We start from the raw sequence: 57671 nt of genomic DNA, 5'->3' as shown, positions 1-57671 counted from the left end.
TCGTCGCCGTCACGCTGATGATCAACGTGCTGAAGATCTTCGACCTGGTCTTCATCATCGCCCCGGGCTCCTCGCAGGACGACGCGAACGTGCTGGCCCTGGAGCTGTACCGGAAGGGCTTCTCGGAGGACCAGCCGGGGATCGCCAGCGCGATCTCGGTGTTCCTGCTGCTGCTGGTGATTCCGGTGATGCTGTTCAACGTGCGTCGGCTCAGGCGGGAGGTGCGGCGATGACCACGGATGCCGGAACTCTGGGAAAGACAGGGCCCGTTGAGGTCGTCAAGGCGCGGGAGTCGCTCGGCTCCCGGCTCGCGGCGGCGGCGAGCGGGGGTCTGGTCCGGGTGTTCCTGATCCTCGTCGGCCTGTTCTGGCTGGTGCCGACGCTCGGGCTGCTGCTGTCCTCGCTGCGCAGCCCGGAGGACATGAGCGCGAGCGGCTGGTGGAAGGTCTTCAGCCAGCCGTCCCAACTCACCCTCCACAGCTACAAGACGCTGCTGGAGAACAGCGACATCACCAACTCGCTGTGGAACACCGTCCTGATCACCGTCCCGGCGACGATCCTCGTCGTGGTGATCGGCTCGCTCGCGGGCTACGCGTTCGCGTGGATGGAGTTCCCGGGCCGCGACTGGTGGTTCCTGGGCGTGGTCAGCCTGTTGGTCGTGCCGGTACAGGTCGCGCTGATCCCGATCGCCGAACTCTTCGGAAAAATAGGCCTGTTCGGGACCATCTTCGGGGTGATCCTGTTCCATGTGGGGTACGGGCTGCCGTTCGCGGTGTTCCTGCTGCGGAACTTCTTCGCGGAGATCCCGCGCGAACTCCTGGAGGCGGCCCGGCTGGACGGCGCGGGCGAACTGCGGCTGTTCGCACGGGTCGTGATGCCGCTGGGCGGGCCCGCGATCGCCAGCCTGGGCATCTTCCAGTTCCTGTGGGTGTGGAACGACATGCTGGTCGCGCTGGTGTTCACCAAGTCGAGCACCCAGCCGATCACGGTCGCACTCCAGACGCAGGTACGCCAGTTCGGCAACAACATCGACGTGCTGGCACCCGGTGCGTTCATCTCCATGGTGATCCCGCTGGCCGTGTTCTTCGCGTTCCAGCGGCAGTTCGTGACCGGCGTGATGGCAGGTGCGGTCAAATAGCCACAAAACACGCATAGTTCGAAGGGGTGGGCCGTCACCGGCCCGCCCCTTTTCGTTCACCGTGCGTCCCCCGTATGCCGTACCCGGCGTAACCAAGTCACTCCATCGGCCGTTCCCGGGCAGAACGCCCGCGCCGACCGACCCATGGATGTCCCTTGCCCAGGTTCAGTGTCATTGTCCCCGCGTACAAGGTGCAGGCGTACCTGCACGAATGCCTGGAATCGGTGCTCTCCCAGTCGTACCCCGATCTTGAGCTGATCGCGGTCGACGACTGCTCGCCGGACGCCTGCGGCGCGATCATCGACGAGTTCGCGGCCCGCGACGCCCGGGTGCGCGCCGTCCATCTCCCCGAGAACCAGGGCCTCGGCCGCGCCCGCAACGCCGGTCTGGAACAGGCGACCGGCGACTATCTCGTCTTCCTCGACAGCGACGACACGCTCACGCCCGACGCGCTGCGCGCGATCGCCGACCGCCTGAAGGAGACCGGCGACCCGGACGTCCTGGTCTTCGACTACGCGCGCACCTTCTGGTCGGGCGAGGCCCAACGCAACAAGGTCGCCGTCCAGTTGACCGAACAGGGCCCGGCGCCCTTCCGGCTGGAAGACCGCCCGGGGCTCCTGCGGGTCATCATGGTGGCCTGGAACAAGGCGTACCGACGGGAGTTCGTCGAGCGCGAGGGCTTCGCCTTCCCGCCGGGCTACTACGAGGACACCCCGTGGACCTACCCGGTCCTGATGACGGCGGAGACGATCGCGACCCTCGACCGGGTCTGCGTCCACTACCGCCAGCGCCGCCAGGGCAACATCCTCGGCACGACCAGCCGTAAGCACTTCGACGTCTTCGACCAGTACGACCGGGTCTTCGCGTTCGTCGACGCACGCCCCCAACTCGCCCAGTGGCGGCCGGTGTTGTTCCGCCGCATGGTCGACCATCTCGCGACGGTGTTCACCAAGCCCGACCGGCTCCCGCGAGGCACCCGCGCCGAGTTCCTGCGCAAGGCCCGTGCCCACTACCGCCGTTACCGCATCCCCGGCACCCCGGTCCCGCTGCGCACCCGCATGCGCCACACGCTCGTCCACTTCGGCGTCCACCGCACGTTCCGCGCCCTACAGAAGGCGATGAGCTGGCGCCGCAGCGCGGTCAAGCTCACCGCGAAGGCCCTGCGCGCACTCAGGGCGGCGATCCTCCAGCTCCACTACCGCGTCCAACTCCGGCTCCCGCTCAGGGATCGCGCGGTGTTCGCCGCCTACTGGGGGCGCGGCCACAGCTGCAACCCGGGCGCGCTGGAGAGCGCGTTCCGCACCCACGCCCCGCACATCCGCACCGCGTGGATCGCCCGCCCCGAGCACCACCACACGATCCCGGCCGCCACCCGCAGGCTGCGCCCGAACACCGCCTCCTACTGGACGGCGCTGGCCCGCTCCAAGTACCTGGTGAACAACGTCAACTTCGACCGCCGGCTGATCAAGCGCCCCGGCCAGGTCATGATCCAGACCCAACACGGCACGCCCCTCAAGCACATGGGCCTCGACCTCCAGGAACGCCCGGCAGCCGCACGGGACATGGACTTCGGCGAACTCCTCAAGGGCGTCGACAAGTGGGACCACGTCCTGTCCGCCAACCGCCACACCACCCTGACCTGGGAGCGCGTCTACCCCGGCAGCTACACCACGCTCGCCTACGGCTACCCGCGCAACGACGTGTTCCAGCAGGCGACTTCGGCCGACGTGGCCCGGCTGCGCGAGTCCCTCGGCATCCCGCGGGACACCATCGCCCTCCTCTACGCCCCGACCCACCGCGACTACCGCCGCGTCCAGCGCGCCCACCTCGACCTGGACCGCGTGCTGCGCCGCCTCGGCCCGCGCTTCGTCGTGCTGGCCCGCGCCCACTACTGGCACGAGGGCCCCCTTGCAGCCCACGCGACCGGCCGGATCATCGACGTCACCGACCACCCCAGCGTCGAGTCCCTCTGCCTCGCCTCCGACGCGCTGGTCACCGACTACTCGTCCCTGATGTTCGACTACGCCAACCTCGACCGCCCGATCGTCATCCACGCCGACGACTGGGAGGCCTACGAGGCGGCCCGCGGCACCTACTTCGACCTGCGCTCCTTCCCGCCGGGCGCGGTCGCGCGCAGCGAGGACGAGCTGATCGACATCTTCGCGACCGACCACTGGCGCGGCTCCCGCTCGGCCCAGCTGCGCGCCGCGTTCCGCGAGCGCTTCTGCCCCTACGACGACGGCCGCGCCGCCGAACGGGTCGTACGCCACGTGGTGTTGGGTGAAACGGACCTCCCGCCGGTCGTGCCGCTCGCCGAGCGCCACCCGGTGCCGTCGGCCGCCGCGAGCCCCACGCGCTCCCCGCTCGCCACCGTGCCGCAGCCCACCGCGTCCCAGCCCGTCACCGACCGCCTCTGAACGCCGTTCCCACACCGGGGAGTTCGCATGCCATCAAGCCCCTCGCGACCCACGCCGACCCGCCCGACCACCTGGCGCCCGACCGGACGCCCCGGGGCCTGCCGCGCGCACTGACCCGGAACTCCCCTCCGGACCACTGGAGAAAGAACAGAATGCCCCGCTTCAGCATCATCGTCCCGTCCCACGGGGTCGCCGGCCGGCTGTCCCTGGCCCTGGACTCGGTCCTCGCCCAGTCCTACGGCGACTTCGAGCTGATCCCGGTCTGCGACGCCCCCGGCTCCCCGGCCGCCGACGTCGCCACCGGCCACGCCGGGCGGGACTCCCGGGTGGCCCCGGTCAACTCGCCACCCTCCGCAGGCCTGAGCGGGGCCCGCAACACCGGGCTACGGGCGGCGACCGGCGCCTACGTCCTGTTTCTGGACGGCGACGACACCCTCGCCCCGGGCGCACTTGCCGCGTTGGACGCCCGGCTGACAAAGACCGGTGACGTCGACGCCCTGTACTTCGAGCACGAGCGCACCCCGTGGTGGGAGGGCGAGCCCACCAACCCGGCCGCCCCACTGCTCGCGAAGACCCCGGCAGGCGCCTTCTCCCCCGGCCAGGCACCGCAGTTGACCGGCGTGCAGCTCCCGGCGTGGAGCGCGGCCTACCGCCGCGCCTTCCTCACCGACCACCAACTCACCTTCCCCGAGGGCCGGTTCACCGACCTGGGCTGGGGCGGCCTGGTCACCGTCGCCGCCGAGCGGGTGGCGGTACTGCGCTCGGTCGTCGTCCGGCATCTGCTGCGGAGGCAGGGCAGCCGGCTCAACCTGCCGGGCGAGCACCACCATCAGCTGCTCGACCAGGTGGAGTTGGTGCTCGACGCGGCGCACGATCTGGCTCCCGAGCGGTCGCACGCGCTGTTCGAGCAGCTCTTCGCCGTGGTCCTGAAGACCGCCTCCCGGCCCGAGCGGCTCCCCTCCGGGCACCGCGCCTTCTTCCGCCGGGCCGGACGGCTGTACCGGAGTCACCGGCCCGCCGATTTCCGCGCGCCGGGCGGGAGTCTGAGAGTGCAGCACCGGCTGCTGGCGTCGGGGGCGTACACGGCGTTCAAGGCGCTGCGCGGCGCCAACCGGTCGGCGTCGGGGGCGGCGGAGCGGGTTCCTCGCCCCCGGATGCTCCGCACGCGCCTGCGCTACGCCCGCGACCTGCGCCGTCGGCTCGACCCCAACTTGGCGGTGTACTGCGCCTATTGGGGCCGGGGCTACGCGTGCAGCCCGGCCGCGATCCACGCCAAGGCTCGTGAACTCGCCCCGCACATCCGCTCGGTGTTCCTGGTCGAGCCGGACGCGGTGGACGCCGTACCGAAGGGTGTCGAGCACGCCGTCATCGGCAGCCGGAAGTACTGGGAGGTGCTGGCGCGGGCCAAGTACCTGGTGAACAACGCCAACTTCGCGGAGGGCGTCGTCAAGCGGCGCGGCAGCGTGCACGTCCAGACGCAGCACGGGACCCCGCTGAAGAAGATGGGCGTCGACCAGTCGACGTACCCGGTGGTGGCCGCCGCGACCGGCAGCTTCGCCAAGTTGCTCGGCCGGGTGGATCGTTGGGACTACAACATCTCCTCCAACCGGCACTCCACCCAGATGTGGGAGCGCGCCTTCCCCGGCTCGTACGAGGCGTTGGAGTACGGCTATCCGCGCAACGACGTCTACTACACGGCGACGGCGGACGAAGTGGCCCGCGTGCGGCGGGAGTTGGGAGTCCCGGAGGGCAAGACGGCCGTCCTGTACGCGCCCACCCACCGCGACTACCAGACCGGCTTCGACACCGGCCTCGACCTGGAGGCCTTCTGCGCGGCGGCCGGCGACGACGTGGTCGTGCTGCTGCGCGCCCACTACTTCTACGACCAGGGCCGCGCGAAGAGCAGCGGCCGGATCATCGACGTGACCGGGCACCGCTCCTCCGAGGACGTGTGCCTGGCCGCCGACGCGCTGGTCACGGACTACTCGTCGATCATGTTCGACTACGCCAACCTCGACCGGCCGATCGTCGTGTACGCCGACGACTGGGACGTCTACCGGGAGACGCGGGGCGTCTACTTCGACCTCATGGAGGCGCCGCCGGGACCGGTCGCCCGGACGCCCGAGGAGTTGGCGCAGGTGTTCCGCGACGGCTCGTACGCGGGGGTGGAGTCCAGCGCCCTGCGGGCCGAATTCCGGTCCCGTTTCTGCGAGTTCGACGACGGACTGGCCGCCGAGCGGGTCGTACGCCGGGTGTTCCTCGGCGAGCCGCCGGAGACCGTGCCGCCCGTGGTCCCGCTCGCGGAACGCGTCCCGGCCCCTGCCGCCACCCTCGTAAGGAGCTGAACCCGAAGTGCCCCGCTTCAGCGTCATCGTCCCCGTCTTCAAGGTGCAGGGCTTTCTGCGCGAGTGCCTCGACTCGGTTCTGGAGCAGTCGTACCAGGACATCGAGGTGATCGCCGTGAACGACTGCTCGCCGGACGGGTGCGGCGCGATCCTCGACGAGTACGCGGCACGCGACCCGCGCGTCCAGGTGCTGCACCTGCCGGAGAACGTCGGTCTCGGCCGCGCCCGCAACGCCGGAATGCCCCTGGCCACCGGCGACTTCCTGTTCTTCCTCGACAGCGACGACACCCTCACGCCGGGCGCGCTGCGCGCGATGGCCGACCGGCTCGACGCGAGCGGCGACCCGGACGTCCTGGTCTTCGACTACGCGCGCACCTACTGGTGGGGCGGCACCCGGCGCAACGTCCTCGCGCACGTCCTCACGGAGGTCGACGGCACCTTCACGGTCGCCGAACACCCGGAGATCCTCGACCTGTTGATGGTCGTGTGGAACAAGGTGTACCGCCGGGAGTTCGTGCACAAGCACGCCTTCGAGTTCCCGCCGGGCTACTACGAGGACACGCCCTGGACGTTCCCGGTGCTGCTCAGCGCCGAGCGGATCGCCACCCTCGACCGAATCTGCCTGAACTACCGGCAGCGGCGCCAGGGCAACATCCTGTCCACCACAAGCCGCAAGCACTTCGACATCCACGACCAGTACGAGCGGGTCTTCGCGTTCGTCGACTCCCGCCCGGAACTGGCGAGTTGGCTACCGTACCTGCACCGGAAGATGGCCGAGCACTGTCTCGACATCCTCGGCAAGCCGGACCGGCTGCCCCCGTCCGACAAGGCCGAGTTCTTCCGCCGTACGGCCGAACTGTTCGCCAAGCACATGCCTGCGGGCGCGAAGGCGGACGGGAAGGCGGACGCCGAAGTCCGTGCTCTGGAAGGCAGTTACACGCTGTACCGGGTGCGGCGACAGGCGGGGCGGGCCGCCCGGCAGCTCGAACGCCGGGCATTGCAGGCCCGTAAGTCGGCGGCCGGACGCGTCAAGGGCGGTTTGTCCGCGCTGTACGCGCGCCGGTCGCTGGACCCCAACCTCGTTGTGTACTCGGCCTTTTCGCACCGCGGGGTCCTCGGCGACCCGGCCGCCGTCTACCACAAGGCGCGGGAGATCGCCCCGCACCTCCGGGGCGTGTGGGTCGTACAGGACGTGGAACAGGCCGCGTTGCTGCCGCCGAATGTCGAGCACGTTCTCCTCAACACCGTGCGGTACCGCCAACTCACCGCGCGGGCAACGTACTTCGTGAACAACGTCAACTGGCCCGGCACCCTCACCAAGCGCCCCGGCAGCGTCCACATCCACACCCACCAGGGCACCCCGCTCAAGTACATGGCGGCCGACCTGCTGGACAAGCCCGGCGGTCGCTACGGCGTCGACGTCCCGCAGATGCTGCGCCGGGCCGACCGCTGGGACCACAGCCTCGTCGCCAACCGGCACTCAGAGCTGGTGTGGGAGCGGGCGTATCCGTGTCACTTCGCCTCGGCGCGGACGGGGAGTCCGCGCAACGACGTCCTCGTCGGCGCGACTCCCGGAGCGGGGGCGGCAGTTCGGGAACGGCTCGGCATCCCCGCCGGGAACACCGTCGTGCTGTACGCGCCGACCCGCCGCGAGTACGTCCGGGGCGGGCACGTCGACCGGCTGGACCTGGCCCGGTTCGCCGAGGATCTCGGCCCGGAGCACACCCTCGTCGTACGGCTGCACCCGTCCCTCGCGACCGGACCCGCGCGCGGGATGGGCCTCGCGGACCTGCACCGGCGTGGAGTTCTGGTCGACGCGACCGACGAACCCTCCGTGGAGGACGTCATGGTGGCGTCCGACGCGCTGGTCACCGACTACTCGGCCCTGATGTTCGACTACGCCAACCTCGACCGGCCGATCGTGCTGCACGCCGACGACCGGGAGGCGTACGCGGCCAGCCGGGGTACTTACTTCGACGTCACCGCCGCGCCACCGGGTCATGTGTCCGGTTCCTACCGGGAGTTGGCGTGGGTCTTCGCGTCGGGTGCCTGGCGGGACGAGGACTCGACGCGGCTGCGGGCCGAATTCCGGTCGCGGTACTGCGAGTTCGATGACGGGAAGGCCGCCGAGAGGGTCGTACGGATGCTGCTTCTGGGCGATGAGGGCTGGCTGCCGGGGGCCGAGTCCGGTGCGCGGGTGCCCTCTCCTGCCAGTGGGCACGACCAGTTGGCGTCCTCATGAGGCCGCGTACCTGGGTGCTGGTGCTGGCCGCGGTGTTCGCGGTGCTCCAACTCGCCAATGTCACCGGGCGGGCGACCCCCGACACGAAGAACTACCTGTCGTACGCGATGAGTCTGCGCGGTGCGAGCGAGCGTGAGGCGGCGACCGTCGCCATCGACTACTCCTGCGCGAGTCAGGGGGAGATGGCGCGGCGCGACCAGAGCGTGAACCCGCTGAACTTCCACGGCAAGGACCCCGCCGCGCGGGTCGCGAAGAAGTGCCGGGACGCGGAGTGGCGGGGGGTGAACGCACGGCTGCGGGCCGGGCAGACGGGCGGGTTCATCACGCCGTTCACGTCCGAGCGGTTCATGCGGATCTTCGAAGTGCGGCCTGGATACCCGGTGTTCCTGGTCCCGTTCGTGACGCTGCTCGGGCCGGTCTGGGGGATGTGGTCGGCGAGTGTCGTCCTCACGGTCGCGGGTGGGATCCTTGTCTTCCTGATCCTGCGCACGCTGTCCGTGTCGGTGCCGCTCGCGCTGACCGGGCAGGCCCTCTACTACGTGCTGCCGTGCGGGACGACCTCGATGCGGCCGATGACCGAGGGGCTGATGACGGCCCTGACGCTGGCTGTGGTGTGGGGCTGCGCGCTCGTGCTGAAGGGGCAACGTACGCGTGTCGGGCTCGCGTTGGTCGGCGGCTCGTTGGTGCTTCTCTTCACCGTCAAGCACTCGCAGTCCCTGTTCCTCGGGCTGTGCCTGGCCGGTGCGGGTGCGGTGGTCGCCGTAGGGCGAATGCGGCGTGGGAGGGCGCCGGGGCGGGCGTTGGTGACGGTCGCCGTGCTCGGGGCAACTGCCGCGCTGGGCACGCTGGTTCTGGCGAGTGCCCTCCACTACCCGTCCCAGACCGACAGCCTTCAGGACCTGCTCACCGATCACTATGCCCGGCCCGACCGCACGCGGCTGTGGCCCGAATTCCTGCACCTGGAAGCGAACTTCTGGGTGGAGTGGACTCGGCAGCAGTTGTGGCAGCCGATGCTGGTGGCCGCGCTGGGTGCGGGGGTGTGGGGTGCGGTGCGGCGGCCGGCGTTCGGGGTGTTCCTGATCGGGGCCGCGTTCACGGGGATTCTCACGCAGGCCGCGCATCCCGATGTCAGCGTGTGGGGTGGGCGGTTGATCGTGCTGGTGTGGTTGTTGCCTGTGGTGGGGGTGCCGTTGTTGCTGGAGAGTGTGGTGCGGGGGAAGGCGGCCGCGGGTGGGGCTGTGCCGACTCCCGTTCCGGGGCAGGGAGTTGGGGAGCACGCTCACTCGGTGCGGTGAGGTGGGGTGCGGTGAGGTGAGGTGCGACTAGGTGGCCGACGGCGTGTATGCCGTCGGCCACCTTTGTGCCGGGTCGCGGGAGGGTCGTAGGGACTACTCGATGACGAGGTCGACCTCGATGTTGCCGCGGGTGGCGTTCGAGTAGGGGCAGACCTGGTGGGCGGTCTCGACCAGCTTGCGGCCGGTCGCCTCGTCCACGGTGTCGGGGAGCTCGACGCGCAGGGTGACCTTGAGGCCGAAGCCCTCGCCCTGCTTGCCGATGCCGACCTCGGCGGTCACGGCCGCGTCGGTGACGTCGACCTTCGCCTGCCGGCCGACGAGGCCGAGGGCGCTGCCGAAACAGGCGGCGTAGCCGGCGGCGAACAGCTGCTCAGGGTTGGTGCCCTGGCCGTTGCCGCCCATCTCGACCGGAATGCCGAGCTGAAGGTCGATCTTGCCGTCGTTGCTGACCGCGCGGCCGTCGCGGCCGTGGGTGGCGGTGGCTACGGCGGTGTAGATCGCGTCCATGGAAACCATCCCTCTCGGAAGTCTGTACGGAGGTGGCCGGTCCGGGTGTGGTGTCCGGACCGCCTCACGACGACAAGTAGAGCACACAATTCAATTGCCCACAACTAAATGGCCCGCTAGCGCTATCCTGGGGGCATGACCACGACTCCCGCCGCCTCCCCCAGCACCGACTGGCTCCGCCTCGACCAGCAGATCTGCTTCTCCCTGAACGCCGCGTCGCGCGCCTTCGGCGGTGTGTACCGGGTGATCCTCAAGGATCTCGGGCTCACGTATCCGCAGTACCTGGTGATGCTGGTGCTGTGGGAGCACGGCGAGCTGCCCGTCAAGAAGCTCGGCGAACACCTGCGGCTCGACTCCGGCACGCTGTCCCCGCTGCTCAAGCGGCTGGAGACGGCGGGTCTGGTACGGCGTGAGCGCAGCGTCCGTGACGAACGGTCGGTGGAGGTGCGGCTCACGGAGGAGGGGGTCGCGCTGCGCGAGCGGGCGGTGGAGGTGCCTCGGCGCATCCTGGGGGCGACGGGGTTCGACCTCGATGAGATCCGGGCGCTGCGGGAACGGCTTGACCAGCTCACGGGGGCGTTGGATTCGGCGACGTTGGACGAGGCGTAGGTGTAGGTGTAGGCGTAGGCACCGACTGGATCGGCTGCGTGGATTGCGGGGGCATCCGGCGGATGTAGAGGGCGAGCTTCACGCGTCCTCGTACGTACTCCTGTCTTCGCGCGAACTCCCCGTCCACGACGTCGAGTTTGACCCGGTCGGTCGGGTCACCGGGTACCCAGCGCGGGGGCAGCAGATTCGACTGCGCGACGACCCAGACCCGGTCCACCCCGGCGAGCCGCGCCCGCAACTCCCCCGGCCTCACCTCCCGCCCACTCAGCGTCCCGGACCTCGCCCCCGACTCCCCCAACGCCAGATCCCGGGCCCCTACGAACGGCCCCGGATACGCCAGCGCCGTCACCCGCCAGAACGACGGCAGGAACAACACCGGGTCACCGGGGTGCAGTTCACGCCCGGCGAGCGCGGAGACGGCGGCGAGATTCTCGGGGCGGTGGGCGGCTGAGCGGTCGCTCTGGTAAGCGGGGAGGCCGTGGAGGAAGGGGGCGGTTGCGGCTAGGACGCCGGCGAGGGTGATGAGGTTGGCGCGGGTGGCGAGGAGGGTTCGGCGGGGTGGGTAGGGGTTGGTCATGGGGCCGATAGTCGGGGGGCGGCGGGCGTCGGGGCGCGGGAGGCTCGTACGGTCAACTCCGGTGAGAGATGGGCGGCTTGTGGCTGCGGCTGCGGCTCGTGTCCGGCCTCCAGCTCCGGCTTCGCCTGCGCCTCCGGCTCTGCCTCGGGCTCCGGCTCCGGCTCGGGCGCCGGCTCCGACTGCGGCTCCGTCTCGGGCACCGGCTGCGGTTGCGTCTCGGGCGCCGCCTCCAGCTCCGGCTTCGCCTGCGCCTCCGGCTCTGTCTCGCGTTCCGTCTCGGGCTCCGGCTTCGGCTGCGGCTGCGGCTGCGGCTGCGGCTGCGGCTGCGGCTGCGGCTGCGGCTGCGGCTGCGGCTCCACCTTGGGCTCCGACTGCGGCTGCGGCTCTGGCGCCGCCTCCAGCTCCGGCTTCGCCTCCGCTTCCGGCTCTGTCTCGGACGTCGGCTCGGGCGTCGGTTCCGTCTAGGGCTGCGGCTGCCGATCCGTCCTGTGCGTCAGTTTGGGCTCCGACTCCAGCTCCGGCTGCGGCTCCCTCTCGGGCTCCAACTGCGGCAGCGGCCGCGGCTCCGTGTTGAGCGTCGGCCCAGACCCCAGCCCCAGCTCCGGCAGCAGCTCCGCCTCGGGTCTCCGCTCCCACTCCGAATCCGGCCCCGGCTCGGGCTTCAGCTCCGACTCCGACCCCGTCTCGGGCTCCGACTCCAGCTCCGACGCCACCCCCAACTCCAGTCCTACGGTCGCCCCCCAGCCCGTGACCACCCGCGCTCACCGCGCCCACCAACTCGCGGCGACTCCCAGCCCCAGCCACCACCCGCTCGACCTCCGCGCGCCGACCGCTCGGCACGCCCCGCGCCTCCAGCCACAGCCACCTCACAGCCCCCACCACCCGATCCGCCCCCGCCGCCACCAGCAGCGGCGCTCCCGCCAGCGCATACAGCACATACCGCTCGTGGAACAAGGGCCGGAATTGAGACACCGTCAACAGGAGCACCGGCGGCACCAGGAGCAACGGCAGCGCGACCGACGCGAGCCGGTTGGAACCGAGGCCGAGGAGGATCAGGAGGATTGAGGCCCAGAAGACGAGGCCGGTCGGGGCGACGGCGAGGAAGTCGCGGGCCAGCCCTTCCGTCGTGTCCCAGTCCGGGATCCTGAGCCAGGCCACCTGCGCGGACTGGCGTTGGGAGACCCAGGCCAGGGGCAATAGGGCACCCCCGGCCACACTCACCGCACGGGCCCAGCCGAGCCACGTCGCCCTGGGCACCCGAGCCGCCGCCAGGGTCAGTACGTGGGCGCAGAGCACCAGGACCGCGAACTCGTGCAGGAGAAAGGTCACGGCGAGGACAGCGCCGTACGGCCACCATGAACGCCCTTCCAACGCCCTCACCAGGAGCAGCGTCGCCCAGGCCACGCCCGCCGCGACGAGGGCGTAGGAGCGGCCCTCCTGGGCGTAGTGGCCGGTCAGCGGAGTGATCGCGTAGAGGAGGCCGGCCCAGAGGCCGACGCGGGGGCGGGCGAGGCGGACGCCCAGGGCCGCGACGAGGCCCGCCGTCGCCGCCGCGCCGCACACCGATGGCAGGCGGAGGGTCACCTCGCCCGGGTGGACGGTGAGGACGGCGTGCATGAGGAGGTAGTACAGGCCGTGCACCGCGTCGACGCCGTGCAGCAGGTGCCAGATCTGCGGCACCGTGCGCCGCCCGACCAGGAACGTGACGGCCTCGTCGCCCCACATCCCGCCGCGGTCGAGCCCCCACAGTCCCAGCGCGAGCATGACGACCACCGGCACGACCACGGCCACGCCCCCCGCACGCGTCCGTCGCCCGCGCCTGTACTCACCCTCACCTTGACTGTCCACCTGGCTGATTTTGTACTGTTAGCAAGCTCTTACCGACGATTGACGGTGTATTAGCATTCCTGCGGCATTCACCCGGCTTACGATCCGCCATGATGAACGCCGCCCGCAGACACCGCCTGCTCGCCCTCACCCTCGCCTGGCTCGCCACCCGCGCGGGGATGCTCCTCCTCCTCTCGTACAACGGCCTCCCCCTGCTCGGCCATGGCGGGGTCGCCCGGGAGGTGTGGCGCCTCTACCTCCACTGGTACGGCGTGCTCTCGCACGGCACGTTCCCGGCGCACGACCCCCTGTGGCAGTACCCGCCGGGCGCCGGGCCCGTGCTCCTGTCCCCCGCGCTGCTGCCGGACCTGACGTACTTCCAGGCGTTCGTCGTCCTCACCCTCGCGACCGATGCCGTGATCACGCTGACCCTGGCCCGCGCGGGCACCCGCCCCGGCCACAGCCTGCGCGGCGCCGCGTACTGGATCGGCTGCCTCCCTCTCCTCCTGCACATGCCCCTCGTCCGCTACGACGTGCAGGTCACGGCGTTCGCCGTCATCTCCCTGTTGACGTTGTCGCGCTCCACGCGTGTGTGCGGCGCGTTCGCGGCGCTGGGCGCGCTGGTGAAGGTGTGGCCTGCGCTGGTGCTGCTGGGGATGCCCAGGGGGCGGACGACGCGGTCGGCGTGGTCGTGGGCGGTGGGGACGGGAGCCTTGTCGCTCATGTCTCTCGTGGTTTTGTTCAACAATCCTTTCGCCTTCTTGCGTCAACAGGGCGGCCGGGGCGTACAGATCGAGTCACTCGGCGGTACCGCCCTCGGCCTGGCGACCCACGTCGGCTGGCCGGGACAGGTGCACTACCGGTACGGCGCGATGGAGTTCACGGGACCGTACGTCTCCTCCGTGGCCGACGCCTCCCTCGCGCTCACGGCGGTCGCCTTCGGGCTGCTGCTGTGGTGGCGGCTCCGGGCCCGCCGCTGGACCGACGCGACCCCGTACGACGCCGCCCTGAGCGCCGTCCTGCTGTTCACCGTGACCAGCCGGGTGATCAGCCCCCAGTACATGATCTGGCTGCTCGGCCTGGCGGCCGTCTGTCTGACCTCGCGGCACACGACCCAGCGCACGGTGGCCGCGCTGATCGTGGCGGCGACCGCGGTCAGCTCCGTCGAGTTCCCCGTCCTGTACCTCGACGTCATCCACAGCACCTGGACGGGCTGTGCCCTGATGGTCGTACGCAATGGGCTGCTGGCCGCCGCGGCCGTCCTCTCGTTCGTCCGTCTGTGGCGGTCGTCGAGACCGCTCCCTGCGACGACGCACACGCGCGTGCAGTCCCCCGGCCCCCACGGGGAGTCCCAGCAGCTGACCTCGGCACACTCCGGCGCCTGATTGACTGAGGCCCGAAACGCGTGGGGGACGCACCCCGCGCGGGTCGAACGACATCCAGTGACGGAGGGGACGGCCGCACATGACCTGGCTGATCACCGGCGGCGCCGGCTACATCGGAGCGCACGTCGTGAGGGCGATGACCGAGGCGGGCGAACAGGCGGTCGTCTACGACGACCTGTCCACCGGCATCGCCGAGCGCCTGCCCGACGGCGTCCCCCTGGTGGTGGGTTCGACCCTGGACGCGGAACGGGTGGCCCGCACCCTCGCCGACCAGGACGTCACTGGAGTCGTCCATCTGGCGGGGAAGAAGCAGGTCGGCGAGTCGGTGGACCTGCCGTTGCACTACTACAGGGAGAACGTCGAGGGCCTGCGCGTCCTCCTGGAGGCCGTCACCACGGCCGGCGTCCCGTCCTTCGTCTTCTCGTCCTCGGCGGCCGTCTACGGCATGCCGGACGTGGAGCTGGTGACCGAGGAGACGCCCTGCGTCCCGATGTCGCCGTACGGCGAGACCAAGCTGGCCGGTGAATGGCTGGTCCGCGCGACCGGCCGGGCGACCGGCCTGTCCACGGCCTCCCTGCGCTACTTCAACGTGGCCGGCGCCGGCGCCCCCGAACTCGCCGACGTCGGCGTCTTCAACATCGTCCCCATGGTCTTCGAGAAGCTCACCGAGAACGCGCCCCCGCGCATCTTCGGCGACGACTACGCCACCCCGGACGGCACCTGCGTCCGCGACTACATCCACGTCGTGGACCTGGCCGAGGCCCACGTCGCCGCGGCCCGCGCCCTCCAGGCCTCCCCCGGCCGCGCCCTGACCCTCAACATCGGCCGCGGGGAAGGCGTTTCGGTCCGCGAGATGATCGACCTCATCAACGCGGTCACCGGCTACGACCGTCCCCCGACCGTCCACCCCCGCCGCCCCGGCGACCCGGCCCGCGTCGTCGCCTCCGCCGACCGCATCACCACCGAACTGGGCTGGAAGGCCAAGCACGACGTCCAGGACATGATCGCGTCGGCCTGGGAGGGGTGGGTTCGGTTGCATCCGGGGGCCGCGCGCTCTTGATGAGCTCAGGGGGACTGATGAACCCCGGCCCGGTGTACGGCTGTTCGCGATCGGAACGCGTCCTGGGCGCCGTTCTCGGCTCCGCCGTCGGCGACGCTCTCGGCGCGCCCTTCGAGTTCGGTCCCGAAGGCGCCTTCTCCGCCCGTTTTCCGGTGCCGGGTCACGGCGGCGAGATGTGCGGGGGCGGCGGCTGGGACCCGGGCGAGGCGACCGACGACACGCAGATGGCCGTACTCGTCGCGGAGTCGCTACTGGAGTGCGGCGGGCTCCAACTCCCGGACATGTTCCGGCGGTTCCGGCAGTGGGCGGCCGCCGACCCGAAGGACATCGGGCTCCAGACCGAGGCCGTACTGGGCAGTGGCGACCCCTGGGACCTTGCCGCCGCCCTGCACTTCCAGACGAGCCAACGGGGCGCAGGGAACGGTGCGTTGATGCGCGCCGCCCCGTCGGCCGTCCACTTCGCGCGCGCGGGACGTGGCGCCACGATGGACGCCGCCCGCCGCATCGCCGCGCTCACCCACGGAGACCGCGCGGCCTGGGAAGGCACCGCCGTCTTCCACGAGTTGGTCCGCGTCGCGCTGGACGGCGGCGACCCGCTCGACGCCGTCACGGAGACCCTCCGGTACGTCCACCCCGACCACCAGGAGCGCTACGGCGTCGTCCTCGCACCGGACTGGCACCCCGACCTGGCGACGGAGTTCAACGGCGCCGTCTGGCCTTGCCTCGGCTCCGCAGTCTGGGCCCTACGGACCACGTCCTCCTACGAGGACGCCGTACGCGCCGCGATCGACCTCGGCGGCGACACGGACACCGTCGCCGCCGTGACGGGCGGCCTCGCCGGGGCGGTGTACGGGAGCGCGGCGATCCCCGAACGCTGGACCGGGGCCCTGCACGTACCGCTGCCGGGGTTCGGTGGTCGGGTGCTGCGAGCTGCTGAACTCGGGGAGCTGGCGCGGCGGTTGGACCACGCGGCGGCCGACTCACCGGCCGGCTGAGGGGCGCGGGAGAGAAGGGAGCCGGGGAGGTTACGGCTACGGCTACGGCGGCGCCCTACAGCGCCTTCAGGCCCTCCGTCGTCGCCCGGGCCAGTGCCCCCAGGTATCCCTTCGGCAGCTTCGGGCTGCGGATCACCACGGCACGCCAGTACAGGGGGCCGGAGATCAGGTCCAGGGCCAGGTCCTCGTCCATGCCGGGGCGGATCTCGCCACGCCGCTCCGCCGCCGCCAGGATCTTGCTGGCCACGCCCTCCTGGCCCTCGCGCAGCGCCTTCTGCATGGCCTCGGCGATCTCGGGGTTGCGGGCCGCCTCGGCCTGGAGGTCCGGGATGATCTGCGAGGCGACGGGGTGACGCAGCGCCCGTGACGTCACCTCGTACAGCATCCGAAGGTCGCCCTCCAGCGAACCGGTGTCCGGCGTCGGCAGTCCCATCACCGCGATCGCCGACACCACGTCGAGCACCAGGTGCAGCTTCGAACGCCAGCGGCGGTACACCGCCGTCTTGCCGACTCCCGCGCGGCGCGCGATCCCCTCGATCGACATGCGGGCATACCCGACCGCCGCCAGTTCCTCGAAGACCGCCGCCCGAATGGCTTCGGTCACATCCTCGCGGAGTACGGCCGCCCCGGCGGGGGTGCGGCGGCGCTGACGTGTCTGGGGCTCGTCGGCGTTCGTCGTCATAGCCCAAGCATAGGGGCGTTGCGACGAAACGGGCTCGTCGTGACGTGGGCGGCGCGCGGCGGACGCCCATCCTCGCCTACCCGGACCGTATCGACGCAACAGGCCCGTCCCTGCCCAAAACCTAACGGCGTCATCACATCCGTCACGACGAAACGGTTGCGTTCCGACGCCGAATCCGCCTACGCTCACGTTGCGACGATACGGTCCCGTTCCGACGTAAGAGAACGTAAAGAGAAGCGTAAGAAAACGCCGGGCAACGGAACACGGCAGCCGGACGCACGCACCCCCTCCCCCCGAGCGAAAGCAGCGGATGTGAGCCAGGTCCTCCACACACCGCCCCCTTCGCCGGCTCCGGCCGACGAAGACGACCTCGCGGCGCTCGCCGCACGCCACGGCCTCACGGTCAGTGGCGCCCGCCCCTCCCTGCGCGAGTACGTCCGCCAGCTGTGGGAGCGCCGGCACTTCATCACCGCGTTCGCCACCGCCAAGCTGACCGCGCAGTACAGCCAGGCGAAGCTGGGCCAGGTCTGGCAGGTGATGACGCCGCTGTTGAACGCGGCGGTGTACTACTTCATCTTCGGCGTCCTGCTGGACACCAAGCGCGGCGTGCCGGACTACATCCCGTTCCTGGTGACGGGCGTGTTCATCTGGACGTTCACGCAGAGCTCGATCATGGCGGGCACCCGGGCGATCTCGGGCAACCTCGGCCTGGTCCGGGCCCTGCACTTCCCCCGGGCCGCGCTGCCGATCTCGTTCGCGCTCCAGCAGCTCCAGCAGCTGCTGTTCTCGATGGCCGCCCTCGTCGTGATCCTGCTCTGCTTCGGTGTGCCGATCAGCTTCTCCTGGCTGATGGCGATCCCGGTGCTGATCCTCCAGTTCACGTTCAACGCGGGCGTCTCGATGATCATGGCCCGGATGGGCGCGAAGACACCGGACATCGCGCAGCTGATGCCGTTCATCCTGCGCACCTGGATGTACGTCTCCGGCGTCATGTGGAGCATCGACAAGCTGACCAGCAAGGACCACCTGCCGCACATCGTGACGCTCGCCCTGGAGACCAACCCGGCGGCCGTCTACATCGACCTGATGCGCTACTCGCTGATCGACAGCTACCACTCCAGCCAGCTCCCCCCGCACGTGTGGCCGGCCGCGTTGGGCTGGGCGCTGATCGCCGGAGTCGGCGGCTTCATCTACTTCTGGAAGGCTGAGGAGACCTACGGCCGTGGCTGAGCAGACCATCGAGTACCACACCGAGCGGACCCCCGTGGCCGCGGACAGCACCATCCCCACCGTCGTCTGCGACGGCGTGGACATCGTCTACCGGGTCAACGGGACCGGCGCCGGACGCGGCTCCGCGACCGCCGCCCTCAACCGCATCCTGCACCGCGAGAAGGCCGAGAAGGCGGCGGGTGTCCGTAAGGTCCACGCCGTCAAGAAGGTGTCGTTCGTCGCCTACAAGGGCGAGGCGATCGGACTCATCGGCACCAACGGTTCCGGCAAGTCCACCCTCCTCAAGGCCGTCGCGGGCCTGCTCCCGGTCGAGAACGGCCGTATCTACACCCACGGCCAGCCCTCCCTCCTCGGCGTCAACGCGGCCCTGATGGGCGACCTGACCGGCGAGCGCAACGTGTACCTCGGCGGCCTGGCCATGGGCATGTCCCGGGAGCAGGTCAAGGAGCGCTACCAGGGCATCGTCGACTTCTCCGGGATCAACGAGAAGGGCGACTTCATCACGCTGCCGATGCGGACGTACTCCTCCGGCATGGGCGCCCGGCTGCGGTTCTCCATCGCCGCCGCCAAGGACCACGACGTCCTCCTGATCGACGAGGCGCTGGCGACGGGCGACCGGTCCTTCCAGCGACGCTCCGAGGAGCGGATCCGCGAGCTGCGCCAGCACGCGGGCACGGTCTTCCTCGTCAGCCACAACAACAAGTCGATCCGCGACACCTGCGACCGCGTGCTGTGGCTGGAGCGCGGCGAGCTGCTGATGGACGGGCCGACGGAGGAGGTCCTGGGGGCGTACGAGGCCTTCACGGGCGGCGCCGACAAGCCCAAGGAGCCCGCGCCGGCGGGCCAGGTCGCCGTCGCCTAGAGTTCCTCGTCCTGGAACACCCAGGTGCGGTAGACCAGGAAGCGGAACGCGGACGCGAGCACGATCGACAGGGCCTTCACGGCATTCGCCTCAAGCGGACCGTGGAGGCCCAGTCCGTGGTAGCCGACGTAGAAGAGGCCGCTCTCCATGAGGACGCCGATGCCGCTGAAGGCGAAGAACAGGGCGATCCGGCGGGCGTCGGGGGCGTCGCGGTCGCGGTAGGTGTAGTAGCGGAAGCCGAGGTAGTTGGCGCCCATCGCGACGCAGCTGGCCAGGACGGTCGCGAGCATCGCGGGCCAACGTAGGCCGTGCAGCAGGGTGTTGAAGACCGTGAAGTTGACGAGGACGCCGCTGCCGCCGACGATGCCGAATTTCACGACTTCCAGGACGACCTTGCGCACCGGTCGGACGGGCTCGGCCACGCGTTCCTCGGTGAGGTTCGGAGTCACGTCACCAGGCTTAGCCGGGCAGAGTAAGTCCTCCCCCTGATTACCCCTAAGGCACTCCATGAAAAGGGCGCCCCGGGCCGTTGCGGCCCGGGGCGCCCTCCTCGTCGTAGCAACTACTGAAGCGACTGCTAATAGGCGCCTTCTAAAGAAGGGGCGTAGTAACTACGACCCAGGGACTACGAGTGCGTCCGCAGCAGCGTGCGCATCGTGCGCATCGCCACCGACAGGTTGGCCAGGTCGAACGTCTCAGAGCCCTGGATCTCGTCCAGAGTCGTCCGCGCCCGGCCCAGGATCGCCGCGTTCTTCTCCTGCCATGACACGAAGCGCTGCTCGGGGGTCGAGGTGCCGTTGCCCGCCGCGAGGATGTCGGCCGTCAGCGCCGCGTGCGCCGCGTACAGGTCCTCGCGGATGGAGGCGCGGGCCATGGACTGCCAGCGGTCCGCGCGGGGCAACTCGATGATGCGGTCCATGAGTTGGGTGATGTGGAGGCGGTCGGCGAGGTCGTAGTAGACCTCGGCGACGTCCATCGGGTCCTTGCCCGTGCGGTCGGCCACCGAGACGATGTCGAGCGCCGGGAAGGCGGAGGAGAACCCGGCCACGCGCGTGGCGAGTTCGGCCGGGACGCCGGAGCCGGTGAGCTCGTCGTAGATCTCCTGGTACCAGTCCAGGTCCGCGCCGCGCAGCAGCTTGGGGAGCTGGGACCAGACCTGCTCGACGCGCTCGCTGAAGAACTCGACGGTCTCGGCGAGCTGGAGCGGCTGCGGCCGGTTGTTGAGCAGCCAGCGGGTGCCGCGCTCGCACAGGCGGCGCGAGTGCAGCCTGATGCGGGTCTGGACGGGCGCCTCGACGGTGTTGTCGAGGGCCTCCACGCCGTCCCACACCTCGGCGGCGTCGAAGATCGCGCGGGCCGCGGTCTGCGCCCGGACGATCTCCTCAAGGGAGGCCCCGGTCTCCTCCCGGAGGCGGTGCAGGAAGCTCGTGCCGCCGGTGTTGACCGTGTCGTTGACGAGGACCGTGGTGACGATCTCGCGGTGCAGCGCGTGGGTGTCGATCTGCTCGGCGAACTTCTCGCGCAGCGCGGTCGGGAAGTAGGCGTGCAGCAGGGTGCGCAGGTACGGGTCGTCGGGCAGCGTGGTGTGCAGCAGCTCGTCGGCGACCGTGATCTTCGTGTACGCCAGCAGGACGGCCGTCTCGGGACTGGTCAACCCCTGTCCCTGGGCGAGGCGTTCGCGGATCTGGCGGTCGGTGGGCAGGAACTCCAGGGCCCGGTCGAGGTGGCCCTCGCGGACCAGGGTGCGCAGGAAGCGCTGCTGGGCGTGGAGCATGTCCTTGGACTGGGCGAGCGCGTTGGCGATCGCGGTGTTCTGCGCGTAGTTGTTGCGCAGGACGAGCGCGCCGACCTCGTCGGTCATCTCGGCGAGGATCTTGTTGCGCTGCTTGACGGTCATGTCGCCGTCGGTGACCAGGCCGTTGAGCAGGATCTTGATGTTCACCTCGTGGTCGGAGGTGTCCACGCCCGCGCTGTTGTCGATCGCGTCCGTGTTGATCTTGCCGCCCTGCTGGGCGAACTCGATCCGGCCGAGCTGGGTCAGGCCCAGGTTGCCGCCCTCGCCGACGACCTTGACGCGCAGGTCGGCGCCGTCCACGCGGATCGCGTCGTTGGCCTTGTCGCCGACGTCCGCGTGGGACTCGGTGCCGGCCTTGACGTACGTGCCGATGCCGCCGTTCCACAGCAGGTCGACCCGCGACTTGAGGATCGCCTTCATGAGGTCGGCCGGTGTCATCTTGGCGACCTTGTCCTCGATGCCGAGGGCCTCGCGGACGTGGGCGTTGACCGGGATCGCCTTCGCCGTGCGCGGGAAGACGCCGCCGCCGGCCGACAGCAGGTCGGTGTTGTAGTCGGACCAACTGGAGCGCGGCAGCTCGAACATGCGCCGCCGCTCGGCGTACGAGACGGCCGCGTCCGGGGTCGGGTCGAGGAAGATGTGCCGGTGGTCGAAGGCGGCGACCAGGCGGATGTGCTCGCTGAGCAGCATGCCGTTGCCGAACACGTCACCGGACATGTCACCGACGCCGACGACCGTGAAGTCCTCGCTCTGCGTGTCGACGCCGAGCTCCCGGAAGTGCCGCTTGACGGACTCCCAGGCACCGCGCGCGGTGATGCCCATCTTCTTGTGGTCGTACCCGGCCGAGCCGCCGGAGGCGAAGGCGTCGCCGAGCCAGAAGTTGTAGCTCTCGGCGACCCCGTTGGCGATGTCCGAGAAGGTCGCGGTGCCCTTGTCGGCGGCGACGACCAGGTAGGTGTCGTCCTCGTCGTGCCGGACGACGTCCGCCGGAGGGACGACCTCGCCGGTCACCAGGTTGTCGGTGATGTCGAGCAGGGCCGAGATGAACATCTTGTAGCTGGCGATGCCCTCGGCGAGCCACGCGTCCCGGTCGACGCTCGGGTCCGGCAGTTGCTTGGCGACGAAGCCGCCCTTGGCGCCGACCGGCACGATGACGGTGTTCTTCACCATCTGCGCCTTGACCAGGCCGAGGATCTCGGTACGGAAGTCCTCCCGCCGGTCCGACCAGCGCAGCCCGCCGCGCGCGACCTTGCCGAAGCGCAGGTGCACGCCCTCGACGCGCGGCGAGTACACCCAGATCTCGTACGCCGGCCGCGGCGCCGGCAGGTCCGGGATGGCCTGCGGGTCGAACTTCATCGAGACGTACGCGTGCGCGTGCCCGCCGAGCGCCTCCTGGAAGAAGTTGGTGCGCAGGGTCGCCTTGATGACGGTCAGGAAGGAGCGCAGGATGCGGTCCTCGTCGAGGCTCGCCACCTGGTCGAGCGCCGCGTCGACCTCTTCGAGGAGGGCGTCGACGATCTCGCGCCCGGCGCGCTGCCGGTCCGGCGACATCCGCGCCTCGAACAGGGAGACGAGCAGTCGGGTGGTGTGAACGTTGTTGCGGAGGGTGTCCTCCATGTAGTCCTGGCTGAAGGTGGAACCGGCCTGCCGCAGGTACTTGGCGTACGCCCGCAGCACCATCGCCTGCCGCCAGTCGATCCCGGCGCTCAGCACCAGCGCGTTGAAGCCGTCGTTCTCGGCCTGCCCGGTCCAGGTGGCGGCGAACGCCTCCTGGAACCGCTCGCGGCCGTTCTCGCCGAGCGAATCCCCGTTGCCGTTCTGCGACTTGGGCATCCGCAGCCCGAAGTCGTAGATCCACGCCGTCGTACGGTCCGAGCAGCGCAGTTCGTACGGCCGCTCGTCGACGACCTCGACGCCGAGGCGGCTGAGGACCGGCAGCACGGCCGAGAGGGAGACCGGGGCGCCCTTGCGGTAGATCTTGAAGCGGCGCTCGTCGGGGGCGGCGCCCACCGGCTCGTAGAGGCTCAGCTCGAAGGTCTGCTCCTCGGTGAGCTGTTCGAGGTGGACCAGGTCGGCGACGGCGGCGCGCGGGGAGTGGTCCGCCTTGTAACCCTCAGGGAAGGCGTTGCCGTAGCGGCGCACCAGTTCGGCCGCGCGCTCCTCGCCGCACTCCGCGTTCAGCGCGTCGCCGAAGCCGTCGGCCCAGGAGCGGGCGGCCTCGACCAGGCGGGCCTCGATGCGGTCCTTGTCGGCGTCGGACAGCTCCGGCAGTTCGGTGCCCTGCGGGACGCGGACCACGAAGTGCAGCCGGGAGAGGATCGACTCGGTGTTCCAGGCGGTGAAGTCGACGCTGATGCCGTCGAGCTCTTCTTTAAGGATGTCGATGATCCGGAGGCGTACGCCCGTGGTGTAGCGGTCGCGCGGGAGGTAGACGAGGGCCGAGTAGTAGCGGCCGTACTCGTCCTGGCGCAGGTACAGGCGCAGCCGTCGGCGTTCCTGGAGGTAGAGCACGGACGTGACGATGGACCGGAGTTCGTCGACCGGGGTCTGGAACAGCTCGTCGCGCGGGTACGTCTCCAGGATCTGCAGCAGGTCGCGCCCGTCATGGCTGTTGGGCGAGAAGCCGGCGCCCTCCAGCACCTCGTCGACCGTGCGCCGGATCACGGGAACCCGGCGGACGGACTCGGTGTAGGCGGCGGACGAGAACAGGCCCAGGAAGCGGCGCTCGCCGACGACCTCGCCGTTCTCGTCGAACTTCTTCACGCCCACGTAGTCGAGATACGACGGACGGTGCACCGTGGAACGGCTGTTGGCCTTGGTCAGCACGAGGAGCTTGTGCTCGCGGGCCTTGGCCCGGGCGTCGGCCGGGAGCCGCTCGAAGGACGGGCTCACCGGGTGGCTGTCCTCGCCGCCGTGCTGCGGGTCGGAGCGCAGGATGCCGAGGCCGGTGCCGGGGACCGCGGCGAGGGAGTCGTCCTCACGGAGCTGATACTCGCGGTAGCCGAGGAAGGTGAAGTGGTCGGCGGCCAGCCAGCGCAGCAGCTGACGGGCCTCCTCGACCTCGCTGGAGGGCAGGTCGGAGGCGGTCGGCTCGGTGGGCAGCTCGTCGGCCATCCGCAGGGCCGAGTCCCGCATCTTCTCCCAGTCCTCGACGGCCTCGCGGACGTCGGACAGGACGCGCAGCAGGTCGGCGGTGATCTGCTTCAGGTCGGCGCGGTCGGTCTCGCGGTCGATCTGGACGTGGATCCAGGACTCGATGTGCGCGTCGTGCGGCAGCTCTCCGGCGGGCGGGGTGGTGAGCACCTCGACGAGCTTGCCGGTGAGGTCGCGGCGGACGACGACCTGCGGGTGGATGACGACGTGGATGCCGCGGCCCTGGCGGGTCAGTTCGTTGGTCACCGAGTCGACGAGGAAGGGCACGTCGTCGGTGACGACCTCGACGACGGTGTGGCTGCACGTCCAGCCGTTCTCCTCGACCGTCGGGGTGTGCACCCGTACGTTCGCCGTGCCCTGGGGTCGGGTCTCGGCCAGCCGGTAGTGGGAGAAGGCGGCACCGAAGACGTCGACCGGGTCGCGGTCCGCGAGGTCCTCCGGGGCGGTGTGCAGGTAGTAGCGCTGGAGGAACGCGAGCACGGTCTCCTGGTCCGGAGTGCTCTCGTCCGTCGTCCCGGTGGGTAGATGCCCCCCGACCGGGCTGTTCTCAGCTACCCGGGCAGCCCTTTCGAGCAACTCGGCCTTTGCTTCGTCCAGCTTGGTCTGCATTGTCCTCTGGCTCCTGTCGCGCGCCGTTGCGTGACGTAGAAAGAAGTACGGTCACTTCCCCTGCGGCTCGACGCCACGGCCCGGGTTCTCCGGTCTGCTCAGACGCTATGCCGCAAGGTGAGATGAGCGGTGGGTTATCAGCCATTTTCGGCACGCCCGCCGGGTGTGACGCTGCTCTCTGTTGCGTCGGTACCCGGGGTGTGCACGGCGTCCTGGGAGCCCTTGGAGCTCCGTCCCGCCCGCGAGGGTCCGTCGCAGGGACCCTGGGACCAGCGACCGCCGCCCGGTCACGGATGTCGTCCGTGGTCGCCGGGCGCGGAGCGGGGGCGACGATGCCCCCGCGAAATATCGCGCTGATCACGCCACAAGGCTATCTCTCCTCACCGGGGGCTCGTCATGAGCCGGTTGTGTACAAAACCGAGGGTGGAACTTTGACGTTATGCACAGGGGCGCAGCACATGAAATCGTCGTATTCACGGGCAGTCGGGACGGTGACGGAGTCCGGGCCGCGAGGGCCCTTGGCAAGAACCCCGGGGCGCGGCACGTTGCCCATGAGTCCACGACGTCATGAGTCCACGAGCCCGTGAGCCCATGACGCCCGGCGGAGACACATGCCACGGCCACCGAGGAGCGCACCGACATGACAGCGAAGATCCTCATCGTCACCGGCGACGCAGCGGAGTCGCTGGAGGTCCTCTACCCCTACCAGCGGCTGCGCGAGGAGGGCTACGAGGTCCACATCGCCGCCCCCGAGCGCAAGAAGCTGCAGTTCGTCGTCCATGACTTCGAACCCGGCTTCGACACGTACACCGAGAAGCCCGGCTACACCTGGCCCGCCGATCTCGCCTTCTCCGAGGTAGATCCCGGCCAGTACGCGGCCCTCGTCATCCCCGGCGGGCGGGCCCCCGAGTACCTCCGCAACGATCCCGAACTCCGCAAGATCCTCAAGTCCTTCTTCGACACGGACAAGCCCGTGGCCCAGATCTGCCACGGCCCCCTGCTCACCGCCGCGATCGACGGCCTGCGCGGCCGGCGCGTCACGGCGTACCCGGCGCTCGAACTCGACATGCAGTCCGCCGGCGCGACCTTCCAGGACGCCGAGACGGTGGTCGACGGCACGCTGGTCTCCGCTCGCGCGTGGCCGGATCACTCCAGCTGGATGCGGGAGTTCCTGACGGTGCTGCGGGCGAAGGCTCCGGTGACGTGACCTCGGCGGTCGGCGTGAGGTGACGTGACGGGGGCGCGGTGTCTCTTACGGCCCGGTATCTCTTGAGGCGCCGTGCCTCTGAGACGCCGTGCCTCTGAGGCACAGAGCCCTTGAGGCACGGTGCTTCAAAAGGCGCGGTCTCTTGAAGCGTCGCCCCCGTCACCCCGGCCGACCGGTCACCCTCACGCCGCCAGCCGCTCCGCCTCCGCGACGGCCTCCGCCAGCGAGTCCACCACCGGTACGCCGACCACTTCGAGACTGGCCCGGCTGTGCGAACCGCCGGTGTAGAGCACGGCCCGCGCGCCCACGTGCAGGGCGGCCACCGCGTCGTCGGCGGCGTCCCCGATCACCACGGTGTGCGCGGGGTCCACGCCGGTCAGCGCCCCGAGGTGCCGCACCATGTGCTCGGCCTTGCTGCCGCCGGAGGGTCCGGTGCGCCCGTCGACCCGTATGAAGTGCGGTTCTATCCCGAACTCCCTTACCAGCGGGACGAGTTCGTCATGGCCGTACATGCTGAGGATCGACTGACTGCGCCCCGCGGTCCGCCACCCCGCGAGCAGGTCCGCCGCGCCCTCGGTGAGCCCGCAGACGACGCGGTGCTCGGCGTAGTACCGGTGGAAGGTCACGTCCATGACCTCCCACTCGGCGTCGGTGGGCAGCCGCCCCAGCAGCCGCTCGTAGAACTTGGGCACCGGCACGCAGTACAGCGCCCGGTACTCCTCCATCGTGATCGGTGTCAGCCCCAGCTCGGCGAACGCCGCGTTCGTCGCCCCGATGATCGCGTCATTGTCGTGGAACAGCGTGCCGTTCCAGTCCCAGACGATGTGCGCGCTTCCTTGCATCCCCATGCCAAAAAAGTACCCGCCGCCACTGACAATCAAGAGAATCGCAGGTCAACGGGCACATACAGCCATCCGACCGGCGCCGAACAGGCTCAGTCGGCCAGCCCGACGAGGTTCGGGATCTCCTGCGTCGCGTACCAGAGCAGCTCGTGGTCCTCGGCCCCGTCCACGACGAACTGCGCGTCGTCGTCCCCGCGGTCGGCCGCCGGAAGCGCGTCGGCGGCGGCGCTCACATCGCCCTCCGCGTCCCCGAGATCCACGTGCACGGCGGCCGCCTTGGCCAGCGCCACGGTTCCGCTGACCCGTACCTCGCCGAGCGCCGCCGGGTCGAGTCCGCGGTCGGGGTCGGCGTGCGCGGTGCCGTCGGGGACGTCGACGGCGACCACGACCCGGCGCCGCGGCGCGTCGGGGTGGACCGCCAGCAGCCGCAGCGAGCCGAGCGCCGCCCGGTTCAGCGCCGCGTACTCCAGCTCCTCGATGTCGTCGGAGAGATACCACTCGCGCAGCGCGGGCGTCACGGCGTACGCGACGAAGGGCCCCGTCCCCAGCTCACCCGTCTTGTACGCCTCGGCGAGACCGGAGAGGGTCAGGGGGACGTAGACGCGCATGGCTGGCCGCTTTCGTAGTTCGGAGAGTGCCCCCGGGAACGCGGTTCCGCGGACGGTGCCACGCCTCCGTGAGGGCCTCCAGGATACGTGCGCGGGGTCCCCCATCGAGTCCCCACCCACACCCCCGGAGGCGTCCACCCCACGCCTGAAATTCACCCGGGACACCCCTGCGCCTTCGGGCTTCGAGGCCCCTCAATCACTCGGATAAGTGAACAATCCGGCCCCTCCGACGCGCGCCGCCCCTTCCTTGCAACCCCCGTCCATGACCCCGTACAAGATCCCCAACCACGAAGTTACTTCCCGGTACATTCCGGGCCGACCAAACGGGGACCCGCATGCACAAGGTCATGACCAGGACCGCCCAGCACACCCCGACCCGCCCCCCGACCCGCCGCGACCCCCGCCGCCCCGGCACGGGGTCGCCTCGCGGACAGGGTGAGGGGGCGTCCCGTACGGCGCCTGCGGCGGAGAGCGCGCCTCCGGTGAGGGACACGGACACCCCGTCTGCGGCTCCCAGCCGGCGCACAGCCCGCACGGCGCCGGGAGACGGCCGCCCGGCAGCCGCACCGGGACGCGGGGCTCGTACGACGGGTGCGGCGGGACGAGGTGCAGTCTCTGCCACTCCCACTCCCACTCCCACACCGACCGCGGCCCGCGGCGCAGCCCCTACGTCCCTCACACCGCCGCCGAGCCACCGCACAACCCCGCCGGCATCAACTCCCGTGGCAGGCCGAGCCGCTCCCCACACCTCGCCGTACGCCGAGCCCCGCACCGTGCCCGCCCAGGCCGCCCGCAGCCGCGTCCCGCAGCCCCGCCCCACCGACCTCTTCGCCGACCGTCTCCTCGCCGTGCTGAGCGGTCAGCGGCCCGTGCACTGGATGCTCCGCCACACCGCAGGCCGCGCCTACGACGAACTGGCCCGCCTCGCGGAACACGGCCCCCTGCGCGCCACCCGCGGTACCCGCCCGGTGGTTCGGGACATCGGCTACTACGTCGCCCGCGAGGGCGCCGTGGAGGCCTTCGCCCGCATCGGCGCCGGTGACCAGGTACGGGCGATGGCCTTCCGCCTGGAACGCGGCGCGGACCTCCGCTGGCGCTGCACGGCGGTGGAACTGGGCGGCCCCCGCGCCCCGCACCCGGACGACGACTGCGGGAGCTGACGACGGACCGGGTACTACGGCGGCGGCTGCGGACCGGGCTGGCGGCTGGCGGCTGGCGGCTGGCGGCTGGCGGCTGGCGGCTGGCGGCTGGCGGCTGGCGGCTGGCGGCTGGCGGCTGGCGGCTGGCGGCTGGCGGCTGGCGGCTGGCGGCTGGCGGCTGGCGGCTGGCGGGCAAGGCAACCACCCGCTGCGCCGGGTCGCCCCACCCCGCGCCTGTCGACGGCCCCCTGTCGCAACCCACCGCGCCCCCGCGCCTGCCCCGCACCCCGCACACACGCGTGCACCCCGCCCGCATCCCCGCCCGCACGCCAAAGGGCCGGGCACCTTCACGATGCCCGGCCCTTCAAGGTCCTCCACCGGAGAGCGGCGGCACCGGCAAGCTCAACCCCTCACTCAAGGGGCCGCCCGCCGCAGCTCACCGCTCGACCCGCGGAGCGACCGTCACTTCTTGCGGCGGCTGCCCCGGCGACCCTGCTTGCGGCGCTCCGCGCGCGTGAGGCCGTCCGCCTCGGAGCGCACCGGCTCGTCGTCGTCGCTGCTGAAGTCGCCCTCGACGATGCCGCCCTCACCGTCCACGGTCGGCGCGGAGAAGTGCAGCCGGTCCGGCCGCTGCGGCGCGTCGAGCCCCTTGGCGCGGATCGCGGGACGGGCGCTCGCCTGCGCGGGCACCGTGTCCTCCTTGTCGAGCGACGGCTTGTCGTCCTCGACGGGGACTTCCTCGACCTGCTGCTCCACCTGGACCTCCAGGTTGAACAGATAGCCGGCGGACTCCTCCTTGATGCCGTCCATCATGGCGGTGAACATGTCGAAGCCCTCGCGCTGGTACTCGACCAGCGGGTCCTTCTGGGCCATCGCGCGCAGGCCGATGCCCTCTTGGAGGTAGTCCATCTCGTAGAGGTGCTCGCGCCACTTGCGGTCCAGGACCGACAGCACGACCCGGCGCTCCAGCTCGCGCATGATCTCGGAGCCGAGCTGTTCCTCGCGCCCCTCGTACTGCTCGTGGATGTCGTCCTTGATGGACTCGGAGATGAACTCGGCGGTCAGACCGGCCCGGTCCCCGGCCGCCTCCTCCAGCTCCTCCACGGTGACCCGCACCGGGTAGAGCTGCTTGAACGCGCCCCACAGCCGGTCGAGGTCCCAGTCCTCCGGGAAGCCCTCGGCGGTCTCCGCGGTGATGTACGCGTCGATCGTGTCGTCCATGAAGTGCACGACCTGGTCCTGAAGGTTCTCGCCCTCCAGGACGCGGCGGCGCTCGCCGTAGATGACCTCGCGCTGGCGGTTGAGGACCTCGTCGTACTTGAGGACGTTCTTGCGGGTCTCGAAGTTCTGCTGCTCGACCTGCGACTGGGCGGACGCGATCGCGCGCGTGACCATCTTGTTCTCGATCGGCACGTCGTCCGGGACGTTCGCCATCGACATCACGCGCTCGACCATCTGGGCCTTGAACAGCCGCATCAGGTCGTCGCCGAGGGAGAGGTAGAAGCGGGACTCGCCCGGGTCGCCCTGTCGGCCGGAGCGACCGCGCAGCTGGTTGTCGATACGGCGCGACTCGTGCCGCTCGGTGCCGAGGACGTAGAGGCCGCCGAGGTCCTTGACCTCTTCGAACTCGTCCTTGACCGCCTGCTCGGCCCTCTCCAGGGCGGCGGGCAGGGCCTGCGCCCACTCCTCGATGTGCTCCTCGGGGTCGAGGCCGCGCTGACGCAGTTCCGCCTCGGCGAGGTCGTCGGGGTTGCCGCCGAGCTTGATGTCCGTACCGCGGCCGGCCATGTTGGTCGCGACGGTCACGGCGCCCTTGCGGCCGGCCTGGGCGATGATCGGCGCCTCACGGTCGTGCTGCTTGGCGTTCAGCACTTCGTGCTGGATGCCGCGCTTGGCGAGCTGCTGCGAGAGGTACTCGGACTTCTCGACCGACGTCGTACCGACGAGGATCGGCTGGCCCTGCTCGTGCTTCTCGGCGATGTCGTCGACGACCGCCTCGAACTTCGCGACCTCGGTGCGGTAGATCAGGTCCGACTGGTCCTTGCGGACCATGGGCCTGTTGGTCGGGATCGGGACGACGCCGAGCTTGTAGATCTGGTGGAACTCCGCGGCCTCGGTCATCGCCGTACCGGTCATGCCCGAGAGGTTGCTGTAGAGGCGGAAGAAGTTCTGAAGGGTGATCGTGGCGAGCGTCTGGTTCTCGTCCTTGATGTCCACCCCTTCCTTCGCCTCGATGGCCTGGTGCATGCCCTCGTTGTAGCGGCGGCCGGCGAGGATACGCCCCGTGTGCTCGTCGACGATCATGACCTCGCCGTCGATGACGACGTAGTCCTTGTCCTTCTTGAAGAGTTCCTTGGCCTTGATGGCGTTGTTCAGGTAGCCCACCAGCGGGGTGTTCACCGACTCGTAGAGGTTGTCGATGCCCAGCCAGTCCTCGACCTTGCTGACACCGCCCTCGTGGATGGCCACCGTGCGCTTCTTCTCGTCGACGTCGTAGTCGCCCGTCTCCTCCAGGCCCTTGAGCGAGTTGCCTGCCTCGCCCTTCTTCAGGCGGGTGACGAGCTTGGCGAAGTCGCCGTACCACTTGGTGGCCTGGTCGGCCGGGCCGGAGATGATCAGCGGCGTACGGGCCTCGTCGATGAGGATGGAGTCGACCTCGTCGACGATCGCGAAGTTGTGGCCGCGCTGCACCAGTTCGTCCTGCGACCACGCCATGTTGTCGCGCAGGTAGTCGAAGCCGAACTCGTTGTTCGTGCCGTACGTGATGTCGCACGCGTACTGCTCGCGGCGCTGGGCCGGGGTCATGTTGGCCAGGATGCAGCCGACCTCAAGGCCCAGGAACTTGTGGATGCGCCCCATCATCTCGGAGTCGCGCTCGGCCAGGTAGTCGTTGACCGTGATGATGTGGACGCCGTCTCCGGAGAGGGCGTTCAGATACGCGGGCAGGGTGCCGACCAGGGTCTTGCCCTCGCCGGTCTTCATCTCGGCGACGTAGCCGAGGTGCAGGGCCGCGCCGCCCATCATCTGCACGTCGTAGTGGCGCTGGCCGAGGACGCGCTTGGCGGCCTCGCGGACGGTGGCGAACGCCTCGGGCAGCAGGTCGTCCAGGGTCTCACCGTCGGCGTAGCGCTGCTTGTACTCCTCGGTGAGGGCCTTCAGCTCGGCGTCGGAGAGGTCCACGAAGTCCTCTTCGATGGACTTGACCTGGTCCGCGATGCGGTGCAGCTTGCGCAGGATCTTGCCTTCGCCTGCACGCATGATCTTCGAGAGGACGGACACGGGGCTTGGTCTCCTTGCCGGTCGGGCCTGGGACGGTCGGTTACCAATGACATGACTGAGCAACGGCCATCGTATGCGAGGACCCCGCCACGCCGGGAGCCTGCCGGGGACGCCGACCGTCCACTCCTTCACATCTGCTTCAAAGGGACAACGGCCGGGGGTCGCCGATGGTGCCGCGTCCCTCCGAGGAATTGCGCGAAATGTGATCACCCACTCACGCAGCGCAAACGTCTGGCGTCCTTGTGTGCCCCCGAGCAGAATCGGCCGATGGAACCCGTCACGCTCACGACCGACCGTCTCGTCCTGCGTTCCGTGGGCCCGCAGGACACCGACGCCGTGTATTCCGCCGCCCAGGACCCCGACATCCAGCGCTGGACGACGATCCCCTCGCCCTACCTCCTGGAGCACGCGCAGAGTTTCACCGAGCAGCTGGTGCCCGAGGGCTGGAAGAACGGTTCGATGTTCACCTTCGGCCTCTTCCTCCCCGAAGGGGAGCTGGTGGGAATGCTCGCCATCACGATGCGCTCGCTCGGCGTCGGCGAGGTCGGTTACTGGGGCACGAAGGAGCACCGCGGCCACGGCTACATGACCGAGGCCGTACTCGCCGCCGCCCACTGGGCCTTCACCGCCATGTCGATCGACCGCCTGGAATGGCGCGCGGAGGTCGGCAACAAGGCCTCACGCGCGGTCGCGGAACGCACCGGCTTCACCATGGAGGGCACGCTGCGCTCCGCGATCAACCACGGAGGCGTACGCCGGGACTGCTGGGGCGGCTCCCTGCTCCCGTCCGACCTGGGCCTGCCGTCGACGGCGCCGTACCTGCCCGCCCAGCCGTAGCGGGACGAATCCCCAGCTCAGCCCGCGTTGTCAGTGCCACCCTCTATCGTGCGGAGACATGACGAGTGCCCCGCGCCCCACGACCGACCTGTCGGCAGACGACGCCCGCCGCATCGCCCTGCGCGCCCAGGGTTTCCTCGGCGCCCCCGACCGCCGCGCGGGCGTGCGCGGCGTGCTCCGCCATCTCGGCGCGGTCCAGCTCGACACCATCTCGGTCCTCGCCCGCTCCCACGAACTCATCCCGTACGCCCGCCTCGGCGCCGTTCCCCGCAAGACGGTCGAGGACGCGTACTGGACCCAGACGCACGCCTTCGAGTACTGGTCGCACGCCGCGTGCATCCTCCCGGTGGAGGAGTGGCCCCACTTCGCGTTCCGCCGCCGCGCCTACCGCAACCGCCCGCACTGGAACCACGACCTCCCCGACGGCACCTACGACCAGGTCATCAAACAGCTCCGCGCCGAAGGCCCGCTCACGTCAACGGAGTTGGGCGGTGCCAAGCGCACCAGCGAGTGGTGGGACTGGTCCGGCGCCAAGGTCGCCGTCGAGCGCGCCCTCATGTACGGCGAGGTGGTCTGCGTGGAGCGCCGCGGCTGGAAGCGGGTCTACGACCTCGCCGAGCGCGCGATCCCCAAGGCACTGCTGCACGACGAGCTGGATGACACGGAGTGCCTCCGTCGCCTGGTCAACCTGGCGGGCGCCTCACTGGGCGTCGGCACGCGCGCGGACATCGCCGACTACCACCGTCTCAAGGGCGAGCAGGTCGACGCTGTGATCGCCGACTCGGGCCTGGTCCCGGTCACCGTAGAGGGCTGGGGCAAGCCCGCCTGGGCCGACCCGGCGGCCCTGGAGACACCCCCGCGCGGCCGCCACCGCACGACACTCCTGTCCCCGTTCGACTCCCTGATCTGGGAGCGAGCCCGCACAGAGCGCATCTTCGGCTTCACCCACCGCCTGGAGGCCTACGTCCCCAAGCCGAAGCGGATCTACGGCTACTTCGCGATGCCGGTGCTCGCAGGGGGCCGGCTGATCGGTCGGGTGGACCCCGCGCGCGAGGGCCGCACCCTGGTGGCCAAGCAGGTCACCCTGGACGGCGTGAAGGCCGTCCCGTCCGTGGCGCAGGCTCTGGTGGAGGCCGCGAGCTGGGTGGACTGCACGGACGTACGCGTGGAGCGGGTCGACGCCCCCGAGCTGCGCGCCCCCCTCGCCAAAGAACTGGTCCGCCTCCTGGCATGAGGGACACCGGGCCCGAGGGTCAGCGGATCTCCAGGATCTTCTCCCGCATCGCGTAGACGACCGCCTCCATCCTGGAGTGCAGCTGCAGCTTCTCCAGGATGTTGCGCACATGGTTCTTCACGGTGTTCTCGGAGATGAACAACTGCTTGGCGATATCGCGGTTGTTCATTCCGGTGGCGACGAGTTTGAGAACCTCCAGCTCACGGTCGGTGAGCCGGGGCGCGGGCACCAGCCGGCGCTCGTCGGTGCGCTGGATCATCGACTTGAACTCGGTGAGCAGTTTCGACGCCATGGAGGGGCTGATCTGCGACTGTCCGTCGGCCACGGCGCGAATGGCGGTGGCCACTTCGTCGGTCGAGATCTCCTTGAGGAGATAACCCGTCGCGCCCGCCTTGATCGCGTCGTAGAGATCGGCCTCTTCGTCGCTGATCGTGAGCATGATGATTTTCGCGCTGGGCGCCACCTCCTTGATGGAGGTGCACGCCTCGATCCCGCCCCGCTTCGGCATCCGTACGTCCATCAGGACGATGTCCGGCAGCAGATCCGCGGCCTTGTCCACGGCCTCGGCGCCGTCACCGGCCTCGCCGACGACCTGGATGTCCTCCTCGGCCGCCAGCACGATCTCCAGGCCTCGGCGGAAGAGGGCGTGGTCGTCCACGACAAGGACTCTGATCGGCTCCTTGCGTGTCGAGCCCGCTTCCGGGCCCACGCCGACGACGCCGCCGTCGGCATCCCCGACATGCATCGGTCCGAAGCTGTCCGCCATCGTTCCTCCCCCTGAAGGCTGTGGCCTGTGGTCCTGTGCCATCGCCAACCCAAGGCAGCGGCCCACCGGTTGGGCCTGTACGGCCATGATTCCATGCCCGGACGACAGTGCGGTCACGGAGCGGGGCGCGAAGTGGTCGCACACCGGTGCCCCTGGGGGCGCACACGCGCTCCAGGGGCACCGGCTCAGCTGTCTGCCGGGTGGGTCAGCCGCCCAGCGTGCCGCCGGCCGCCGGCTGTTGCGCCTGCGTGACCATCGGGTCCGTGCTGAGGTGGATGACGCCGTAGTCGTAGGCGTGACGTCGGTAGACGACGCTCGGTTCCTTGGTCTCGGAGTCGACGAACAGGTAGAAGTCGTGTCCGACCAGTTCCATCTCGTAGAGCGCCTGGTCGAGGGACATCGGAGAGGCGACGTGGGTCTTCTCGCGGACGACGAGGGGGCCTTCGCCCTTGACCTCCAGCGAGCCGATCTTCTTGGTGGGCACACCGTCCGACTGCTCGTCCGGGGCGGCGTGGCCGTTGCCGTTGAGCGTCGCGGCGCCCGGGACGTGGTCGGGGACCTCGGCGGCGGTGAGCCGACGGGCGCCGCGACGCGTGTTGCGCTTGTCGTGCTGCTTGCGCAGCCGGGCGTCCAGCTTCTCCGCTGCGAGGTCGAGTGCCGCGTACGGATCGTTGGCCGATGCCTCCGCCCGGATCACCGGACCGCGGGAGCGGAGCGTGATCTCCACTCGGTCACAGCGGTCGGCCTGTCGGGGGTTCGGCTCCTTGGACACCTCCACGTCGAGGCTGATCACCTTGCCGTCGAGCTTCTGGATCTTCTCCAGCTTCAGCTTCTCGGCCACGTGCTTGCGGAACCGCTCGGGCACCTCGGTCTTGCGGCCCTTGACGACGATGTCCACGCAGAACTCCGTTCCCGGATCGCTCCGCTTCGCTGCGGAGCGTCTCCCTTTCGCACCAGGCTCCGGTCACCCCGGAACCTCGGACTCGGTGACTTCCACCTCCTCCTCCCCCATGGGCAAGATCTCCACCCCATGGCCGCGGGTGATTGCAGAAAACCCGCGGCACGGCATTCGGATAGGAGAGGTGCGGCCCGCGCCTTTCTCTCACAACCGAACATATCTCGCCCGGACGGATGTCGTCACCCTCTACCGCGGCGTACCTCCGTTCAGGTGAATTGCCCCTGTCATTACCTGCAACGACGCAAGTTCGCAGTCAGTTCCGGTTTATTTCGAAGGAATCTGGCGACGCCGCGATCACAGCAGCGCAGATCAGGTCACCGGGGCCGTTCACGCTCACGATTCCCGGTGCACTGAGTGCCATGTCCCTCCCGTTCTCCATTGGTCTGCCGTTTGATCTGTCGGTGTGTTCCTCTCTGCCTTCCCTGGACACACGCGCATACACAGCGGCAGTCGCGCCAACTTCTCCACCACCCGTGATCGCCTCCCGTACGGCACGCGCAGCCTCCGTCAAGGAAGCCCCGGTCGTCATCAGGTCGTCGACGAGCACCACCGGACCGCCCACGAGCAACCGCGCACCACCCGCGACCACCTCCAGCGCACCCGCGAGATTCCCCATCCGTTCCCGCGAGTTGAGCCCCGACTGATCGGCGACCCACCTCCGCTGCCGCAACACGGCCACCACCCGAGCCGGCGTCCCGGTCCGCCGCAACTCCCCCGCCGCCGCGAGCGCGATCCGCCGCGCCGGATCATGCCCCCGCGCCCGCACGGTGCTACGCGCAGAGGGCACGGGGACGAGCAGCACGGGCGCCTGACCGTGGCTCCGGGACGGAACACGACCGGCATCCACGTGCGACCCGACTTGCGGCTGGCGATGCCCTGCCTGAACTTCCCCGCCCTGAGCCTGGCGAAGCCCCGCCTGAACTTCCCCGCCCTGAGCCTGAGGGTGTCTTGCCCGAGCCTGCGCGGCTTCCGCAGCGTGAGCCTGCCGTGTCTGCGGCTGTCGTACCTGACCCTGCCCGCCCTGCACCGGATCTGCCAGATCCCGCCCACTAGGCGCCGTACCAAGCCCTGCACCAAGCCCCGCGCCACACCCCGCAGCCTCCGCGGCCGCCTGCCCCGCCTCTCCCGTGCCAGGCCCGGCCACCCCCGACCTTGCGACCTGCCCACCGCCAGAACCGGGATCTCCCGCACCCCACCCCGACCGTTCTGCCACGCCCCGCGCCCAACCACCCAGGTCGGCCTCCTCCCGCAGCCCCTCCTCCCTCAGCTCCCCAAATGCCGGCGCCAAGCTTCCTCTCAGCCCAGCCACGCCCCCGTCCATCCCCAGCAAGCCCCCGTCCCGCCCGTTCACAGCCCCGTAGCCTCGCCCCCAGTTCTCCCGAAGCCCCACCCGCACAGCCCCCGCCAACGCCGCACCCAGCGCCCCCGCAAGACCCAGCGCACCCCGTTCCTTGTGAGCGAGGATCGCCGCCCGCACCTCATCCGCATAAGGAGCCGCCGCATACGTCGCCGGCAGCCCGACCGGCTCGGGCATCGGTCGTACCCGGCCCGGTACGGCCCCGGTCAGGGCCGCACGGCACTCCGGGCAGAGCACCGTGCGAGGCCTGCCGCAGCCTCCGCACTCGGCCGGCAGCACCAGATCCGTGAGGTCCCGCCACCACCCCCGCATGCCCACCACTGTGCCAACGCCCCGCTCGACCGGCCAGCCCTGTGGACAACGGCCTGTGGACAACTCCGCGCAACCGTCGACAGCCGTCACCCACACGAGTGCAAGGCCACCCCGGAACAGCCACCCAGGAACACGCGAACGGCCGCCTCCACCGAGCCTCAGCCCGACCGGAGACGGCCGCTTTCAGTCCGCCAGTCCGCCACTCCAATGCCGCGACGCGGCAATGCGTCAACGCACCGGTGCGTCACCCCGGATAGACCGGCGCCGACCCCGTCTTGACGACCTTCTGCCACTGCGCCCCGCTGGACAGCCGTACGATCCCGTCCTCCGAGTAGGCCACCAGCGGCAGTTTGTCGTCCTCGGACGCGGCGATCTCCTTCACCCCGGTCAGGGCCGCGGGCGCCGGGCCCTCCGGCGTGGAGCCGTCGACCTGGACGTACCGCATCTGCACCACGCCCTCGTGCTCGCGCCCCACCACCACGAGCCGGCTGTCCCCGGCCCACGACATGGCCGTGATCTCCTCCAGGTCCGGGGTCACGGAACGCAGTTCGAGGACCGAGATCACCGGTGTCTCCCCCACCGCCCCGCTCCGCTGGATCCGCCCGACGAGCAGGGACCGCTTGCCGTTCTTCTCCACGACGAGCGCGATCCGCACCCCGTCGGCGGCCACCCGCACCGACTCGATACGGCCGTCCAGCCCGGGCATCTCCACCGCTATCGGCTGTCCCGCGCCCTTCTGCAACAGGAGCAGCCGGGGCTTCTTCGGGTCCCGGTCGGCCACCCAGAGGTCGCCCTGCGCGTCCCAGCTGGGGGCCGTCAGCCGGTCGTCCTCCGTCTTGCCCTGGCTGGTCAGCACGGGGTCCCCGAGCGAGGCACCGGACACCATCGACCCGACGTAGAGCGACTTCCCGTCGAGGCCGACCCCGGCTCCGGTCTCCTCGTCACGCGACACCGCCACCGACCGCAGCTGTGTCTCGCCCTCGCCCAGCGCGCCCGGCACCGGATCGGCGCGCGTGCCGGCGCTGGACATCCGCACCACGCGGTGCTTGTCGTCGAGGAAGTACAGGTACGTGGGATGGTTCACGGCACCGTGTGCCGCGAGGGTGTCCGCGTCGCCCTCGTTGTAGTCGCACAACTGCGCGCCGTCGGCGGCCTGGAGCTCGACCTTGTCCACCGTGGGCGTCATGGTCCGGAGCGTGAAGAGGATCTGCGTGGCCATCTCGTCGCACCGGGCCAGCCCGACCCGGGATGCCTTCTGGTTCAACGGGACCGTCAGCTTGTTCTGGTCGTCGGGCGTCAGCGAGGTGACGCCCTTCCGCAGCGCCGTCCCGGTGGGGAAGCTCGACCTGACCACGGGCCCGAGCCAACTGGTGGGCCCGTCAAGGAGCGACCGCACCATCTGCGTCATGGGGTCCACCCGCCGCCGTACGAACACGGGGTCGGCGACCGCGATCGGCTGCGAGCTCGTCCCGGCCGTCGTGTTCGACGCGAAGTAGTACTTGTTGACCGACATGTAGTTGCGCTGGAAGTCCGACTCGCCCATGACGACGCCCTGCGGCAGGTCGTCGATGCGCCACTGGCCGCTCTTCGCGTCCTTCGTCAGGTGTACGGCCTTGCTGTACTGCCCGTCCGCCGGCGCGTACGCCTGCTTCGAGTCCACCGTGGCGACCCGCTCGCCGGTCAGGGTGTACGTGAACGTGCCGGTGTCCTCCCGGCCGACCGGGGGACGGACGGCCTCCGTGCTGGGTCCGTCGGCGAGCACCGTGGTGGACGGCTCCGGCTGCCAGTTCCGCGCGGCCTTGGCGGACAGGTACATGCGTGCCGTCTTGTAGTTCGGATCGTCGCTGGTCAGCGCCTCAAGGAAGCCCTGCACGATCTCCCCCTGCGACGCGTCCTCCCGGGGCGGCATCGCGAAAACGCGCACCTGGGTGTCCTGTCGGGGTGTCGACTCGACCCCCCGGAGATCCCCGCTGTCGGGCATCGAGGCACATCCCGCCAGCACTACGACGCCCATCGCGACGTACGCCGCCGCGCGTGCCGGCCTCCGCCGGGCGCCCCCCTTGCGGTCAGCGCCCACGAGATGCCTCTCCCTGCTTGTTCGAGTCCTCCGGTACGGCGGCCGGGTCCGTACTGCCCGCGGCCTCGCTCCGGGCCGGCTCCGCGGGCGACCGGTCCTCCTGCCGCCGGGTCCCGCCGGTCGGCCGGGGCACCACGCGGGCGCCGTTGCCGGGCAGCGCCGTCGGGTCCGCCGTGGCGGTCGTGGCGGCCATCCTGGGGGCGATCGGGGCCCGCGAGGGTATCGGCGGCACATGGTCGCCCATCGGCTGCACCGGGACCGTCGCACGCTTGTCGCCGCCCCCACTCGGCAGCCCGGCGTCGCTGAGTCCGCGGTTACGGCGTGAGTCCTTGGGCTCCAGGGGTATCGGTGAGCCCCGTAGCGGCTCGTCCGCGGTCCGCGGCAGCGTCAGCCGGAACTGCGAACCGCCGCCCGGCTCACCCCACGCCTGCAGCCAGCCGCCGTGCAGCCGCGCGTCCTCCAGGGCGATGGACAGCCCCAGCCCCGTACCGCCGGTGGTACGCGCGCGTGCCGGGTCGGCGCGCCAGAAGCGGCTGAACACCCGGGTCGCCTCACCGGGCTTGAGCCCCACCCCGTAGTCGCGCACCGCGATGGCGACCGCCCCGCCCGCGCTGGCGAGCTTGACTATGACGTCCTTGCCGTCGCCGTGCTCCACCGCGTTGACGACGAGATTGCGCAGCACCCGCTCCACCCGCCGGGCGTCCGCCTCGGCCACCACGGGCTGCTGGTCGCCGACGACGCGTATCTGCGTGCCCTTGCGCTCGGCGAGCGGCTCGGCGCCGCTGAGGACCCGCCGTACGACCTCTCTGAGGTCTATCGGCTCGGCCTCTAGGGCGGCCGCGCCCGCGTCGAAGCGGCTGATCTCCAGCAGGTCCGCGAGCAGCGTCTCGAACCGGTCCAGCTGGTCGGCCAGCAGTTCGGCCGACCGCGCGGTCATCGGATCGAAGTCCACGCGCGCGTCATGGATGACATCGGCCGCCATCCGTACGGTCGTCAGCGGCGTCCGCAGCTCGTGCGACACGTCGGACACGAACCGCCGCTGCATCCGCGACAGGTCCTCCAGCTGCTGGATCTTCAACTGAAGGTTCTGTGCCATCTTGTTGAAGGCCTCGCCGAGCCGCGCGATGTCATCCTCACCGGTGACCTTCATGCGCTCCTGGAGGCGCCCGGCGGACAGCCGCTCGGCGATCCCGGCGGCCATCCGCACCGGCGTGACGACCTGCCGTACGACGAGCCAGGCGATGGCCCCCAGGAGGACGACGACGAAGAGCCCGGCCGTGGCGAGGGTCCCCTTGACCAGGCTGAGCGACTTCTCCTCCTGGGTGAGCGGGAAGAGGTAGTACAGCTGGTAGGGGTCGCCGTTCGGGTCGTTGACCTGCTTGCCCACGACGAGCGCCGGCTGGGACTCCTTGCCGTTGCTGTAGATGATGCGGGTGTAGCTCTGCGCCGCCGTCGTACGGTCGTTGACCCGCGCGCGGAGATCCTCGGGCACGCTGGCGGACGGGTCGACGTACCCGGAGCCGCGCGGGCTGCGTCCGCTGCCGCTGTCCATGCCCGCGGGCAGTGTCACCACGTCGAAGGCGCCCTGGCCGCCGCTGGACAGCGACGACACGAGGTCGCTCATCCACGAGATGACGTTCTGGGAGGAACCGTCGTCGGTCGCGGAACCGTCGGTGGCGGCACCGCTGCCCGCCTCGTCGGCCCGCTGCTTGGCCACGGCGAAGCCGCCCGTGGCCTGGCTCTGCGAGGCCTTCACCTTGGCGTCCAGCAGGCCGTTGCGCACCTGGCCGATGACGACGAAGCCCAGCAGCAGGACGACGCCCAGCGACATCAGCAGGGTCGTGACGACGACCTTGAGCTGGATGTTGCGCCGCCACAGCCGCATGACCGGCAGCAGCGGCCGACGCACCCAGCGCATGAACAGGCGCAGGACCGGGCTGCCCTGGACCCCGCCCTGGAGCAGCACGCCCTCCCACAGGCGTCCCCAGCGGGAACCCGCCGCCGTCCGGCCGACAGGCCGCCCCGCGCGGGCCCCGGACCCCCCGGGCGCCGAAGCGGCACTGTCCCTGGACATGTCAGCTCGGTCCCGCCTTGTAACCGACCCCGCGGACGGTCACCACGATCTCCGGCCGCTCCGGGTCCTTCTCGACCTTGGAACGCAGCCGCTGGACATGCACGTTCACCAGCCGGGTGTCCGCCGCGTGCCGATAGCCCCAGACCTGCTCCAGGAGCACCTCACGCGTGAACACCTGCCACGGCTTACGGGCCAGCGCGACCAGCAGGTCGAACTCCAGCGGCGTCAGCGCGATCGACTGCCCGTCCCGCTTCACGGAGTGACCGGCCACATCGATGACCAGATCGCCTATGGCGAGCTGCTCGGGCGCCGGCTCCTCCGACCTCCGCAGCCGGGCCCGGATCCGGGCGACCAGCTCCTTCGGCTTGAACGGCTTCACGATGTAGTCGTCAGCGCCCGACTCCAGGCCCACCACGACATCGACGGTGTCGCTCTTCGCCGTGAGCATCACGATCGGCACCCCGGACTCCGCCCTGATCAGGCGGCACACCTCGATACCGTCCCGTCCGGGCAGCATCAGGTCCAGGAGCACCAGGTCGGGCTTGCTCTCACGGAAAGCGGCCAGCGCCTTGTCGCCGTCGGCTACGAAAGACGGCTCAAAACCTTCACCACGCAACACAATGCCGAGCATCTCGGCCAGTGCGGTGTCGTCATCGACGACAAGGACTCGTCCCTTCATAAACGACATCATCCCATTAACTAAATCGTTACCTGTCGTGACCTGTCACACAGCTCTGCCAGCGCCCCCGCCGTCACGGGCGAAACAGCGCCTTCTTCGGTGACGATCGCCGTCACCAGCTCGGGAGGCGTCACGTCGAACGCCGGGTTGTAGGCCTGGGTCCCCAGGGGTGCCACCGGAATCCCGCCTCCCGCTCCCGACACCATCACTTGGGGTGACGTGATCTCCGTCACTTCGAAGCCGGGGCGCTGCTCCACCTCGATGGACGCCCCGTCCGGCGTGTCCGGATCCACCGTCGTCACCGGCGCCACCACGATGAACGGCACATGGTGGTACCGGGCGAGCACGGCGAGCGGATAGCTCCCCACCTTGTTCGCCACCGAACCGTCGGCGGCGATCCGGTCCGCCCCGATCAGTACCGCGTCCACCTCCCCGGCCGCGAACAAAGAGCCCGCCGCGTTGTCCGTGAGCAAGGTGTACGCCATTCCGTTGCGTGCCGCCTCATACGCCGTCAGGCGAGCACCTTGCAGCAACGGACGCGTTTCGTCCACCCACAGCCGCCTCAGCCGCCCGTCCCGGTGCGCCGCGAGCGCCACCGCGAAGGCCGTGCCCTCGCCGCCCGACACCAGCGCCCCGGTGTTGCAGTGGGTCAGAATCCGGTGCCCGCCGCCGGGCAGCAGCTCGTCCAGCAGGGCCAGCCCGTGCGCGGCCATCCGCGTGCTGGCCTCGGCGTCCTCCCGGTGCAACCGCCGCGCCGCCGCCAGCGCGGCCGCCGCCGCCCGCTCGGTACCGCCTCCCTCGGCGAGCGCGGCCCGGTGCGCTGTCTGGGCCCTGCGCACGCCGAGGGAGAGGTTCACCGCGGTGGGCCGGGCGCCCGCCAGCGCGATCGCGGCCTCGTCCACGTCGAAGCCCCGCGCGGCGGCGAGCGCGACGCCGTAAGCCCCCGCGATGCCGAGCAACGGCGCCCCGCGCACCGCCAGCGAACGGATCGCGTCCACCAGCGCGGACGCGTCCGTGCACACCAGCTCGACCTCCTCGGCCGGCAGTCTCGTCTGGTCAAGGAGGACCAGCACGGGACCCTCGGGGGGCTCGTCCCAGCGGATCGCGGGTATCTCGGTCGGCCGGCCGTCCTCGCCGGATTGCGCGTACTGATCAGCCATGCGGTCAGTCTGCCCCGTATCCGGCGGACAATTGAAGGTGTGCAGCCCATACCGCGGCCGGTCACCGCTCGACCACCCCATGGCACGATGGCTGCCAACCTGCCGCCGCGCCCGCGGACGGGCACCGTGAAGGAGCGACGATGAACGACACTCCGGGCTGGGCCTCGCCCGGATCCGCCCCGCCCGACGGGCCCGAGCCCGGCGCCTCCGGTCCCGCACAGCCCTCGGACCAGCCGGGCGCGGACCCGTCGGGCCCCGGCCCGCAGTGGTCCAAGGAGCAGCCGCCACCCGCCCAGTGGTCCGCGCCCACCGGCGCCCCCGGCCAGGGCCAGGCACCCCCGCCCCCACCGCCGGGCCCGGGCTGGGGCGGCCACCCCGGCGGCCCGGCCGGCCCCGGAGGCCCTGGGGGATACGGCGGCGGCTACGGGGGTTACGGCGGTCCCGGCGGCAACGGCGCTCCCGGCGGCTGGGGAACCGGCTGGGGCGGCCCCCCACCCGCGGCCAAGCCCGGTGTGATCCCGCTCCGCCCGCTCGGCGTGGGCGAGATCCTCGACGGCGCCGTCTCCACCATGCGCACCTACTGGCGCACGGTCCTGGGCATCTCCCTCACCGTCGCCGTCGTCATGCAGACCGCCGTCGTCCTCGTCCAGGGCTTCGCCTTCAACGACCTCGCCAGCACCCAGGCCCTCGACGACCCGAACGCCAGTGCCTCCGAAGTGACCCGCGCCATGAGCGAGGCCTTCCTCAGTACCGGCGTCGTCTACCTGGTCGTCCTCATCGGCACCGTCGTCGCCACCGCCCTGCTCACCTCGGTCACCAGCCGCGCGGTGCTCGGCAAGCCGGTCACCGCCGGAGAGGCCTGGCGCGACGCCCGACCCCAGGTGCTCAAGCTGTTCGGCCTGATCTGCCTGCTGATCCTCATGGCCGTCGTCCTGATCGGCGTCCCCACCGTGCCCGGCATCATCGTGGCCGTCACCGGGTCGCAGGACGGGGGCATCGCGCTCGCCGTCCTCGGTGGTCTCGCCGGCTGCGTCGTCACCCTGTGGCTCGCGATCCGCTTCTCCCTGGCCTCGCCGGCGCTCATGCTGGAGAAGCAGGGCATCGTCAAGTCGATGACTCGCTCCGCGAAGCTGGTGCGCGGCTCCTGGTGGCGGATCTTCGGCATCCAGCTGCTCGCCCAGATCATCGCGAGCATCCTGTCGTCCATCCTCGTCATCCCGTTCGCCTTCATCGCCGGGCTGTTCAGCGGCGACGGCCTCAGCGGCCTCGTCGACGGCACCGGCGGCCTCGGCTGGACGTTCCTCATCATCAGCGGCCTCGGCTCGGTGATCGGCCGCATGATCGCGTTCCCGATCACGGCGGGCGTCACCGTGCTCCTGTACATCGACCAGCGCATCCGCCGCGAGGCCCTCGACCTCGACCTGGCCCGCGCCGCCGGCGTCCAGGACTACGGCACCGCCGCCACCGGCCCCACTCCGGGGAGTTGATGCGGTGAGCCTGGCGGGGGGAGTTCTCACAGGGGTACCCACGGCGCTGCCGCGTGCCGTCGCATCGACCGCGGGGGCACTGCTGCGCGCCCACGGCACCGTCGTACGGTCATCAGCCCTCTCGGGCGACGAGCCGCCGGTGACGATCCCGCGCGACCCCGCGCGGGAGGCGGCCCGGCGTGAACTGTCCAAGCAGATGTACCACGAGAACGACCCCAGCCTGGTGCAGCGGGCCCTGGACGCCATCTGGGACTGGATCGACAAACTGTTCGGCAGTGCGTCGGAGGCGGCACCCGGCGGCACGCTCGGCCTGGTCGTCGTCATCCTGGCCGTCCTCGTCGTCGGCGCCGCCCTGTGGTGGCGCCTCGGCACCCCGCGCCGCCAACCCGGCTCCGCCGCCGCCCTGTTCGAGGACGGCCCCCGCAGCGCCGCCGAACACCGCGCGGCCGCCGAGGCGCACGCCGCCCAGGGACACTGGAACCCCGCCGTGCAGGAACGCATGCGTGCCATCGTCCGCGCCCTGGAGGAGCGGGCCCTGCTCGACGTCCGCCCCGGCCGCACAGCCGACGAAGCCGTCGCGGAGGCCGGCCGCGCACTGCCCTCGCACGCGGCCGAACTGCGCGCCGCCGCGGCCCACTTCGACGACGTGACGTACGGCGGACGCGGCGCGAGCGAGCAGTCGTACCGCCGCATCGCCGAACTCGACCGCGACCTGGAGCGCACCAGGCCCGTCCTCACGAGCAGCGCCCACAGCACGGCCCACCAGACCAGCCAGGGGGCCGCCGAATGACCGCGGAGGCCACGCTTCCCGCCACCTCGGCCTCGCCGACCGCCCGCCAGGTGTGGACCCGCGCGCGCGGCGTCCTCCTCGCGCTCGTGATCCTCCTGGCGGCCGCCGTGGCGATCGCCGCGATCCGCTCCGACGAACGGCACGGCGACCTCGACCCGCGCTCCGCCGACCCCTACGGCAGCCGCGCCGTCGCCGAACTCCTCGGCGACCGGGGTGTGTCCACGCGCGTGGTCACCACCCTGGCCCAGGCCCGCGCCGCGGCCGGCCCGGACACCACCCTCCTGGTCGCCGTCCCCGACCTGCTGACCAAGCGTCAACAGTCCGGCCTGCACTCGGCGTTCGCGAACTCCGGCAGCCGTACGGTCCTCGTCGCCCCCGGTCCCGCGTCCCTGCCCCGGCTCGCCCCCGAGGTCACCGCGGACGCCGGAACCAGTTTCGACACAGTGCTGTCCCCCGACTGCTCCCTGCCCGCCGCCCAGCGCGCGGGTGACGCGGAAACCGGTGACTACAGGTACACGACCACGGCCGCCGGCGCCGACGAGTGCTACCCCGACGACGGCCGACCGACCCTGCTCCGGCTGCCGGACGCGTCCGGGGGCGGCGACACCGTCGTCATCGGCTCGCCCGACATCCTCTTCAACAAGCGTCTCGACAAGCAGGGCAACGCCTCGCTCGCCCTCCAACTCCTCGGCTCGCGCCCCCATCTGGTCTGGTACCTCCCCTCACTGTCCGACACCACGGCCACCGACTCCGGCAGCCAGAGCTTCTTCGACCTGCTCCCCTCGGGCTGGCTCTGGGGCACCCTGCAACTGTTCATCGCAGCAGGAGTGGCCGCCCTGTGGCGGGCACGCCGACTCGGCCCCCTGGTGCCCGAAAAACTCCCCGTGGCGATCCGCGCCTCCGAAACCGTCGAAGGCCGCGCCCGCCTCTACCGCAAGGCCAACGCCCGCGACCGCGCGGCCAACGCCCTGCGCTCCACCACCCGCACCCGCCTCGCCCCCCTCGTAGGCGTCCCCGTCTCCCAGGCGCACGCGCCCGAAGCCCTGCTCCCCGCGCTCTCCGCCCACCTCCACGGCGACGGACAGACCCTGCACGTCCTCCTCTTCGGGCCGCCGCCCAGCGACGACGCGGCCCTCATCGCACTTGCCGACCAACTCGACGCCCTCGAAAGAGAGGTACGCCGTTCATGATGGACCCGACCACTGACAACGCCGGGACCACGGGGAATCCGGACACCGCCCGGGCCTCCCTCGAATCCCTGCGAGCCGAGATCGCCAAAGCCGTGGTCGGCCAGGACCCCGCCGTGACCGGTCTCGTCGTCGCCCTCCTCTGCCGCGGACACGTTCTCCTAGAAGGAGTCCCTGGAGTGGCCAAAACGTTGCTCGTCCGCGCCCTCGCATCCGCGCTCGAACTCGACACCAAGCGCATCCAGTTCACCCCGGACCTGATGCCGAGCGACGTCACCGGCTCCCTCGTCTACGACACACGCTCCGCCGAGTTCCGCTTCCAGCCCGGCCCGGTCTTCACCAACCTGCTCCTCGCGGACGAGATCAACCGCACCCCTCCGAAGACCCAGTCGTCCCTCCTGGAGGCCATGGAGGAACGCCAGGTCACGGTCGACGGCACCCCGCGCCCGCTCCCCGACCCGTTCCTGGTCGCCGCGACGCAGAACCCCGTCGAGTACGAGGGCACGTACCCCCTCCCCGAGGCCCAACTCGACCGCTTCCTCCTCAAACTGACGATCCCTCTCCCCTCCCGCCAGGACGAGATCGACGTCCTCACCCGCCACTCCGAAGGCTTCAACCCGCGCGACCTGCACGCCGCCGGCCTGCGTCCCGTCGCCGGCCCGGCCGACCTCGAAGCAGCCCGCGCGGCCGTCGCCAAGACGACGATCTCCCCCGAAATCACCGCCTACGTAGTCGACATCTGCCGCGCCACCCGCGAATCGCCGTCCCTCACCCTCGGCGTGTCCCCGCGCGGCGCCACCGCCCTCCTGGCCACCTCGCGCGCGTGGGCGTGGCTCACGGGCCGCGACTACGTCATCCCCGACGACGTGAAGGCCCTGGCACTCCCCACCCTCCGCCACCGCGTACAACTGCGCCCCGAGGCCGAGATGGAGGGCGTGACGGCGGACTCCGTCATCAACGCGATCCTCGCCCACGTCCCGGTCCCCCGCTGATGGCCCTCACCGGACGCGCCGCCCTCCTCGCAGCCCTGGGCTCCCTCCCCGTAGGCATCTGGGAACCCAGCTGGACGGGCATCCTCGCCGTCAACGCCCCCCTGGCGGTGGCCTGCGCCTGCGACTTCGCCCTGGCCGCCCCGGTACGCCGCCTGAGCCTGACCCGCTCGGGCGACACCTCCGTACGCCTGGGCGAAACCGCCGACGTCACCCTGACGGTCACCAACCCGTCCCGCCGCCCGCTCCGCGCCCGCATCCGCGACGCCTGGCCCCCCAGCAGCTGGCTTCCCGGCACTGAATTCGCCGCATCCCGCCACCGCCTGACGGTCCCACCCGGCGAACGCCGCCGCCTCACCACCCGCCTACGCCCCACCCGCCGCGGCGACCGCCACGCAGACCGAGTGACGATCCGTTCCTACGGCCCCCTCGGCCTTCTCACCCGCCAGGGCACCCACGCGGTCCCCTGGGCGGTCCGCGTCCTGCCCCCGTTCACCAGCCGCAAGCACCTCCCGTCGAAACTCGCCCGCCTACGCGAACTCGACGGACGCACCAGCGTCCTGACCCGCGGCGAAGGCACGGAATTCGACAGCCTGCGTGAATACGTCCCCGGCGACGACACCCGCTCCATCGACTGGCGCGCCACCGCCCGCCAGACCACGGTCGCGGTACGCACCTGGCGCCCCGAACGCGACCGCCACATCCTCCTCGTCCTCGACACCGGCCGAACCTCAGCCGGCCGTGTCGGCGACACCCCCCGCCTCGACGCCTCCATGGACGCCGCCCTGCTCCTCGCAGCCCTCGCATCCCGCGCCGGCGACCGCGTGGACCTCCTCGCCTACGACCGCCGAGTCCGCGCCCTCGTCCAGGGCCGCACGGCACGCGACGTACTCCCGTCACTGGTCAACGCGATGGCGACCCTCGAACCGGAACTCGTCGAAACAGACGCCCGAGCCCTGGCAGCCACCGCGATCCGCACGGCACCCCGCCGCTCTCTGATCGTCCTGCTGACCAGCCTCGACACGGCCCCGGTCGAAGAGGGCCTGCTCCCCGTCCTCACCCAACTAACCCAGCGCCATACGGTTCTGGTGGCATCCGTGGCAGACCCCCACATCGCCCACATGGCCACGGCCCGCGGAAACACGGAGGCGGTCTACGAGGCGGCAGCCGCGGCACGCGCCCAGACCGAGCGCGACCGCACCGCGGAAAAACTCCGCCGGGCCGGCGTGACGATCGTCGACGCGACACCGGACGATCTCGCACCTGCATTGGCGGACGCATATCTGGCTCTCAAGAGCGCGGGCCGTCTGTAATACGGCGGGGGCCTGCTTGAAAAAGCAGAGCCCTTGACAGAATTCAGGGCCCCTTAAACGCAGAAAACCCCCGTACCGGATTAACGGTACGGGGGTTTTCGCAATATTTGTTCGGCGGCGTCCTACTCTCCCACAGGGTCCCCCCTGCAGTACCATCGGCGCTGTAAGGCTTAGCTTCCGGGTTCGGAATGTAACCGGGCGTTTCCCTCACGCTATGACCACCGAAACACTATGAAACAGACAACCGCACCATCACCGTGACCATGGCAATGGGGTTGTTCGTGGTTTCAGAACCAACACAGTGGACGCGAGCAACTGAGGACAAGCCCTCGGCCTATTAGTACCGGTCACCTCCAGCGGTTACCCGCCTTCCAGATCCGGCCTATCAACCCAGTCGTCTACTGGGAGCCTTAACCCCTCAAGGGGGTGGGAACACTCATCTCGAAGCAGGCTTCCCGCTTAGATGCTTTCAGCGGTTATCCCTCCCGAACGTAGCCAACCAGCCATGCCCTTGGCAGAACAACTGGCACACCAGAGGTTCGTCCGTCCCGGTCCTCTCGTACTAGGGACAGCCCTTCTCAATGTTCCTGCGCGCGCAGCGGATAGGGACCGAACTGTCTCACGACGTTCTAAACCCAGCTCGCGTACCGCTTTAATGGGCGAACAGCCCAACCCTTGGGACCGACTCCAGCCCCAGGATGCGACGAGCCGACATCGAGGTGCCAAACCATCCCGTCGATATGGACTCTTGGGGAAGATCAGCCTGTTATCCCCGGGGTACCTTTTATCCGTTGAGCGACGGCGCTTCCACAAGCCACCGCCGGATCACTAGTCCCGACTTTCGTCCCTGCTCGACCCGTCGGTCTCACAGTCAAGCTCCCTTGTGCACTTACACTCAACACCTGATTGCCAACCAGGCTGAGGGAACCTTTGGGCGCCTCCGTTACTCTTTAGGAGGCAACCGCCCCAGTTAAACTACCCATCAGACACTGTCCCTGATCCGGATCACGGACCCAGGTTAGACATCCAGCACGACCAGACTGGTATTTCAACGACGACTCCCCCTGAACTGGCGTCCAGAGTTCACAGTCTCCCAGCTATCCTACACAAGCCGAACCGAACACCAATATCAAACTGTAGTAAAGGTCCCGGGGTCTTTCCGTCCTGCTGCGCGAAACGAGCATCTTTACTCGTAGTGCAATTTCACCGGGCCTATGGTTGAGACAGTCGAGAAGTCGTTACGCCATTCGTGCAGGTCGGAACTTACCCGACAAGGAATTTCGCTACCTTAGGATGGTTATAGTTACCACCGCCGTTTACTGGCGCTTAAGTTCTCAGCTTCGCACACCCGAAAGTGCACTAACCGGTCCCCTTAACGTTCCAGCACCGGGCAGGCGTCAGTCCGTATACATCGCCTTACGGCTTCGCACGGACCTGTGTTTTTAGTAAACAGTCGCTTCTCGCTGGTCTCTGCGGCCACCCCCAGCTCAAGGAGTAAATCCTCTCACCAGTGATGGCCCCCCTTCTCCCGAAGTTACGGGGGCATTTTGCCGAGTTCCTTAACCATAGTTCACCCGAACGCCTCGGTATTCTCTACCTGACCACCTGAGTCGGTTTAGGGTACGGGCCGCCATGAAACTCGCTAGAGGCTTTTCTCGACAGCATAGGATCATCCACTTCACCACAATCGGCTCGGCATCAGGTCTCAGACTATGTGTGATCCGGATTTGCCTAGACCACGTCCTACACCCTTACCCCGGGACAACCACCGCCCGGGATGGACTACCTTCCTGCGTCACCCCATCACTCACCTACTAACCGCTTGGGCCGGCGGCTCCACCACTTTCCATTCCCCGAAGGGTCCGGAACGGCTTCACGGCCTTAGCATCACGATGCTCGATGTTTGACGCTTCACAGCGGGTACCGGAATATCAACCGGTTATCCATCGACTACGCCTGTCGGCCTCGCCTTAGGTCCCGACTTACCCTGGGCAGATCAGCTTGACCCAGGAACCCTTAGTCAATCGGCGCACACGTTTCTCACGTGTGTATCGCTACTCATGCCTGCATTCTCACTCGTGAACCGTCCACCACTAGCTTCCGCTGCGGCTTCACCCGGCACACGACGCTCCCCTACCCATCCATACAGGCGTTGGCCCTATTGTATGAATGACACGACTTCGGCGGTACGCTTGAGCCCCGCTACATTGTCGGCGCGGAATCACTAGACCAGTGAGCTATTACGCACTCTTTCAAGGGTGGCTGCTTCTAAGCCAACCTCCTGGTTGTCTCTGCGACTCCACATCCTTTCCCACTTAGCGTACGCTTAGGGGCCTTAGTCGATGCTCTGGGCTGTTTCCCTCTCGACCATGGAGCTTATCCCCCACAGTCTCACTGCCGTGCTCTCACTTACCGGCATTCGGAGTTTGGCTAAGGTCAGTAACCCGGTAGGGCCCATCGCCTATCCAGTGCTCTACCTCCGGCAAGAAACACACGACGCTGCACCTAAATGCATTTCGGGGAGAACCAGCTATCACGGAGTTTGATTGGCCTTTCACCCCTAACCACAGGTCATCCCCCAGGTTTTCAACCCTGGTGGGTTCGGTCCTCCACGAAGTCTTACCTCCGCTTCAACCTGCCCATGGCTAGATCACTCCGCTTCGGGTCTTGAGCGCGCTACTATATCGCCCTATTCGGACTCGCTTTCGCTACGGCTTCCCCACACGGGTTAACCTCGCAACACACCGCAAACTCGCAGGCTCATTCTTCAAAAGGCACGCAGTCACGACTGTATGTGCAAGCACATACAGCGACGCTCCCACGGCTTGTAGGCACACGGTTTCAGGTACTATTTCACTCCGCTCCCGCGGTACTTTTCACCATTCCCTCACGGTACTATCCGCTATCGGTCACCAGGGAATATTTAGGCTTAGCGGGTGGTCCCGCCAGATTCACACGGGATTTCTCGGGCCCCGTGCTACTTGGGTGTCTCTCAAACGAGCCGTTGATGTTTCGACTACGGGGGTCTTACCCTCTACGCCGGACCTTTCGCATGTCCTTCGCCTACATCAACGGTTTCTGACTCGTCTCACAGCCGGCAGACTGTGAAAGAGAGATCCCACAACCCCGTACACGCAACCCCTGCCGGGTCTCACACGTATACGGTTTGGCCTCATCCGGTTTCGCTCGCCACTACTCCCGGAATCACGGTTGTTTTCTCTTCCTGCGGGTACTGAGATGTTTCACTTCCCCGCGTTCCCTCCACTTGCCCTATGTGTTCAGGCAAGGGTGACAGCCCATGACGACTGCCGGGTTTCCCCATTCGGAAACCCCCGGATCAAAGCCTGGTTGACGACTCCCCGGGGACTATCGTGGCCTCCCACGTCCTTCATCGGTTCCTGGTGCCAAGGCATCCACCGTGCGCCCTTAAAAACTTGGCCACAGATGCTCGCGTCCACTGTGCAGTTCTCAAACAACGACCAACCACCCGTCACACACCGCTTACACGATGCTTTACCGGGGTCGGCACTGAAGGCAGCTTGTTACAGCCGTGCCCTCAGACACCCAACAGCGTGCCCGGTATCCCCGTCACTCATGGTCAGCTTTCCACGCCCCGAAGAGCAGTACTTGCAGCCCGAGATGAGCGGCGACACCGAATAATCAACGTTCCACCCTTGAGCAACCACCGCAGAACATTTGCCTGCGTAATGGCCCTGGACCACCAAGCAAGCTTGGCGGCCTAGATGCTCCTTAGAAAGGAGGTGATCCAGCCGCACCTTCCGGTACGGCTACCTTGTTACGACTTCGTCCCAATCGCCAGTCCCACCTTCGACAGCTCCCTCCCCACAAGGGGGTTGGGCCACCGGCTTCGGGTGTTACCGACTTTCGTGACGTGACGGGCGGTGTGTACAAGGCCCGGGAACGTATTCACCGCAGCAATGCTGATCTGCGATTACTAGCAACTCCGACTTCATGGGGTCGAGTTGCAGACCCCAATCCGAACTGAGACCGGCTTTTTGAGATTCGCTCCACCTCACGGTATCGCAGCTCATTGTACCGGCCATTGTAGCACGTGTGCAGCCCAAGACATAAGGGGCATGATGACTTGACGTCGTCCCCACCTTCCTCCGAGTTGACCCCGGCGGTCTCCTGTGAGTCCCCGTCACCCCGAAGGGCACGCTGGCAACACAGGACAAGGGTTGCGCTCGTTGCGGGACTTAACCCAACATCTCACGACACGAGCTGACGACAGCCATGCACCACCTGTACACCGACCACAAGGGGGGCACTATCTCTAATGCTTTCCGGTGTATGTCAAGCCTTGGTAAGGTTCTTCGCGTTGCGTCGAATTAAGCCACATGCTCCGCTGCTTGTGCGGGCCCCCGTCAATTCCTTTGAGTTTTAGCCTTGCGGCCGTACTCCCCAGGCGGGGAACTTAATGCGTTAGCTGCGGCACCGACGACGTGGAATGTCGCCAACACCTAGTTCCCACCGTTTACGGCGTGGACTACCAGGGTATCTAATCCTGTTCGCTCCCCACGCTTTCGCTCCTCAGCGTCAGTAATGGCCCAGAGATCCGCCTTCGCCACCGGTGTTCCTCCTGATATCTGCGCATTTCACCGCTACACCAGGAATTCCGATCTCCCCTACCACACTCTAGCTAGCCCGTATCGAATGCAGACCCGGGGTTAAGCCCCGGGCTTTCACACCCGACGTGACAAGCCGCCTACGAGCTCTTTACGCCCAATAATTCCGGACAACGCTTGCGCCCTACGTATTACCGCGGCTGCTGGCACGTAGTTAGCCGGCGCTTCTTCTGCAGGTACCGTCACTTGCGCTTCTTCCCTGCTGAAAGAGGTTTACAACCCGAAGGCCGTCATCCCTCACGCGGCGTCGCTGCATCAGGCTTTCGCCCATTGTGCAATATTCCCCACTGCTGCCTCCCGTAGGAGTCTGGGCCGTGTCTCAGTCCCAGTGTGGCCGGTCGCCCTCTCAGGCCGGCTACCCGTCGTCGCCTTGGTGAGCCATTACCTCACCAACAAGCTGATAGGCCGCGGGCTCATCCTGCACCGCCGGAGCTTTTAACCCCCACACATGAGTGCGGGGGTATTATCCGGTATTAGACCCCGTTTCCAGGGCTTGTCCCAGAGTGCAGGGCAGATTGCCCACGTGTTACTCACCCGTTCGCCACTAATCCCCACCGAAGTGGTTCATCGTTCGACTTGCATGTGTTAAGCACGCCGCCAGCGTTCGTCCTGAGCCAGGATCAAACTCTCCGTGAATGTTTTCCCGTAATCGGGAATGACACACACGAGAGCGGAACAGTCAGGCGGAATAAGCCCGACCGTTCACAGCGTCCTCGCTGTATGTTTTCTTCAAAGGAACCTCGCCCCAACCATCGTGATGATGAGCTGGAGACGGGGTATCAACATATCTGGCGTTGATTTTTGGCACGCTGTTGAGTTCTCAAGGAACGGACGCTTCCTTTGTACTCACCCTCTCGGGCTTTCCTCCGGGCTTTTCCCTTCGGTCTTGCGTTTCCGACTCTATCAGACCGTTTCCGGTCCCGATTTCCTCGGTGCTTTCCAGGTTTCCGCTTCCGCGTTTCCCTTTCCGACGGTTCCGACTTTATCAGAAGTTCCGGGCCGGACTGACCGGCCGCTCTTTTCCGATTCATCGGGAGTGCGGCTTCCTTGGAATCGACGTTTCCATCGACATTTCCAGAAGCAGACAGACACTCACTGTCGCCGACCGGATCAGATCCAGTTCTAGGCAACTGTTCGAATCTACCTCCCCGACCGGTCCGTGTCAACGGCTCCTGTGGGGCGAAGAGGAGACTAGCAGCTCAGCAGGAGTGCCCGCACATCAGGCAGCGGTGGGGACGGAGGAGCTGCGTTCGGCCGCCTCGACGTCGCCCGTCTCACCGGCACGTACGGCACGACCACCCAGGACGTAGACGTACATCAGGAAGGCCCCTTCGGCGACGATGCCGATGCCGATGCGGGCCCAGGTGGGAAGTCCTGACGGGGTGACGAAGCCTTCGATAGCGCCGGAGACGAACAGGACCAGAGCCAGTCCGATGGCCATGCCCACGGCGGCTCGGCCTTCTTCGGCCAGGGCTGTGCGGCGCGATCGTGGGCCGGGGTCGATGAGGGTCCAACCGAGGCGCATTCCCGTGCCGGCGGCGACGAAGACCGCCGTGAGTTCTAGCAGGCCGTGCGGGAGGACCAGCCCGAGGAAGGTGTCGAGCCGGCCTGCCGACGACATCAGGCCGATGCCTACACCGAGGTTGAGCATGTTCTCGAAGAGGATCCAGAGGACCGGCAGGCCCAGGAACACGCCCAGGACCAGGCACATCGCGGCGGCCTTGGCGTTGTTCGTCCAGACCTGTGCCGCGAAGGCGGCCGCAGGGTGGCTGGAGTAATAGGTCTCGTACTCGCCACCGGGACGGGTGAGGTCGCGCAGTTGGCTCGGGGCCGCGATGGAGGACTGTACTTCCGGGTGGGTGCCTATCCACCACCCCAGGAGGATCGCGACCACGGTCGACAGCAGCGCGGTGGGGACCCACCAGTGGCGTGCTCGGTACACCGCGGCCGGAAAACTGTGCCCCAGGAAGCGTGTGACATCACGCCAGGAGGCGCGACGGGTTCCCGTCACCGCACTACGCGCGCGTGCCACGAGTTGGCTGAGCCGACCGGTGAGCTGGGGGTCCGGAGCGCTGGACTGGATCAGCGAGAGATGGGTGGCCGTGCGCTGGTACAGAGCGACGAGTTCGTCGGCCTCGGCGCCATTGAGGCGACGCTGGCGGCGGAGCAGCGCGTCGAGGCGGTCCCACTCGGCTCGGTGGGCCGAGACGAAGACGTCGAGGTCCATCTGGTTGCCTGCTCCTCGGCTGCTCGTCGACTGCTGGTCCGGGATCAGCTTGTCGTACTGGGGCGCGATGTGCCCTCAGCTTGGCAGACTGGCTGTTCCAGGGGCAGGGCAGGGGAAGGGCGGCAGGCGTGAGTGAGCTGGTGACGGGCGAGGCGGTGGCGCTGGAGTTGCGCCCCGCGAGGCTGCCCAGCAGGGCGCTGGCGGTGTTGCTCGATCTGATCGTGGCCATCGCCGCTTACACCGGCGTGACCGTGGCGCTGGTGTTTTCCACCGCTTCTTTGGACGACGCGGCGCAGGTCGCGATGTCGATCGCGGCCTTTGTGCTGGTGCTGGTCGGCGGTCCCATAGCGGTGGAGACGCTGAGCCATGGGCGTTCGCTCGGGAAGCTGGCGTTCGGGCTGCGCGTGGTGCGGGACGACGGCGGGCCGATCCGGTTCCGGCACGCGCTCGTGCGGGGTGCGATCGGTGTGATCGAGATCCTGATGACCTTCGGGGTAGTCGCCTGTATCGCCTCGCTCGTCTCGGCGCGCGGTCGGCGGCTCGGGGACGTGTTCGCGGGCACTCTGGTCGTACGGGAAAGGGTGTCCGCCGGTCAGACGGCCTTTGTGCCGCCTCCGCCGCCGTGGCTGACGGGACGTTTCGCCGAGCTTGATCTGTCCGCCGTTCCGGACGGGTTGTGGCTGGCCATCCGGCAGTACCTGACGCGGATGCAGCAGCTGGATCCGCAGGTCGGCTGGGCCATGGCCGAGCGGCTCGCCGCGGACCTCGTGGCTCGTACGGGCGCTCCGGCTCCGCACGGTGTTCCGCCGGCCGCGTATCTGGCGGCGGTGGTGCAGGAGCGGCAGGCGCGGGATGTGCGGCGGGCCTTCGGGAACGGCGCGGTCGGGGGCGTACCGGCCGGCGGATTCGGGCCCGCGGCGGGTGTGCCGGGTGCCTTCGGCAACTCGGCGTTCCAACCGGCGCCGGCTCCTCAGCAGCCGTACGGTTCAACTCCCCCGATTTGGCGTGCCCCTGCGGCAGGTGCGGGAGCCGATCAAGTCGCGCCCAGCCCCGAGCCGCCGGCGCCGCAGAACACAGCGCCCGCAGAACCCCGGTCCTCCACCGGATTCGCGCCGCCCGCCTGACTCCCCTCGCCGCCACCCCGCAACGCCGTCGCTCAGTCGAAGACGGACGGCGGCGTCTCCAGTTCCTCCAGCTCGATGCCGGGTGCCGCGAGCACCACGTCGCCGGCGATGTGTACGGCGTGCTGCTCGCCCGTGTCCAGGGCTGTGACCTGGTATTCGTCCACGGTCAGAGGGCCGTTGTCAGTGCCGTGTGTTTCTCTTTTCAGCAAGGCCCAGGACTGGTCCACGGTGCGGGGGGCGAGGACCGGTTCCGTGAGGCTGACCAGGCGGACGCGGGTCGCGGAGGCGGAAGGGGTGAGGCGCAGGAGACGGGTGGTGGCGATGAGGAACGCGGGGGAGGTGCCGGTGAAGGCGTGCGCGCGGACATTGCCTTCGGTGGCATCGGTGCCGGTGGGGTCCGTGCGGACCCAGGTGACGCCGTCGAGAGCGGCGCCGCGCACCTGCCAGCTCGCCGCGTGGAGTTCCAGCCGGATGGGGCGGCCGAGTTCGTCGAGCGTGAGGTCGACGGAACCGCTGTGATCGCCCGAGGGGGTGGTGAGTTGGGAGACATAACGCCAGCCGGACGGGCCGGGGGCGCACTGGAAGTGTTCGTCAGCAAGGGGGGTGTGATCGTGCGGATCGTGGAGCGAATAACGGCCGCGGGGCATCGGG

The 57671-nt window shown here is 69.2% G+C and carries 39 protein-coding genes, 3 rRNA genes and 1 pseudogene (1 of these 43 only partly in view); 22 read left to right on the top strand and 21 right to left on the bottom strand.

The genetic code is table 11. From position 1 onward, the window contains the following. The 6 genes from OG194_RS28340 to OG194_RS28315 all read left to right on the top strand — a co-directional run. Positions 1-233: the end of a carbohydrate ABC transporter permease gene (locus OG194_RS28340; RefSeq protein WP_327403612.1), read on the top strand. It extends 1108 nt beyond the left edge of the window; only the last 233 of its 1341 coding nucleotides appear in the window; its start codon lies beyond the left edge, outside the window; its stop codon occupies positions 231-233. Further along, positions 230-1138, top strand: coding sequence for a carbohydrate ABC transporter permease (locus OG194_RS28335; protein WP_327403611.1), 909 nt, complete (start codon positions 230-232; stop codon positions 1136-1138). Before OG194_RS28340 ends, OG194_RS28335 begins: the two co-directional genes overlap by 4 nt. A gap of 155 nt (positions 1139-1293) precedes the next feature. Next, positions 1294-3555, top strand: a complete 2262-nt coding sequence (locus OG194_RS28330) for a bifunctional glycosyltransferase/CDP-glycerol:glycerophosphate glycerophosphotransferase (RefSeq protein ID WP_327403610.1) — start codon at positions 1294-1296, stop codon at positions 3553-3555. 152 nt (positions 3556-3707) lie between these two features. Beyond that, positions 3708-5900, top strand: coding sequence for a bifunctional glycosyltransferase/CDP-glycerol:glycerophosphate glycerophosphotransferase (locus OG194_RS28325; RefSeq protein WP_327403609.1), 2193 nt, complete (start codon positions 3708-3710; stop codon positions 5898-5900). A gap of 7 nt (positions 5901-5907) precedes the next feature. Then, positions 5908-8142 carry a bifunctional glycosyltransferase/CDP-glycerol:glycerophosphate glycerophosphotransferase gene (locus OG194_RS28320; protein WP_327403608.1) on the top strand — a complete coding sequence of 745 codons (2235 nt, stop codon included), beginning with the start codon at positions 5908-5910 and terminating at the stop codon, positions 8140-8142. Further along, positions 8139-9437: a hypothetical protein gene (locus OG194_RS28315; protein WP_327403607.1), complete on the top strand. Its 1299-nt coding sequence runs from the start codon at positions 8139-8141 to the stop codon at positions 9435-9437. Before OG194_RS28320 ends, OG194_RS28315 begins: the two co-directional genes overlap by 4 nt. A 93-nt stretch (positions 9438-9530) precedes the next feature. Here the strand turns inward: OG194_RS28315 and OG194_RS28310 are convergent, their stop codons facing one another. After that, positions 9531-9944: an organic hydroperoxide resistance protein gene (locus OG194_RS28310; RefSeq protein WP_019056748.1), complete on the bottom strand. Its 414-nt coding sequence runs from the start codon at positions 9942-9944 to the stop codon at positions 9531-9533. Between the two features lie 135 nt (positions 9945-10079). Here OG194_RS28310 and OG194_RS28305 point away from each other — a divergent pair, with 135 nt between their 5' ends. Next, positions 10080-10553 (top strand): MarR family winged helix-turn-helix transcriptional regulator, encoded by a 474-nt coding sequence (locus OG194_RS28305; protein ID WP_327403606.1) that lies wholly within the window; start codon positions 10080-10082, stop codon positions 10551-10553. On the opposite strand, the gene OG194_RS28300 is transcribed toward OG194_RS28305, so the two are convergent. Next, positions 10513-12894 (bottom strand): glycosyltransferase family 39 protein, encoded by a 2382-nt coding sequence (locus OG194_RS28300; protein WP_327407233.1) that lies wholly within the window; start codon positions 12892-12894, stop codon positions 10513-10515. The two genes, OG194_RS28305 and OG194_RS28300, sit on opposite strands and share 41 nt — an antisense overlap. A gap of 176 nt (positions 12895-13070) precedes the next feature. On the opposite strand from OG194_RS28300, the gene OG194_RS28295 reads away from it, so the two are divergent. The 3 genes from OG194_RS28295 to OG194_RS28285 all read left to right on the top strand — a co-directional run bounded on the left by OG194_RS28295 (position 13071) and on the right by OG194_RS28285 (position 16397). After that, positions 13071-14342 carry a glycosyltransferase family 87 protein gene (locus tag OG194_RS28295; RefSeq protein WP_327403605.1) on the top strand — a complete coding sequence of 424 codons (1272 nt, stop codon included), beginning with the start codon at positions 13071-13073 and terminating at the stop codon, positions 14340-14342. 79 nt (positions 14343-14421) lie between these two features. Continuing rightward, complete coding sequence (gene galE, locus OG194_RS28290) at positions 14422-15402, top strand: UDP-glucose 4-epimerase GalE (RefSeq protein ID WP_327403604.1); 981 nt, start codon at positions 14422-14424, stop codon at positions 15400-15402. A gap of 17 nt (positions 15403-15419) precedes the next feature. Continuing rightward, positions 15420-16397, top strand: coding sequence for an ADP-ribosylglycohydrolase family protein (locus tag OG194_RS28285; protein ID WP_327403603.1), 978 nt, complete (start codon positions 15420-15422; stop codon positions 16395-16397). 55 nt (positions 16398-16452) lie between these two features. On the opposite strand, the gene OG194_RS28280 is transcribed toward OG194_RS28285, so the two are convergent. Continuing rightward, positions 16453-17079: a TetR/AcrR family transcriptional regulator gene (locus tag OG194_RS28280; protein ID WP_327403602.1), complete on the bottom strand. Its 627-nt coding sequence runs from the start codon at positions 17077-17079 to the stop codon at positions 16453-16455. 312 nt (positions 17080-17391) lie between these two features. On the opposite strand from OG194_RS28280, the gene OG194_RS28275 reads away from it, so the two are divergent. After that, the gene (locus OG194_RS28275) at positions 17392-18309 is read left to right on the top strand and encodes an ABC transporter permease (RefSeq protein ID WP_327403601.1); all 918 of its coding nucleotides are present in this window, start codon (positions 17392-17394) and stop codon (positions 18307-18309) included. After that, entirely contained in the window at positions 18302-19171 is an 870-nt protein-coding gene (locus OG194_RS28270) for an ABC transporter ATP-binding protein (RefSeq protein WP_327403600.1), read from the top strand. The genes OG194_RS28275 and OG194_RS28270 overlap by 8 nt, the downstream gene beginning before the upstream one ends. Here the strand turns inward: OG194_RS28270 and OG194_RS28265 are convergent. Together OG194_RS28265 and OG194_RS28260 are read right to left on the bottom strand one after the other, a co-directional pair. Beyond that, positions 19168-19620 (bottom strand): GtrA family protein, encoded by a 453-nt coding sequence (locus OG194_RS28265; protein WP_327403599.1) that lies wholly within the window; start codon positions 19618-19620, stop codon positions 19168-19170. The genes OG194_RS28270 and OG194_RS28265 overlap by 4 nt on opposite strands. Positions 19621-19796: 176 nt before the next feature. Then, on the bottom strand, positions 19797-24728 hold the full coding sequence (locus OG194_RS28260) for an NAD-glutamate dehydrogenase (RefSeq protein ID WP_327403598.1): 4932 nt from the start codon (positions 24726-24728) through the stop codon (positions 19797-19799). Positions 24729-25368: 640 nt separating this feature from the next. Between OG194_RS28260 and OG194_RS28255 the strand changes: the two genes are divergently transcribed. Beyond that, on the top strand, positions 25369-25935 hold the full coding sequence (locus tag OG194_RS28255) for a DJ-1/PfpI family protein (RefSeq protein ID WP_019056759.1): 567 nt from the start codon (positions 25369-25371) through the stop codon (positions 25933-25935). 182 nt (positions 25936-26117) lie between these two features. Here the strand turns inward: OG194_RS28255 and OG194_RS28250 are convergent, their stop codons facing one another. Continuing rightward, positions 26118-26783: an HAD family hydrolase gene (locus OG194_RS28250; RefSeq protein WP_327403597.1), complete on the bottom strand. Its 666-nt coding sequence runs from the start codon at positions 26781-26783 to the stop codon at positions 26118-26120. An 86-nt stretch (positions 26784-26869) separates the two neighbouring features. Then, a complete protein-coding gene (locus OG194_RS28245; RefSeq protein ID WP_327403595.1) occupies positions 26870-27385 on the bottom strand; it encodes a DUF6912 family protein in 516 nt (171 codons plus the stop codon). 722 nt (positions 27386-28107) lie between these two features. Between OG194_RS28245 and OG194_RS47680 the strand changes: the two genes are divergently transcribed. Beyond that, positions 28108-28545 carry an Rv3235 family protein gene (locus tag OG194_RS47680; protein ID WP_442811639.1) on the top strand — a complete coding sequence of 146 codons (438 nt, stop codon included), beginning with the start codon at positions 28108-28110 and terminating at the stop codon, positions 28543-28545. Positions 28546-28986: 441 nt separating this feature from the next. Here the strand turns inward: OG194_RS47680 and secA are convergent, their stop codons facing one another. After that, positions 28987-31803 carry a preprotein translocase subunit SecA gene (gene secA / locus OG194_RS28235; protein WP_266857581.1) on the bottom strand — a complete coding sequence of 939 codons (2817 nt, stop codon included), beginning with the start codon at positions 31801-31803 and terminating at the stop codon, positions 28987-28989. 267 nt (positions 31804-32070) lie between these two features. Between secA and OG194_RS28230 the strand changes: the two genes are divergently transcribed. Together OG194_RS28230 and OG194_RS28225 are read left to right on the top strand one after the other, a co-directional pair. Then, a complete protein-coding gene (locus OG194_RS28230; protein WP_327403593.1) occupies positions 32071-32640 on the top strand; it encodes a GNAT family N-acetyltransferase in 570 nt (189 codons plus the stop codon). A 58-nt stretch (positions 32641-32698) separates the two neighbouring features. Then, the gene (locus OG194_RS28225) at positions 32699-33874 is read left to right on the top strand and encodes a winged helix-turn-helix domain-containing protein (protein ID WP_327403592.1); all 1176 of its coding nucleotides are present in this window, start codon (positions 32699-32701) and stop codon (positions 33872-33874) included. A 19-nt stretch (positions 33875-33893) separates the two neighbouring features. Here OG194_RS28225 and OG194_RS28220 read toward each other — a convergent pair whose 3' ends face one another. The 8 genes and pseudogenes from OG194_RS28220 to mtnA all read right to left on the bottom strand — a co-directional run bounded on the left by OG194_RS28220 (position 33894) and on the right by mtnA (position 43257). After that, positions 33894-34640 carry a response regulator transcription factor gene (locus OG194_RS28220; RefSeq protein WP_327403591.1) on the bottom strand — a complete coding sequence of 249 codons (747 nt, stop codon included), beginning with the start codon at positions 34638-34640 and terminating at the stop codon, positions 33894-33896. Positions 34641-34845: 205 nt separating this feature from the next. Then, positions 34846-35538: a ribosome hibernation-promoting factor, HPF/YfiA family gene (gene hpf, locus OG194_RS28215; RefSeq protein WP_327403590.1), complete on the bottom strand. Its 693-nt coding sequence runs from the start codon at positions 35536-35538 to the stop codon at positions 34846-34848. Positions 35539-35851: 313 nt separating this feature from the next. Further along, complete coding sequence (locus OG194_RS28210) at positions 35852-36400, bottom strand: ComF family protein (protein ID WP_442811807.1); 549 nt, start codon at positions 36398-36400, stop codon at positions 35852-35854. A 564-nt stretch (positions 36401-36964) separates the two neighbouring features. Then, positions 36965-37267 (bottom strand): annotated as a pseudogene (locus OG194_RS28205) (ComF family protein); the annotation flags it as partial. Between the two features lie 244 nt (positions 37268-37511). Then, complete coding sequence (locus OG194_RS28200; protein ID WP_327403589.1) at positions 37512-39344, bottom strand: LpqB family beta-propeller domain-containing protein; 1833 nt, start codon at positions 39342-39344, stop codon at positions 37512-37514. Beyond that, positions 39334-41418: an MtrAB system histidine kinase MtrB gene (gene mtrB, locus OG194_RS28195; protein ID WP_327403588.1), complete on the bottom strand. Its 2085-nt coding sequence runs from the start codon at positions 41416-41418 to the stop codon at positions 39334-39336. The genes OG194_RS28200 and mtrB overlap by 11 nt, the downstream gene beginning before the upstream one ends. 1 nt (position 41419) lies before the next feature. After that, entirely contained in the window at positions 41420-42109 is a 690-nt protein-coding gene (gene mtrA, locus OG194_RS28190) for a two-component system response regulator MtrA (RefSeq protein ID WP_187284748.1), read from the bottom strand. Positions 42110-42117: 8 nt separating this feature from the next. After that, positions 42118-43257: an S-methyl-5-thioribose-1-phosphate isomerase gene (gene mtnA, locus OG194_RS28185; RefSeq protein WP_327403587.1), complete on the bottom strand. Its 1140-nt coding sequence runs from the start codon at positions 43255-43257 to the stop codon at positions 42118-42120. Positions 43258-43397: 140 nt separating this feature from the next. Between mtnA and OG194_RS28180 the strand changes: the two genes are divergently transcribed. Genes OG194_RS28180 through OG194_RS28160 form a run of 5 tightly spaced genes read left to right on the top strand, consistent with a single transcriptional unit; the run spans position 43398 to position 49023 of the window. Further along, on the top strand, positions 43398-44744 hold the full coding sequence (locus OG194_RS28180) for a hypothetical protein (protein WP_327403586.1): 1347 nt from the start codon (positions 43398-43400) through the stop codon (positions 44742-44744). Positions 44745-44748: 4 nt separating this feature from the next. After that, positions 44749-45534, top strand: coding sequence for a DUF4129 domain-containing protein (locus OG194_RS28175; RefSeq protein WP_327403585.1), 786 nt, complete (start codon positions 44749-44751; stop codon positions 45532-45534). Beyond that, the gene (locus OG194_RS28170) at positions 45531-46724 is read left to right on the top strand and encodes a DUF4350 domain-containing protein (protein ID WP_327403584.1); all 1194 of its coding nucleotides are present in this window, start codon (positions 45531-45533) and stop codon (positions 46722-46724) included. Before OG194_RS28175 ends, OG194_RS28170 begins: the two co-directional genes overlap by 4 nt. Next, positions 46724-47713: an AAA family ATPase gene (locus tag OG194_RS28165; protein WP_327403583.1), complete on the top strand. Its 990-nt coding sequence runs from the start codon at positions 46724-46726 to the stop codon at positions 47711-47713. Before OG194_RS28170 ends, OG194_RS28165 begins: the two co-directional genes overlap by 1 nt. After that, entirely contained in the window at positions 47713-49023 is a 1311-nt protein-coding gene (locus OG194_RS28160; protein ID WP_327403582.1) for a DUF58 domain-containing protein, read from the top strand. Before OG194_RS28165 ends, OG194_RS28160 begins: the two co-directional genes overlap by 1 nt. 109 nt (positions 49024-49132) lie before the next feature. Here OG194_RS28160 and rrf read toward each other — a convergent pair. The 4 genes from rrf to OG194_RS28140 all read right to left on the bottom strand — a co-directional run bounded on the left by rrf (position 49133) and on the right by OG194_RS28140 (position 55896). Next, a 5S ribosomal RNA gene (gene rrf, locus OG194_RS28155) occupies positions 49133-49249 on the bottom strand. A 91-nt stretch (positions 49250-49340) separates the two neighbouring features. Continuing rightward, positions 49341-52463 (bottom strand): 23S ribosomal RNA (locus tag OG194_RS28150). A 314-nt stretch (positions 52464-52777) separates the two neighbouring features. Beyond that, positions 52778-54305, bottom strand: a 16S ribosomal RNA gene (locus tag OG194_RS28145). The 16S, 23S and 5S rRNA genes sit together here, the layout of an rRNA operon. A gap of 583 nt (positions 54306-54888) precedes the next feature. Further along, complete coding sequence (locus tag OG194_RS28140) at positions 54889-55896, bottom strand: stage II sporulation protein M (protein ID WP_327403581.1); 1008 nt, start codon at positions 55894-55896, stop codon at positions 54889-54891. A 128-nt stretch (positions 55897-56024) separates the two neighbouring features. Here OG194_RS28140 and OG194_RS28135 point away from each other — a divergent pair, with 128 nt between their 5' ends. Beyond that, positions 56025-57020 carry an RDD family protein gene (locus OG194_RS28135; protein WP_327403580.1) on the top strand — a complete coding sequence of 332 codons (996 nt, stop codon included), beginning with the start codon at positions 56025-56027 and terminating at the stop codon, positions 57018-57020. A 32-nt stretch (positions 57021-57052) separates the two neighbouring features. On the opposite strand, the gene OG194_RS28130 is transcribed toward OG194_RS28135, so the two are convergent. After that, positions 57053-57667, bottom strand: a complete 615-nt coding sequence (locus tag OG194_RS28130) for a hypothetical protein (RefSeq protein ID WP_327403579.1) — start codon at positions 57665-57667, stop codon at positions 57053-57055. Between the last annotated feature and the right edge of the window lie 4 nt (positions 57668-57671).

It is taken from the genome of Streptomyces sp. NBC_01288 (assembly GCF_035982055.1).
Taxonomy (GTDB): domain Bacteria; phylum Actinomycetota; class Actinomycetes; order Streptomycetales; family Streptomycetaceae; genus Streptomyces.
This window is presented reverse-complemented; position numbering and strand designations above follow the sequence as displayed.

Coding starts and splice junctions, on each gene's coding strand:
- OG194_RS28255 (WP_019056759.1), top strand. CDS start 25,369: ATGACAGCGAAGATCCTCATCGTCACCGGCGACGCAGCGGAGTCGCTG.
- OG194_RS28315 (WP_327403607.1), top strand. CDS start 8,139: ATGAGGCCGCGTACCTGGGTGCTGGTGCTGGCCGCGGTGTTCGCGGTG.
- OG194_RS28285 (WP_327403603.1), top strand. CDS start 15,420: ATGAACCCCGGCCCGGTGTACGGCTGTTCGCGATCGGAACGCGTCCTG.
- OG194_RS28335 (WP_327403611.1), top strand. CDS start 230: ATGACCACGGATGCCGGAACTCTGGGAAAGACAGGGCCCGTTGAGGTC.
- mtnA (WP_327403587.1), bottom strand. CDS start 43,257: ATGGCTGATCAGTACGCGCAATCCGGCGAGGACGGCCGGCCGACCGAG.
- OG194_RS28230 (WP_327403593.1), top strand. CDS start 32,071: ATGGAACCCGTCACGCTCACGACCGACCGTCTCGTCCTGCGTTCCGTG.
- OG194_RS28165 (WP_327403583.1), top strand. CDS start 46,724: ATGGACCCGACCACTGACAACGCCGGGACCACGGGGAATCCGGACACC.
- OG194_RS28220 (WP_327403591.1), bottom strand. CDS start 34,640: ATGGCGGACAGCTTCGGACCGATGCATGTCGGGGATGCCGACGGCGGC.
- galE (WP_327403604.1), top strand. CDS start 14,422: ATGACCTGGCTGATCACCGGCGGCGCCGGCTACATCGGAGCGCACGTC.
- OG194_RS28225 (WP_327403592.1), top strand. CDS start 32,699: ATGACGAGTGCCCCGCGCCCCACGACCGACCTGTCGGCAGACGACGCC.
- OG194_RS28170 (WP_327403584.1), top strand. CDS start 45,531: ATGACCGCGGAGGCCACGCTTCCCGCCACCTCGGCCTCGCCGACCGCC.
- OG194_RS28160 (WP_327403582.1), top strand. CDS start 47,713: ATGGCCCTCACCGGACGCGCCGCCCTCCTCGCAGCCCTGGGCTCCCTC.
- mtrA (WP_187284748.1), bottom strand. CDS start 42,109: ATGATGTCGTTTATGAAGGGACGAGTCCTTGTCGTCGATGACGACACC.
- OG194_RS28140 (WP_327403581.1), bottom strand. CDS start 55,896: ATGGACCTCGACGTCTTCGTCTCGGCCCACCGAGCCGAGTGGGACCGC.
- OG194_RS28310 (WP_019056748.1), bottom strand. CDS start 9,944: ATGGACGCGATCTACACCGCCGTAGCCACCGCCACCCACGGCCGCGAC.
- OG194_RS28325 (WP_327403609.1), top strand. CDS start 3,708: ATGCCCCGCTTCAGCATCATCGTCCCGTCCCACGGGGTCGCCGGCCGG.
- mtrB (WP_327403588.1), bottom strand. CDS start 41,418: ATGTCCAGGGACAGTGCCGCTTCGGCGCCCGGGGGGTCCGGGGCCCGC.
- OG194_RS28245 (WP_327403595.1), bottom strand. CDS start 27,385: ATGCGCGTCTACGTCCCCCTGACCCTCTCCGGTCTCGCCGAGGCGTAC.
- OG194_RS28250 (WP_327403597.1), bottom strand. CDS start 26,783: ATGGGGATGCAAGGAAGCGCGCACATCGTCTGGGACTGGAACGGCACG.
- OG194_RS28280 (WP_327403602.1), bottom strand. CDS start 17,079: ATGACGACGAACGCCGACGAGCCCCAGACACGTCAGCGCCGCCGCACC.
- OG194_RS28180 (WP_327403586.1), top strand. CDS start 43,398: ATGAACGACACTCCGGGCTGGGCCTCGCCCGGATCCGCCCCGCCCGAC.
- OG194_RS28300 (WP_327407233.1), bottom strand. CDS start 12,894: ATGCTCGCGCTGGGACTGTGGGGGCTCGACCGCGGCGGGATGTGGGGC.
- OG194_RS28260 (WP_327403598.1), bottom strand. CDS start 24,728: ATGCAGACCAAGCTGGACGAAGCAAAGGCCGAGTTGCTCGAAAGGGCT.
- OG194_RS28130 (WP_327403579.1), bottom strand. CDS start 57,667: ATGCCCCGCGGCCGTTATTCGCTCCACGATCCGCACGATCACACCCCC.
- OG194_RS28305 (WP_327403606.1), top strand. CDS start 10,080: ATGACCACGACTCCCGCCGCCTCCCCCAGCACCGACTGGCTCCGCCTC.
- OG194_RS28295 (WP_327403605.1), top strand. CDS start 13,071: ATGAACGCCGCCCGCAGACACCGCCTGCTCGCCCTCACCCTCGCCTGG.